Source organism: Bacillus sp. CCNWLW194, from assembly GCF_037120585.1.
GTDB lineage: Bacteria > Bacillota > Bacilli > Bacillales > Bacillaceae_G > Bacillus_A > Bacillus_A basilensis.
The window spans coordinates 230,537-288,207 of record NZ_JBBBBL010000002.1; the positions used below are offsets into that span (position 1 = coordinate 230,537).

62 protein-coding genes and 1 riboswitch (2 of these 63 running past the window's edge) are annotated in these 57,671 nt (G+C 34.7%); of the genes, 18 read left to right on the forward strand and 44 right to left on the reverse strand.

Translation table 11 applies throughout. The features are described 5' to 3' along the window. The 4 genes from der to V7S50_RS04555 form a co-directional block, all read right to left on the reverse strand. Positions 1 to 1,271 carry the 5' portion of a ribosome biogenesis GTPase Der gene (gene der / locus V7S50_RS04540; RefSeq protein WP_060630177.1) on the reverse strand. The gene continues 40 nt to the left of window position 1, outside the view, so the window shows 1,271 of its 1,311 coding nt (coding positions 1-1,271); the start codon lies at positions 1,269 to 1,271; the stop codon falls past the left edge of the window. A 124-nt stretch (positions 1,272 to 1,395) separates the two neighbouring features. After that, a complete protein-coding gene (locus V7S50_RS04545) occupies positions 1,396 to 1,581 on the reverse strand; it encodes a capping complex subunit for YIEGIA (RefSeq protein ID WP_060630176.1) in 186 nt (61 codons plus the stop codon). Next, positions 1,578 to 2,471, reverse strand: coding sequence for a YIEGIA family protein (locus tag V7S50_RS04550; protein WP_063224164.1), 894 nt, complete (start codon positions 2,469 to 2,471; stop codon positions 1,578 to 1,580). The genes V7S50_RS04545 and V7S50_RS04550 overlap by 4 nt, the downstream gene beginning before the upstream one ends. Then, positions 2,464 to 3,075: a YphA family membrane protein gene (locus tag V7S50_RS04555; protein ID WP_242251903.1), complete on the reverse strand. Its 612-nt coding sequence runs from the start codon at positions 3,073 to 3,075 to the stop codon at positions 2,464 to 2,466. Before V7S50_RS04555 ends, V7S50_RS04550 begins: the two co-directional genes overlap by 8 nt. A 116-nt stretch (positions 3,076 to 3,191) precedes the next feature. Between V7S50_RS04555 and V7S50_RS04560 the strand changes: the two genes are divergently transcribed. After that, positions 3,192 to 3,326: a YpzI family protein gene (locus V7S50_RS04560; RefSeq protein ID WP_000513900.1), complete on the forward strand. Its 135-nt coding sequence runs from the start codon at positions 3,192 to 3,194 to the stop codon at positions 3,324 to 3,326. Between the two features lie 330 nt (positions 3,327 to 3,656). Here V7S50_RS04560 and V7S50_RS04565 read toward each other — a convergent pair whose 3' ends face one another. The 4 genes from V7S50_RS04565 to V7S50_RS04580 all read right to left on the reverse strand — a co-directional run bounded on the left by V7S50_RS04565 (position 3,657) and on the right by V7S50_RS04580 (position 7,181). Next, a complete protein-coding gene (locus V7S50_RS04565) occupies positions 3,657 to 4,706 on the reverse strand; it encodes a type 2 isopentenyl-diphosphate Delta-isomerase (protein WP_242251185.1) in 1,050 nt (349 codons plus the stop codon). A 12-nt stretch (positions 4,707 to 4,718) separates the two neighbouring features. Then, positions 4,719 to 5,867, reverse strand: a complete 1,149-nt coding sequence (gene rpsA / locus V7S50_RS04570; protein ID WP_063224167.1) for a 30S ribosomal protein S1 — start codon at positions 5,865 to 5,867, stop codon at positions 4,719 to 4,721. Between the two features lie 334 nt (positions 5,868 to 6,201). Beyond that, positions 6,202 to 6,879 (reverse strand): (d)CMP kinase, encoded by a 678-nt coding sequence (gene cmk, locus V7S50_RS04575; protein ID WP_063224168.1) that lies wholly within the window; start codon positions 6,877 to 6,879, stop codon positions 6,202 to 6,204. 128 nt (positions 6,880 to 7,007) lie between these two features. Then, the gene (locus V7S50_RS04580; protein WP_242251183.1) at positions 7,008 to 7,181 is read right to left on the reverse strand and encodes a YpfB family protein; all 174 of its coding nucleotides are present in this window, start codon (positions 7,179 to 7,181) and stop codon (positions 7,008 to 7,010) included. A 180-nt stretch (positions 7,182 to 7,361) separates the two neighbouring features. On the opposite strand from V7S50_RS04580, the gene ansA reads away from it, so the two are divergent. After that, entirely contained in the window at positions 7,362 to 8,336 is a 975-nt protein-coding gene (gene ansA, locus V7S50_RS04585; protein ID WP_080468634.1) for an asparaginase, read from the forward strand. Positions 8,337 to 8,373: 37 nt separating this feature from the next. Here the strand turns inward: ansA and V7S50_RS04590 are convergent, their stop codons facing one another. The 12 genes from V7S50_RS04590 to V7S50_RS04645 form a co-directional block, all read right to left on the reverse strand. Further along, complete coding sequence (locus V7S50_RS04590; RefSeq protein ID WP_242251181.1) at positions 8,374 to 9,354, reverse strand: YpdA family putative bacillithiol disulfide reductase; 981 nt, start codon at positions 9,352 to 9,354, stop codon at positions 8,374 to 8,376. Between the two features lie 108 nt (positions 9,355 to 9,462). Further along, positions 9,463 to 9,993, reverse strand: a complete 531-nt coding sequence (locus V7S50_RS04595) for a peptidoglycan recognition protein family protein (RefSeq protein ID WP_001240646.1) — start codon at positions 9,991 to 9,993, stop codon at positions 9,463 to 9,465. Between the two features lie 79 nt (positions 9,994 to 10,072). Then, entirely contained in the window at positions 10,073 to 10,309 is a 237-nt protein-coding gene (locus V7S50_RS04600) for a DUF3961 domain-containing protein (protein WP_001983018.1), read from the reverse strand. Positions 10,310 to 10,401: 92 nt separating this feature from the next. Beyond that, positions 10,402 to 10,611: a hypothetical protein gene (locus V7S50_RS04605; protein ID WP_063224170.1), complete on the reverse strand. Its 210-nt coding sequence runs from the start codon at positions 10,609 to 10,611 to the stop codon at positions 10,402 to 10,404. Positions 10,612 to 10,691: 80 nt separating this feature from the next. After that, positions 10,692 to 11,978, reverse strand: a complete 1,287-nt coding sequence (gudB, locus tag V7S50_RS04610; protein ID WP_000225171.1) for an NAD-specific glutamate dehydrogenase — start codon at positions 11,976 to 11,978, stop codon at positions 10,692 to 10,694. 353 nt (positions 11,979 to 12,331) lie between these two features. Further along, entirely contained in the window at positions 12,332 to 12,940 is a 609-nt protein-coding gene (locus tag V7S50_RS04615) for a genetic competence negative regulator (RefSeq protein WP_060630167.1), read from the reverse strand. Positions 12,941 to 13,017: 77 nt separating this feature from the next. After that, positions 13,018 to 13,893 (reverse strand): MerR family transcriptional regulator, encoded by an 876-nt coding sequence (locus V7S50_RS04620; RefSeq protein WP_242251180.1) that lies wholly within the window; start codon positions 13,891 to 13,893, stop codon positions 13,018 to 13,020. Next, complete coding sequence (locus V7S50_RS04625) at positions 13,893 to 14,669, reverse strand: metallophosphoesterase (protein ID WP_336375976.1); 777 nt, start codon at positions 14,667 to 14,669, stop codon at positions 13,893 to 13,895. Before V7S50_RS04625 ends, V7S50_RS04620 begins: the two co-directional genes overlap by 1 nt. A gap of 58 nt (positions 14,670 to 14,727) precedes the next feature. Further along, positions 14,728 to 15,207, reverse strand: a complete 480-nt coding sequence (locus tag V7S50_RS04630) for a LysM peptidoglycan-binding domain-containing protein (RefSeq protein WP_063224172.1) — start codon at positions 15,205 to 15,207, stop codon at positions 14,728 to 14,730. 22 nt (positions 15,208 to 15,229) lie between these two features. After that, the gene (locus tag V7S50_RS04635; RefSeq protein ID WP_061677819.1) at positions 15,230 to 15,793 is read right to left on the reverse strand and encodes a CPBP family intramembrane glutamic endopeptidase; all 564 of its coding nucleotides are present in this window, start codon (positions 15,791 to 15,793) and stop codon (positions 15,230 to 15,232) included. Beyond that, positions 15,793 to 17,322 carry a RecQ family ATP-dependent DNA helicase gene (locus V7S50_RS04640; protein WP_242251178.1) on the reverse strand — a complete coding sequence of 510 codons (1,530 nt, stop codon included), beginning with the start codon at positions 17,320 to 17,322 and terminating at the stop codon, positions 15,793 to 15,795. The genes V7S50_RS04635 and V7S50_RS04640 overlap by 1 nt, the downstream gene beginning before the upstream one ends. Next, complete coding sequence (locus V7S50_RS04645) at positions 17,312 to 18,373, reverse strand: helix-turn-helix domain-containing protein (RefSeq protein WP_242251177.1); 1,062 nt, start codon at positions 18,371 to 18,373, stop codon at positions 17,312 to 17,314. Before V7S50_RS04645 ends, V7S50_RS04640 begins: the two co-directional genes overlap by 11 nt. A 280-nt stretch (positions 18,374 to 18,653) precedes the next feature. Here V7S50_RS04645 and V7S50_RS04650 point away from each other — a divergent pair, with 280 nt between their 5' ends. Then, positions 18,654 to 18,902 carry a ferredoxin gene (locus V7S50_RS04650; RefSeq protein ID WP_001151996.1) on the forward strand — a complete coding sequence of 83 codons (249 nt, stop codon included), beginning with the start codon at positions 18,654 to 18,656 and terminating at the stop codon, positions 18,900 to 18,902. A gap of 196 nt (positions 18,903 to 19,098) precedes the next feature. Here the strand turns inward: V7S50_RS04650 and V7S50_RS04655 are convergent, their stop codons facing one another. Beyond that, on the reverse strand, positions 19,099 to 19,677 hold the full coding sequence (locus tag V7S50_RS04655) for an ECF transporter S component (protein WP_242251176.1): 579 nt from the start codon (positions 19,675 to 19,677) through the stop codon (positions 19,099 to 19,101). Positions 19,678 to 19,839: 162 nt separating this feature from the next. Further along, a riboswitch (FMN riboswitch) is annotated at positions 19,840 to 19,979 on the reverse strand. A gap of 245 nt (positions 19,980 to 20,224) precedes the next feature. Between V7S50_RS04655 and V7S50_RS04660 the strand changes: the two genes are divergently transcribed. Continuing rightward, positions 20,225 to 20,911, forward strand: a complete 687-nt coding sequence (locus tag V7S50_RS04660; protein WP_060630159.1) for a hypothetical protein — start codon at positions 20,225 to 20,227, stop codon at positions 20,909 to 20,911. A 29-nt stretch (positions 20,912 to 20,940) separates the two neighbouring features. On the opposite strand, the gene V7S50_RS04665 is transcribed toward V7S50_RS04660, so the two are convergent. The 14 genes from V7S50_RS04665 to V7S50_RS04730 all read right to left on the reverse strand — a co-directional run bounded on the left by V7S50_RS04665 (position 20,941) and on the right by V7S50_RS04730 (position 34,055). Next, positions 20,941 to 21,555, reverse strand: coding sequence for a peptidoglycan DD-metalloendopeptidase family protein (locus V7S50_RS04665; RefSeq protein WP_242251175.1), 615 nt, complete (start codon positions 21,553 to 21,555; stop codon positions 20,941 to 20,943). Between the two features lie 85 nt (positions 21,556 to 21,640). Then, complete coding sequence (locus tag V7S50_RS04670; protein ID WP_242251174.1) at positions 21,641 to 22,222, reverse strand: cob(I)yrinic acid a,c-diamide adenosyltransferase; 582 nt, start codon at positions 22,220 to 22,222, stop codon at positions 21,641 to 21,643. Between the two features lie 132 nt (positions 22,223 to 22,354). Further along, entirely contained in the window at positions 22,355 to 24,130 is a 1,776-nt protein-coding gene (gene resE, locus V7S50_RS04675) for a sensor histidine kinase ResE (RefSeq protein WP_080468676.1), read from the reverse strand. Continuing rightward, positions 24,130 to 24,846 carry a DNA-binding response regulator ResD gene (gene resD, locus V7S50_RS04680; protein WP_002017976.1) on the reverse strand — a complete coding sequence of 239 codons (717 nt, stop codon included), beginning with the start codon at positions 24,844 to 24,846 and terminating at the stop codon, positions 24,130 to 24,132. Before resD ends, resE begins: the two co-directional genes overlap by 1 nt. A gap of 302 nt (positions 24,847 to 25,148) precedes the next feature. Further along, the gene (gene resC, locus V7S50_RS04685; protein ID WP_242251173.1) at positions 25,149 to 26,306 is read right to left on the reverse strand and encodes a cytochrome c biogenesis protein ResC; all 1,158 of its coding nucleotides are present in this window, start codon (positions 26,304 to 26,306) and stop codon (positions 25,149 to 25,151) included. Positions 26,307 to 26,320: 14 nt separating this feature from the next. Next, a complete protein-coding gene (gene resB / locus V7S50_RS04690; RefSeq protein WP_336375977.1) occupies positions 26,321 to 27,946 on the reverse strand; it encodes a cytochrome c biogenesis protein ResB in 1,626 nt (541 codons plus the stop codon). A 121-nt stretch (positions 27,947 to 28,067) separates the two neighbouring features. Next, complete coding sequence (gene resA / locus V7S50_RS04695; protein ID WP_063224408.1) at positions 28,068 to 28,589, reverse strand: thiol-disulfide oxidoreductase ResA; 522 nt, start codon at positions 28,587 to 28,589, stop codon at positions 28,068 to 28,070. A gap of 93 nt (positions 28,590 to 28,682) precedes the next feature. Beyond that, entirely contained in the window at positions 28,683 to 29,411 is a 729-nt protein-coding gene (gene rluB / locus V7S50_RS04700; RefSeq protein ID WP_063224409.1) for a 23S rRNA pseudouridine(2605) synthase RluB, read from the reverse strand. A 289-nt stretch (positions 29,412 to 29,700) separates the two neighbouring features. After that, entirely contained in the window at positions 29,701 to 30,231 is a 531-nt protein-coding gene (gene spmB / locus V7S50_RS04705) for a spore maturation protein SpmB (protein WP_098557124.1), read from the reverse strand. Further along, on the reverse strand, positions 30,228 to 30,824 hold the full coding sequence (spmA, locus tag V7S50_RS04710; RefSeq protein ID WP_000247806.1) for a spore maturation protein SpmA: 597 nt from the start codon (positions 30,822 to 30,824) through the stop codon (positions 30,228 to 30,230). The genes spmB and spmA overlap by 4 nt, the downstream gene beginning before the upstream one ends. Further along, positions 30,817 to 31,941 (reverse strand): D-alanyl-D-alanine carboxypeptidase DacB, encoded by a 1,125-nt coding sequence (gene dacB / locus V7S50_RS04715; RefSeq protein WP_063224411.1) that lies wholly within the window; start codon positions 31,939 to 31,941, stop codon positions 30,817 to 30,819. The genes spmA and dacB overlap by 8 nt, the downstream gene beginning before the upstream one ends. A gap of 190 nt (positions 31,942 to 32,131) precedes the next feature. After that, positions 32,132 to 33,046, reverse strand: coding sequence for a superoxide dismutase (locus V7S50_RS04720; RefSeq protein WP_242251170.1), 915 nt, complete (start codon positions 33,044 to 33,046; stop codon positions 32,132 to 32,134). A 105-nt stretch (positions 33,047 to 33,151) separates the two neighbouring features. Further along, positions 33,152 to 33,643 carry a YpuI family protein gene (locus V7S50_RS04725; protein WP_063224413.1) on the reverse strand — a complete coding sequence of 164 codons (492 nt, stop codon included), beginning with the start codon at positions 33,641 to 33,643 and terminating at the stop codon, positions 33,152 to 33,154. A 22-nt stretch (positions 33,644 to 33,665) separates the two neighbouring features. Then, complete coding sequence (locus V7S50_RS04730; protein ID WP_063224414.1) at positions 33,666 to 34,055, reverse strand: hypothetical protein; 390 nt, start codon at positions 34,053 to 34,055, stop codon at positions 33,666 to 33,668. Between the two features lie 186 nt (positions 34,056 to 34,241). Between V7S50_RS04730 and mprF the strand changes: the two genes are divergently transcribed. Then, a complete protein-coding gene (gene mprF / locus V7S50_RS04735; RefSeq protein ID WP_242251168.1) occupies positions 34,242 to 36,827 on the forward strand; it encodes a bifunctional lysylphosphatidylglycerol flippase/synthetase MprF in 2,586 nt (861 codons plus the stop codon). Positions 36,828 to 36,831: 4 nt separating this feature from the next. On the opposite strand, the gene V7S50_RS04740 is transcribed toward mprF, so the two are convergent. Next, positions 36,832 to 37,620, reverse strand: coding sequence for a hypothetical protein (locus tag V7S50_RS04740; protein WP_199677584.1), 789 nt, complete (start codon positions 37,618 to 37,620; stop codon positions 36,832 to 36,834). A 175-nt stretch (positions 37,621 to 37,795) separates the two neighbouring features. Here V7S50_RS04740 and deoD point away from each other — a divergent pair, with 175 nt between their 5' ends. The 4 genes from deoD (at position 37,796) to V7S50_RS04760 (ending at position 41,423) form a co-directional block, all read left to right on the forward strand. Then, positions 37,796 to 38,503: a purine-nucleoside phosphorylase gene (gene deoD / locus V7S50_RS04745; protein ID WP_000110707.1), complete on the forward strand. Its 708-nt coding sequence runs from the start codon at positions 37,796 to 37,798 to the stop codon at positions 38,501 to 38,503. Positions 38,504 to 38,659: 156 nt separating this feature from the next. Then, positions 38,660 to 40,471, forward strand: a complete 1,812-nt coding sequence (locus V7S50_RS04750; RefSeq protein ID WP_063224417.1) for a sensor histidine kinase — start codon at positions 38,660 to 38,662, stop codon at positions 40,469 to 40,471. 107 nt (positions 40,472 to 40,578) lie between these two features. Next, complete coding sequence (locus V7S50_RS04755) at positions 40,579 to 41,109, forward strand: tyrosine-type recombinase/integrase (protein ID WP_000806236.1); 531 nt, start codon at positions 40,579 to 40,581, stop codon at positions 41,107 to 41,109. Between the two features lie 119 nt (positions 41,110 to 41,228). Continuing rightward, entirely contained in the window at positions 41,229 to 41,423 is a 195-nt protein-coding gene (locus tag V7S50_RS04760) for a DUF3924 domain-containing protein (RefSeq protein ID WP_001094861.1), read from the forward strand. Positions 41,424 to 41,716: 293 nt separating this feature from the next. Here V7S50_RS04760 and V7S50_RS04765 read toward each other — a convergent pair whose 3' ends face one another. After that, positions 41,717 to 42,562, reverse strand: a complete 846-nt coding sequence (locus tag V7S50_RS04765) for a DUF72 domain-containing protein (RefSeq protein ID WP_242251167.1) — start codon at positions 42,560 to 42,562, stop codon at positions 41,717 to 41,719. 160 nt (positions 42,563 to 42,722) lie between these two features. On the opposite strand from V7S50_RS04765, the gene V7S50_RS04770 reads away from it, so the two are divergent. The 3 genes from V7S50_RS04770 to V7S50_RS04780 all read left to right on the forward strand — a co-directional run bounded on the left by V7S50_RS04770 (position 42,723) and on the right by V7S50_RS04780 (position 45,955). After that, on the forward strand, positions 42,723 to 43,994 hold the full coding sequence (locus V7S50_RS04770) for an ATP-binding protein (RefSeq protein WP_242251166.1): 1,272 nt from the start codon (positions 42,723 to 42,725) through the stop codon (positions 43,992 to 43,994). Positions 43,995 to 44,236: 242 nt separating this feature from the next. After that, the gene (locus tag V7S50_RS04775; protein ID WP_242251165.1) at positions 44,237 to 45,331 is read left to right on the forward strand and encodes a Gly-Xaa-Xaa repeat protein; all 1,095 of its coding nucleotides are present in this window, start codon (positions 44,237 to 44,239) and stop codon (positions 45,329 to 45,331) included. Between the two features lie 195 nt (positions 45,332 to 45,526). Next, positions 45,527 to 45,955 carry a hypothetical protein gene (locus V7S50_RS04780; RefSeq protein WP_242251164.1) on the forward strand — a complete coding sequence of 143 codons (429 nt, stop codon included), beginning with the start codon at positions 45,527 to 45,529 and terminating at the stop codon, positions 45,953 to 45,955. A gap of 124 nt (positions 45,956 to 46,079) precedes the next feature. Here the strand turns inward: V7S50_RS04780 and V7S50_RS04785 are convergent, their stop codons facing one another. Further along, positions 46,080 to 48,122, reverse strand: a complete 2,043-nt coding sequence (locus V7S50_RS04785) for a transglycosylase domain-containing protein (RefSeq protein ID WP_242251163.1) — start codon at positions 48,120 to 48,122, stop codon at positions 46,080 to 46,082. 312 nt (positions 48,123 to 48,434) lie between these two features. Here V7S50_RS04785 and V7S50_RS04790 point away from each other — a divergent pair, with 312 nt between their 5' ends. The 3 genes from V7S50_RS04790 to V7S50_RS04800 all read left to right on the forward strand — a co-directional run bounded on the left by V7S50_RS04790 (position 48,435) and on the right by V7S50_RS04800 (position 50,983). Continuing rightward, entirely contained in the window at positions 48,435 to 49,055 is a 621-nt protein-coding gene (locus V7S50_RS04790; protein WP_063224422.1) for a DUF47 domain-containing protein, read from the forward strand. An 11-nt stretch (positions 49,056 to 49,066) separates the two neighbouring features. Further along, entirely contained in the window at positions 49,067 to 50,065 is a 999-nt protein-coding gene (locus tag V7S50_RS04795; RefSeq protein ID WP_063224423.1) for an inorganic phosphate transporter, read from the forward strand. A gap of 117 nt (positions 50,066 to 50,182) precedes the next feature. Beyond that, complete coding sequence (locus V7S50_RS04800) at positions 50,183 to 50,983, forward strand: sulfite exporter TauE/SafE family protein (protein WP_060630138.1); 801 nt, start codon at positions 50,183 to 50,185, stop codon at positions 50,981 to 50,983. A gap of 293 nt (positions 50,984 to 51,276) precedes the next feature. Here the strand turns inward: V7S50_RS04800 and V7S50_RS04805 are convergent, their stop codons facing one another. After that, positions 51,277 to 51,504 (reverse strand): hypothetical protein, encoded by a 228-nt coding sequence (locus V7S50_RS04805; protein ID WP_000882907.1) that lies wholly within the window; start codon positions 51,502 to 51,504, stop codon positions 51,277 to 51,279. A 170-nt stretch (positions 51,505 to 51,674) separates the two neighbouring features. Here V7S50_RS04805 and V7S50_RS04810 point away from each other — a divergent pair, with 170 nt between their 5' ends. Next, entirely contained in the window at positions 51,675 to 52,187 is a 513-nt protein-coding gene (locus V7S50_RS04810) for a Crp/Fnr family transcriptional regulator (protein WP_242251162.1), read from the forward strand. Between the two features lie 30 nt (positions 52,188 to 52,217). Here the strand turns inward: V7S50_RS04810 and hmpA are convergent, their stop codons facing one another. From hmpA to V7S50_RS04825, 3 genes are all read right to left on the reverse strand, one after another. Beyond that, positions 52,218 to 53,426 carry an NO-inducible flavohemoprotein gene (gene hmpA, locus V7S50_RS04815; RefSeq protein WP_242251161.1) on the reverse strand — a complete coding sequence of 403 codons (1,209 nt, stop codon included), beginning with the start codon at positions 53,424 to 53,426 and terminating at the stop codon, positions 52,218 to 52,220. Positions 53,427 to 53,585: 159 nt separating this feature from the next. Then, positions 53,586 to 54,104: a hypothetical protein gene (locus V7S50_RS04820; RefSeq protein ID WP_242251160.1), complete on the reverse strand. Its 519-nt coding sequence runs from the start codon at positions 54,102 to 54,104 to the stop codon at positions 53,586 to 53,588. A 114-nt stretch (positions 54,105 to 54,218) separates the two neighbouring features. Beyond that, a complete protein-coding gene (locus V7S50_RS04825) occupies positions 54,219 to 55,316 on the reverse strand; it encodes a site-2 protease family protein (protein WP_063224427.1) in 1,098 nt (365 codons plus the stop codon). A 151-nt stretch (positions 55,317 to 55,467) separates the two neighbouring features. Here V7S50_RS04825 and V7S50_RS04830 point away from each other — a divergent pair, with 151 nt between their 5' ends. After that, entirely contained in the window at positions 55,468 to 55,665 is a 198-nt protein-coding gene (locus V7S50_RS04830) for a hypothetical protein (protein WP_060630134.1), read from the forward strand. 104 nt (positions 55,666 to 55,769) lie between these two features. On the opposite strand, the gene V7S50_RS04835 is transcribed toward V7S50_RS04830, so the two are convergent. Further along, positions 55,770 to 56,621, reverse strand: coding sequence for a hypothetical protein (locus V7S50_RS04835; RefSeq protein ID WP_242251159.1), 852 nt, complete (start codon positions 56,619 to 56,621; stop codon positions 55,770 to 55,772). 107 nt (positions 56,622 to 56,728) lie between these two features. On the opposite strand from V7S50_RS04835, the gene V7S50_RS04840 reads away from it, so the two are divergent. Beyond that, positions 56,729 to 57,505 carry a class I SAM-dependent methyltransferase gene (locus V7S50_RS04840; protein WP_242251157.1) on the forward strand — a complete coding sequence of 259 codons (777 nt, stop codon included), beginning with the start codon at positions 56,729 to 56,731 and terminating at the stop codon, positions 57,503 to 57,505. Positions 57,506 to 57,544: 39 nt separating this feature from the next. Here V7S50_RS04840 and V7S50_RS04845 read toward each other — a convergent pair whose 3' ends face one another. Continuing rightward, positions 57,545 to 57,671: the 3' portion of a hypothetical protein gene (locus V7S50_RS04845; protein ID WP_000880630.1), read on the reverse strand. Its footprint extends 83 nt past the window's final position; the window shows 127 of its 210 coding nt (coding positions 84-210); the start codon falls outside the window, past its right edge — the gene reads right to left on this strand; the stop codon is at positions 57,545 to 57,547.

Here is a 57,671-nt window from a genome sequence, read left to right on the forward strand (position 1 = left end):
ACAAAACCGAACGCTTCACGTAAACGATTCTTTAAGAAGCGCTCATATGAAAAGTGCATTAATTCTGTATCGTTTACAAACACAACAAATGTTGGTGGTTTTACCGCAACTTGTGTTGCATAGAAGATTTTCAGACGGCTACCATTATGAGTCGGCGTTGGATTCATCGCTACCGCATCCATAATTACATCATTTAATACGTTCGTTTGAATACGGATACTATGACTTTCATTTACTTCATTAATAACTGGTAATAATGTTTGTGTACGTTTTTTCGTTTTCGCAGATAAGAATACAATCGGCGCATACTCTAAAAATTGGAAATGAGCGCGAATGTTTTCTTCAAATGCTTTCATTGTTTTTTCATCTTTTTTCACGGCATCCCATTTGTTTACGACGATAATAACAGCACGTCCTGAATCATGAGCATATCCAGCGATTTTTTTATCTTGTTCAATAATTCCTTCTTCTCCGTCTAAAACGACTAAAACAACGTCAGAACGTTCAATCGCTCTAAGTGCACGAAGTACACTATATTTTTCTGTGCTTTCGTATACTTTCCCTTTTTTACGCATACCAGCTGTATCGATGATTACATAATCTTGACCATCTTTGCTATATGGTGTATCAACCGCATCACGTGTCGTTCCCGCTATATTACTTACAATTACACGTTCTTGACCAAGAAGTGCGTTTACAAGTGATGATTTCCCTACGTTTGGACGTCCAATTAAAGAGAAACGGATTGTTTCATCGTCATACGCTTCTTCTTCAATCTTTGGAAAATGCTTTGCAGCTTCATCTAACAAATCACCAAGTCCTAAACCGTGTGTACCTGAAATCGGGAATGGCTCGCCAAATCCTAATGCATAGAAATCATAAATATCACTACGCATCTCTGGATTATCAACCTTATTTACCGCAAGTACAATTGGTTTTTTAGAGCGGTATAAAATTTTAGCAACTTCTTCATCTGCTGCAGTTACACCATCTCGACCATTCGTCATAAAAATGATAACATCTGCTTCATCAATCGCTACTTCCGCCTGTTGACGAATTTGTGTCAAAAATGGCTCGTCTCCAATATCAATTCCACCTGTATCAATAATGTTAAATTCATGATTTAACCATTCTCCCGCACTATAAATACGGTCTCGCGTTATACCTGGTATATCTTCTACAATTGAAACTCTTTCTCCAACAATTCTATTGAAAATAGTAGATTTTCCTACGTTCGGGCGGCCTACTATTGCTATTACTGGTTTCGGCATATACTTTCATCCTTTCAACTTACATCTGTTTATTATGTAAAAAACCCTTCTTTGTGCAAGAAGGGATTTGCATTCCAGAATAATTCTCAACGTATCAAAACACCTCGTATTATACCACACGTTGCTAATGTTTCACAATAATATATACATTCTCTTGTAAGCGATGCGCAATACCATCTAAAATAGCCTCTAAATTATTTGCAACAAATTCTAGTTCCTCTGTCGTCTCACAAGTAAACAAAGGAGCACCACCTCCAAATTTCTCTGGTTTCGTTGTAATAACTGCGAGAATAACGCTTTCTAACATCATCTCTTATCTCCCCTTCCTTTCGGGGCTTCCGATGACATATGAACGGCACTTTCTAACGTCGGCACATTCCCTATGACACCTATCGCTTTCTCTGCATCTTGATCTTGTGGCAAGACAAATATCCCAACTCTTCCATCCTCTAAATCACGCTTTGCTAACGGTACAAGCGCTGGTGTACCAGAATCTCTATATATCCCTAAAGCAACAGAAACATCGTGCAAAATAGCTTGTCGTTGCCCTAAATTTGCAATTGTAACCATCGCATCAATTGACTTCGGCTTTAGAATAAAACCCATTCCATATTTCATAATTTCCTCTTGTCTTGCTGGCAATCCAATATTCATAATGTAAATATTATCAATATATAGTCCCGCCCCTTCAAAACGAAGCGGAACATGCTCGATTTCAACAAGATCATGTAACCTCTTACCAGACATTAATTTTTTCGCGATAAAAAATGCGATTAGAGCCATAATTACTCCAGCAACCCATGAACGGAATCCTATATACGCAAACGTCGTTGCAAACGACGTTAACATCGCCAAATAGTTACGACTTTCAAAAACTAATGCAATTCCTTCAATGTATGTATTTCCACGTGGTACGAGCTCATATCCATCTAATTGTTGGAGTGTATTTCTTTCCATATTACGCACATCACGAAACTGTGTTGCCGCTAACGTAAGAAACGTAATAGCAGAAAAATCTTTTTTCAAAATTGACGGGATTGCAATTGCTCCTAAGGCCGCTGCAATTAACCCCATCGCAATGTGAATAATTTTCCCATGGAGCCTCGTCGGATATTGCCGCGTATCTGTCCGGAGCATTAGCAATCTTGTTACTGTCCCCGCTATTACGCCGCATAAAATGGCCGGTGTATATTCAGTCATGTATTACCCTCGCCTTTCTTTTACGTGTTTTTCTCTTGAACTGCTCCATATATACTGATGCTTTTGCCATCCAAAACAAAATTACCATGAAAAATGTAGAAACGGCGACGATATCAAAAAACGCTAAACTACCATAATCGTAAGGAAAATGTAGGTTTCGAAAAATAAGCGTCACTAACAATTCTCCCTGTAACATTCCTATATAAAGAGAACATAATCGTAATATGCGATCCTCGTGTAATAAAACCGATGCATACACAAGAGCACCACTTAACAAAAACAACCTGTCCACCACAATCCAAATCGGATCATATACTTCTAACAAATGAAAACTTGTATATAACATGGCAATAATAAGCGCCGAAAGTAAGCTATATAATTTTTTCCAAATAGAATATAGTGTGATTCCTATAAAAGCAACAACAGAAAGTAAAAGTGCATTTACTGATACCGTGAATGAAGCAATCGTTACATGTAACGGAGAGCAAATAATAAAAATCAATATACAGGCGCTTATCTTCCACCGAATAGAGTCCTTTTTCATAAAAAAAGTTACGATAATCCACCCTATCCAAGCTACAAAATAAAAAGTACTCCCTTCCATCATTTCACCTCCTATGTTTTCCATTATGGGAACTTTTTATGAAAGTTAATCCACTTTCTTCGCGCATAGTTTTTTCATAATACAGCAACACTTTTAATAAGGAGGTGCAATTCATTATGGGTAAAGATCGTCAAGAACGAAAACTAAGAGAATCACGCCGCGTTGAATCTGACCGTGACCAATCATTACAATATCCGGGTGCTACTGGGCTCGATACGCCAGAGCAAGCTCGAAAACAAAATCAGCACTAATGAATACAAAAAGACGGTTTCGATATTGTACGAAACCGTCTTTTACATAATTATTTTAATAATTTTTATTTATATCAAAATAATATTTCATTTACGAATCTTCCACTGATTAATTTTCTCCTCCACTTATTTCCCTTGGCCAAATTAAACCTTATCCAATAATCCAGTAATACATTATCTACATTTTCCAGTCGTAACTTTTATAATTCAACATTTATACATCTATATTATTTAATTTTATTTTTATTTTGATAGAATATTAATTCCATTCCTCACTTTATATTACTAAAAAAGAACAGCAAATAAAAAAACAACCAAACGGTTGATTTTTTATCTTCTACTATAATGCGTCGTATCAATACCACGCTGCGTTAACCAATGGTATGTTTCGCCCTTTACAACAAGAGGTACAGATTGTAACTCTTTTATCGTCTTCGCACCAAGAGCAGTCATAATAAATTTCAAATCTGTATGTAATAGATCAATTTCATCTACTAACTTCTCGATACCATCTTGCATTAAAATGCGTAAAAAGTATCCAGCAAACGCAGTTGTATTCGCCCCTAATGCGATTGCTTTCGCTACGTCAAGCGCTGTTTGTATACCCCCAGATGCAATAAAAGAGAGGTTATTATTTGTAGAGGTTGCTTCAATAATCGAGGTTGCTGTTTGTATGCCCCAGTTATTAAAATAAGAAAGCATTCGCTGTCTTCTTTCATTTTCAACAGCAGCAAAATTCGTACCACCTTGTCCACCAATATCAATTGCCGTTACACCTATGCTCGCTAACTGTTGTACCGTTTCCTTACTCATCCCAAATCCAACTTCTTTTACAATGACAGGAACTTTACTCTTTAAAACAATTTTCTCAATGCGTTGAAGTACACCAGTAAAGTCACGGTCTCCTTCTGGCATTGTTAACTCCTGTATAACATTTAAATGAATTTGCAATGCATTCGCTTCAATCATATCAATAGCACGCTTTGCCTGTTCGATAGTTGCCTCACTACCTAAATTAGCAAAGAAAGTACCATTTGGGTTTACCTTCCTGATAATCTTAAAAGATGCAGCCTCACTTTCAACTTTTAACGCCGCCATTTGCGAACCTACAGCCATAGCAAGATTATGATGTTTCGCTACATATGCTAATTGCTCATTAATATGTAATGTTCTCTCTCCGCCACCACCAGTCATCGCATTGATAAAAATCGGCGAACTTAGTGAAAGTTCGCCGATTTTTGTTCCACATGTTATTGTGTCATAACTTGAATTTGGCAAGCTTTGATGCACAAAGTCAATATCATGAAAGCCATGCGTACGAGACTGACCAGTAGAAAGAGCGTATTCAATATGATCTAATTTACGTTTTGCCCTTACCACTTGTACCCCTCTTTATTTCTTTAATTTTTTCAGTTGTTCACCAATAATATCACTTAATTGGAAAGTAGCAGAATCAGCATTTGGTTCATACTGACTGTAATCTTCAGTTACATTATTTTCTTCAAGCGCTTCTTTTATACTTAAAGAAATACGTTTCTCTGCTACATGGACTTCAAGTACTTTCACTTTTACTTCCTGTCCCATTTCCAATGCTTCATTTGGATTTTTCACATGACGATTTGCAATTTGAGATACGTGCACAAGACCTTCAACACCAGGTAAAATTTCAACAAATGCACCGAATGTAACAAGGCGTTTTACTACTCCCTCACGAATATCTCCAGCTTTTATTTCACCAGCAACATTTTCCCAAGGTCCCGGTTGAGCTGCTTTAATTGATAAAGAAATACGTTGTGTATCAGCATCAACTGATAACACCTTTACTTTTACCTTTTGACCTTGCTCTAATACTTCAGAAGGTTGCTCTACACGTTCGTGTGAAATTTGTGAAATATGAACTAAACCGTCCACACCACCAACGTTAACGAAAGCACCAAAATCCGTTAATCGTTGCACTGTTCCTTCAACAACGTCTCCTTCTTTTAATGAAGAAATTGCTTCTTTCTTCTTAGAATCTAGTTCTAATTCTACTACTGCTTTATGCGAAAGAATTACACGATTTTTTTCGCGGTCTAATTCAACAATTTTCACAGCTAATGTTTTGCCTTTATAGTCAGTAAAATCTTCTACATAATGTACTTCTACAAGTGAAGCTGGGATGAACCCACGAACACCAAGGTCCACAACTAATCCACCATTCACGATATCTTTTACAGTAACATCAAATACATGACCAGAAGTAAATTTCTCTTGTAATTCTACCCATGCTTTTTCTGCATCAACAGCACGTTTAGATAAGACAAGATCATCCTCTTCTAATTTAATAATTTTTAATTCTAGTATTTGATCTAATTCTACCACATCGCTTGCTTTTTCAATATGAACGTTAGCTAATTCACTAATTGGAATTACGCCATCTGTTTTGTATCCAACATTTACAAGCACTTGTTTCTCTTCAACTTTCGTTACAGAACCTGTAACAACGTCACCAACTTGTAATTCTTTTGAATCCATAACTTCTTCATTCATTTTCTCTACCATGGAAATACCTCCCTACAGAATTGACAAAGCATTTTTTTATGTATATACGAAATGAAAACAAATGTTTTCATTTGCATGTTTAAGAATTTATCATCACATACTCAGTTTTCATACATTTCCCCAGAAAATATATTAAACCTATATAAATAGTATACAGCAAAATCATCTTGAAGAAAGTATGTTTTGAAATATAATAGCGAATATATTCTGAAAGTTTTATCTCTCTTTTACTAACTTCTTACAAATCCGATCATTTGTCAAGGAAAGAGCTTCACAATTCACGTATACTTTACATTTCTATACAAACAAAAAAGAAAGAGGCTATCCCCTTTCTTTATTTCGCAAACACTCCTGAAACAATGCCCATAATTTTTTGGACAACTTCTTCAATTGATAAAGAAGTTGTGTCTAATTCCAATGCATCATCAGCTTTTTTCAGAGGAGAAACTTCGCGTTCTGAATCTAATTTATCACGCTGAGCAATTTCTTCTTTTAACTGCTCTAAATTAGAATCGAAACCTTTATTTATATTTTCTAAATGTCTTCTTTCTGCTCTTTCTTCAACAGAAGCAAGCATAAAGATCTTCACTTCAGCATCTGGTAACACATGTGTACCAATATCACGGCCATCCATTACAACGCCGCCTTTTTCCGCTAGCTCTTGTTGACGACGTACCATTTCTTCACGAACAAGGCGATGTTTCGCCACAATAGATACTCGATTCGTCACCTCTGGTGTACGAATTACTTCAGAAACATCTTGTCCATTTAAAAATACAAGTTGTGTATTTTCTCCTTGCTGAAATTCAATATTTACATTCTTTACAACTTCCATTAACTGCTCTTCATTTTCAATATCCACTTTTTGCTCAAGGGCTGCATATGTAATTGTACGATACATTGCCCCTGTATCAATATAAACGTAAGAAAGTTTCTTCGCTACAACTTTTGCGACTGTACTTTTTCCAGCAGCTGCTGGACCATCTATAGCAATTGAAATTCGTTTATCCATTGTAACACCTCATTTTTTCACTTATAAAACAAAACGAAAAGCAGGTATTATCCTGCTTCTTCTCATTTGCTTCACGTCATTAAATCCTCAATTATTGTAGCATACTCCTTCCTAGAAGAAAATGAAAACTACCTATTCACCTGTAAGATTTCTGTTTCGTTTTTTACCGTGACACCTTCATAATAAACAATTTTAGATAAATATTTCACTGATGACTTATGTATAAAGAACAATTGCACAACACAAAGACAAATAAATTGTATTATTAATATACGAATAAAAATTTTCTCCACCTTTTTCAACGTAATTGCTCCCTTCTATCCTATATTTATATATTTAGTTTCACGATTTTATACATCATATATATAGCAGTTAATTTTATTGTCATTTTCGAGGCATACTTTTATACATTTCCATTGTCGAATTTACTCAAAACATGTTATGTTCTAAATGTATTTTTCAATTTGAAAGGGGTATAAGCATTGAAAAGAATCCTAGTTTTACACACAGGTGGAACAATTGCAATGGAGGAAGATAAAGAAACTGGAGTCGTACAACCAGGTGAAAAAAATCCTCTTTTAAAATTTATTCCTGATTTAGAAGGCGATGTTGATTTAATCGTTGAAGATGTGTTCCATCTACCATCTCCTCATATGACACCGAGCGAAATGTTACAATTACAAGTCATCATTGATGAAAGAGTAAAACAAGAAAACATTCATGGCGTAGTCATTACGCATGGTACGGATACATTAGAAGAAACAGCCTATTTCCTAGATTTAACAGTACAAGCAACTATTCCGATCGTTGTGACTGGCGCAATGCGTTCTAGCAATGAATTAGGTGCTGATGGTCTATATAACTTCTTATCAGCTGTAAAAGTCGCTAGCAGTAGTGAAGCTGCAGAAAAGGGTGTTCTAGTCGTATTAAACGACGAAATTCATTGCGCTACAAATGTAACGAAAACACATACAAGTAATGTAGCAACATTCCAAAGTCCACAGTATGGACCAATTGGTATGGTAACAAAACGTGGTGTTGTATTCCACCATGCTTTAGTACATCACGAAACATATTCCGTAAATAAGGTTTCTAAAAACGTAGTCGTTCTAAAAGCATACGCGGGTATGGACGATACATTATTAGCAGCCATTGAAACCCTTCCAGTAGACGGGATTGTTATCGAAGCACTTGGACAAGGTAATTTACCTCCAAGAACACTTCCTAGTCTAGAACGATTAATAAACAAAGGAATTCCTGTCGTATTAGTTTCCCGCTGTTTCAACGGTATCGTTCAAGATGTATACTCATATGAAGGCGGCGGCAAACAATTAAAAGATATGGGTATTGTATTCACATACGGTTTAAATGCTCAAAAAGCACGTATTAAATTATTAGTTGCATTAGAGAATACAACTTCTCATGAAGCAATCCAAAATATGTTTATGCACAATTAAAAAAGAAGCTGTCGAAGTTTATTTCGACAGCTTCTTTTTACATTTCTCTTGTTACAATGGTTTGCGCAATCACATTTCCATGAAATCTACCGTTCTCGATAAATATTTCATTCGCATTATTTCCAGCAGCAATTACACCTGCAATGAAAATATTTTCAGCGTTCGTTTCCATTGTATCCTCTGCATGAATTGGACGTCCTGTTTCTTCATCAATCCGAACACCCATCTTCGTTAAGAAACTATGATCAGGGTGGTAACCGGTCATCGCAAATACAAAATCATTTCGGATTGTTTTTTCCTCACCATCAACTGTATACGTTAATGTATGTTCAGTAATTTCTTTCACATGAGCCCCGAAATGCATTTGAATTGTGCCGTTTCGTACTAATGCCTCAAACTCCGGCAAAATCCACGGCTTTATGCTTGTTGAATACTCACTTCCGCGATATAGTACCGTTACACGCCCACCCGCTTTAACAAGTTCTAACGCGGCATCTACACTCGAGTTTTTCCCACCTATAACTACTACATCTCGGTCAAAATAAGGATGCCCCTCTTTAAAATAGTGAGATACTTTCTTCAGTTCCTCACCTGGAACATTCATATAATTTGGATTGTCATAATATCCAGTTGCTACAACAACGTATTTCGCTATATACATTTCTTTACTTCCGTCACGTTTTGTCGTCTCAACCTTAAAGACTTCTCCATCTTTTTGAACTTTCTCTACTCGTTCAAAAGCATTTACACGTACAGATTTACGCTTTACTACTTCACGATAATACGCAAGCGCTTGATTTCGAACTGGCTTACGGTTTTCTGTAATAAAAGCTACTTCACCAATTTCTAATTTTTCACTAGAAGAGAAAAATGTTTGATGAGTTGGATAATTATAAATGGCATTTACAATGTTTCCTTTTTCAATTACTAACGGATTTATCCCTACCTTTTGCAATGAAATTGCTGCTGCTAATCCGCACGGACCGCCTCCGATTATAATAACTGTTTCTTTCTGCATACTCGTCCACTCCTAGTCTTCTACCTCTGCACTATTTATAAAAACAAGAAAAAACCTACTTACAGCAGTAGGCACCTATCTTTATTGTATTCATTTTTCATATATTTGTCATCTAAACGAAACGTACATCCGATAGACATCTGCTAAAAACTGCTGAAATTTAATACCTTGTTTCCCTAATACATTTTCAGGATCAATCTTTCTAGCTGGGTCAAGTGTTTTATGTGATACGATATCTTTTTTCGGATTCAAGCCGAAGTTTTGACATAAATACGCATGATACCACGTAAAACGTGTATATGCTTCCCAAAAGTTAACATCACCGCCATAACAAAGTTCCACTCCAATAGCAGCCTTATTTGCATCATAACCATATAAGTCATTATCTGTCGGCACACCATATCGAACATGATAAGCAACTTCACTTATAGGAATAATTTCTAATATTGTTTTGTCATCTATAAATGTATGTGCCGAGGCTTTCGGTTGTATCTCATTAAAATAATCCCGATTCCCTATCGCATTGCTACCAGGATTCCCCGTATCATGACTTACAATAAACCTTACTTTAGAGAGAGGAATTCCCGGTCGTGAACTTCCATATCCAATATAATTACGCTCTATAGGAAACATCGCCATTACTACCAACTCCCGCTTCAGAAGATTACCTTACTTCCTTATATATGTATTCGGTAGCAATGTCCTTATCGCATATTTCTTACGCGAAGAGAAAATCGAAAATATTTGATGTGAACACCATAAATAATAAAATACTTACAGCCACTCCATAAAAACCGTAAAACCAAACACAATCTTCTTTCGTATCTAAACCGAAAAATTTATTTACTGATTGTAATAATGTGCCACGCTTACTTTGCTTGTTTCGTAATACTTCCACTCGTTCTACAACATCCGCTGGCATCATAAATCTTTGGTCTACTGTCATTTTCATCATTTATCTCTCCTTAAAATCATTTCCGTTTTGTTTATCTAAGGAGAGTATAGCACGTTTGTTCGTGTAGAACAAGCGTTCTTTTTATTTTTATTTTATTTTTCAGCAAGCCAAGTAAGAATTGAGATTACAACGGCGATAATCGGTCCTACTACAACCAAACCAAATATTAAAAACAGTAGCCCTTCCCCGAACACCCGAACGATACTTGTTTTTGGGGCTTTCATCGTTCTTGCGAGCTCTCCCTCTAACCTCTTAACCTTTTCTTCTAATTGTTCTACTCGTTCCATTATTTTATTTTCCATATACAACACCTCAATTTAATACTTCAACAAAAAAAAACGTGATTCCTTCCAAAGGAATCACGTTTTCTCACGCTATAATATTATACCCAACCTCTGAAGCGACTTGCTTCAGCCATTTTACGAACACCGACCATGTACGCTGCTAAGCGCATGTTCACTTTACGAACTTGTGCTGTTTCATAAATAGAATCAAATGATCTTACCATTACTTTTTCTAAACGTTGTTCTACTTCTTCTTCAGTCCAGTAGTAACCTTGGTTATTTTGTACCCACTCAAAGTAAGATACTGTTACACCACCAGCACTTGCTAATACGTCTGGAACAAGTAAAATTCCGCGATCTGTTAAGATTTTAGTTGCTTCTAATGTTGTTGGACCGTTTGCAGCTTCAACAACGATTTTCGCTTTAATATTATTAGCATTTTCTTCTGTAATTTGGTTCTCAATTGCAGCTGGAACTAAAATATCGCAATCAAGTTCTAACAATTCTTTATTTGAAATTGTATTATTAAATAATTTTGTTACTGTACCGAAGCTATCACGACGGTCTAATAAATAATCAATATCTAATCCGTTTGGATCATGCAACGCACCGTAAGCATCTGAGATTGCAATAACTTTCGCACCTGCATCATGCATAAATTTAGCTAAGAAACTACCAGCATTACCGAATCCTTGAACAACAACGCGCGCACCTTTAATATCAATGTCGCGTTTTTTTGCAGCTTCGCGAATACAAATTGTAACACCTTTCGCCGTTGCTGTTTCACGTCCATGTGATCCACCTAATACAAGTGGCTTACCTGTAATAAATCCTGGTGAATTAAATTCATCAATACGGCTATACTCATCCATCATCCATGCCATAATTTGAGAGTTTGTGAATACATCTGGAGCTGGAATATCTTTCGTCGGTCCTACGATTTGGCTAATTGCTCGTACATAACCGCGGCTTAATCTTTCTAACTCACGGAATGACATTTCACGTGGGTCACAGATAATTCCACCTTTACCTCCGCCATATGGTAAATCAACAATACCACATTTTAAACTCATCCAGATTGAAAGTGCTTTCACTTCATTTTCTGTTACATTCGGATGGAAGCGAATTCCACCTTTCGTTGGACCAACAGCATCATTATGTTGTGCACGATATCCTGTAAATATTTTAACAGTCCCGTCATCCATACGAACTGGTATTTTCACTGTCATCATACGAATTGGTTCTTTTAATAATTCATATACTTCGTTTGGATAACCCAATTTTTCTAATGCTTCACTAATAACAATTTGTGTCGAATTCAATAGTTCAAAATGTTGTTCCCTTTGTTGTTGTGTTTTTGTTTGAGTTCCCTTTTCGGCTACCATAGTAAGTAAACCCCCTGTAATTTCACTTGTTTAGTAAACCTTCATTGCCTAGTATACACCGTTAAATTTGGAATGCAATAGAAAACGCTAACAAATATATACAAACTATTTTCTATTGCAAGCGTTTTCACTATTATTATAGTCCTTTTATTGCTTTTAGAAAAGTAAAATACTTAAATATTTAAATATTTTTCATTTTACTTAAATGCAATACCTTGAAAAGATATATATTTAAGTACAATAAAGAATGCTCAAATATTTATGATTCCCTCTATACCGTGGATCGTTTTAAAATTTCCAAATCAATATTTTAAGTTTTCCAAGTAAAAAAACAAAACCTTAGCTATGTTATATTAGCTAAGGTTTTGTTTTTTTACAAAGTAATTGTGTATTTGTTCAATTGCTTGAGAAGACATTAATTCTTTACCATACTCCATTAAACGATAAATAGTTGCTGTAGACGGATTACCATATTCCGCTAAAATAGCTATAAAATCTGCCTTCAGCAATTGTATTTGCTCCTCTTCTTCCATCCAAAGATAGAAACGCCCATCCCACGTATATAATTTCCCGCCAGTTACATCAAGGTTATATAAACGATTCGACAGGTTAATTACGTCATCTAGTGTAGCAAACTCATAAAGGATATGCTCACTTTCATCTAAAGTCACTTGCATTTCAATAAACTCGTCACGGAACTCATCATCTGTATCCGCTTCTTGATGTTCTTTCGTTACAATTACGACCATTCCTTGCGCTTGTAGAGAAAATACTTCAACTGCAATCGGACCATCCGCTTCAAATCCTAATTCTTTATTTGCTTCTTGCATCATATCACGAAATAATTGCTGTACTTTCGGTGCATTTCTCCACAAATCTTCTTTCGTTAATCCTCGCTCAGTTAAATCATCAAATGTTAAGAAAATTTTTATCTTATTGTAATTTAATCGTTCCAGCCTCATCTCATACCCTCCCTACGCAACCAATGAATATAATTTTTATTATATGAAATAGAAAATAGATGGTTCTTTTCGAACAACTATTCTAACATTTTTAACCAATCATCCCATTCTTCTTTCGTATCACCAATTAGGCTTGTTTGAATGTTCAACTGATCTCGAGCACCTATTTCTCCTATAACCCCAACAGAAAGGTTCTCATTTTTTTCTTGCAACACATTCACGTAGTTCATTGCGTTCTTAAGTTCTCGTCCGTCATCAAAAGAGATTACTACATATTTAGGTCTTATTTGCTCAACAGCTAACGAAATACTATCTTCCGCTAAGCTTACCCTAATATATATCACCTCATATCCTTTTAATCGTAAATACGTTGAGAAAACAAACCCTCTCAACATATTACTTTCTAACACGACAACTTTGTGTATAGAAGAAAACGATGATGCATTATGATACACCATCCCTAGACGCGTTTGTAAAAATGATACGACATATTGGAATTGCACCATTGTAACTTCATTATTTTTTTTTAACATTAACAATTTATTTGACACTTGAAGAACAATATTTGCGATAACTTTTTCTGTTGCATAAATACTAAAAGCCTCGTTTAACAATGCAGAAGTTGTAATTTCATCAAATTTTAACAAAGCTTGTAGTAAATCGTCCACTAAAACAACTTCTCTATCGTAATGTATTTCATTTTGAACATTACTTCGCAAACGATTCCCTTCTAATAATTGAACTGCTTGTCCAATCATCATGCCGGAAGAAACCTTGTCCATTAACCATTTCAAAATTTGAATATGCTCTTCTGTATATAATCGATGCCCCGCATGATTCCGCTTTGGGGCAATCATTTGATATCGTCTTTCCCATGCACGAAGTGTGCTCGGCTGAATTCCAATTATATTCGAAACAGCTTTTATGTTATATTTTCCGTTTAGAGTTGGCATCATCTCCCTCCGCATAACGTAATAATATGTGTTTGAGCAGGTGCTCGGAAGCGAAGTGGAATCAACGTTGTTCCATACCCATTACTAACAAAAAGAGTCACATTTGAATGCTTATATACGCCACCTTTTAAATATTTTTTAGATGGGAATAATCGGATTTGCCCTCCATGTGTATGTCCACTTAACACAAGTGAAATTTGTTCTTTTCCAGACATTTTATTTATTATATCAGGGTTGTGGCTAATTAATATGCGAAAACCATTTTCTTTACAATCAGCCAACGCTAAATCTAAACGATCACGTTCCAAACCAACATCATCTACACCGAGTAAGCAAATTTTCTCTCCTAATTCAGACTCAAATACAACTCTTGTATTATCTAAAACTTTCACATTATTTTCTAATAACAAAGCATCTAACTCGTGATATTCAATCTCATAATCATTATTTCCCCATACAAAATATACAGGAGCTATCGTTCTTAACTTTTGTATATTTGCAGAGATTTTTGATAAAGGGACACCTCTTTCCGCTAAATCACCACCAATAATTACAAGATCTACTCTTCCTTTTACTTGTTCAATTAACGAATTTGAAATGATCCTTCTATGAATATCAGATATAAAAAATACATTTACTTTTTGAAAACTTTTCGGAAATTCTTCAAATGTTAAAGTATGTTCTAGCACCGTATCACGCATTGCTTCTGTATACATTACAAGAAGAAATATAATACCAATACATATGAGAGTACTTAATAAGATAATCCATATCATATATTTTTTACTCCCCTCCTCATAAAGATAATCCTCAGTTTTTATAGTAAGTATTCCACTAACTCTCTTGCTTTGTGGACTTATCTTTTATTGGAATTTTTAATTCTTGACCTACATTCACTTCATTTCCTTGTAAATCATTATACTTTTTAATCACTTCGATCCCAGTTTCATCTGAAAAATATTGCTTTGCTATACTTTCTAAAGTTTCTCCCTCTTTCACCGTATGCGTGACGACTTTCTCAGATGGTGCCTCGGACTCAGATTTAGCTGAATCAAAGAAAATGACCTCAAATGCACTTTTTCCAGCGTTATTACCATCGCTTTTCACCTGAATATATTTATCTGTATACCATAAGATACTAATTGGTAGTAATATGAATAAAAATGTTAAAACTCGGACGAAAATATGATTCATTTTAAACTTTTGTTTTTTCTCTTTATTTCTATGAATTTCACTACGCGGCGGTAAACCTTCTTTTTCTTCCACTCGCTCAACTTCTAATTCCTCTTCAAAATCAGGAATTCGTTTTCTCATGTTGTTCACCACCACCTTCCATTTATTTTCTTAATTGGAGTCCCATTATAAAATCAACAAGAAAGTGTGCAAAGATTGTTATAAACAAATTTCCTGTCCATTCAAATACATAACCAAAGACAAAACTAATGAAACAGACGAAACAAAACAAAAATGGCTTTTTTATATACCGAATATGTAACACTGCAAATACTAAACTGGCTATTACAATTCCAAAGTGCGTCTGCACTACACCTCTAAATAAAAATTCTTCTGCAAAGCCGATAATGAACGTAATAACGAGTAGATGCATAACTGACATCCCTTGAAACATCCTATCGTTAATACCACCATCATCAAACCAAGACTCTGGAAATACTCGCATTGCAACATAATCTAATAACACAATACCAATCGCTAACAAGCCACCTATTATAAGTATAGACACCGGTTCCCATTTCCACAGACTATACACCGATTTTATATCTCGGAATAGTATATATGCTAGTAAACAACCAATACCGATAATAATGAACTGTGTAATATACAGATTCAGCCTTATTTCTTTCGGACTCATATCTTCAATATTATGCCTTTGAATGTTCATCATTCCCCCATCTTTTCTAGACCGAAAAGCTTTTGTAACTCTGTTTCCCAATTATAGTCGAAATCCAATTGTTGCGCTTGTCTTTTTTTATAATCTGTTTTTGTAATATGACAATAGTCGCAGCAATTCTTTAACTCGCCCTCTTTTCTATAACCGAACTGTTGCAGCAAATATTCACGTCTACATTCTTTCACTTGTATCCATGATTTCATGTTTTCTAGCTCACTATATTTATTACGTAGCCTTATTTCTACTTCAGCTATTAATCTGTTCATAATTTCATCTGACAAGCTCTCTAATATTAATTTTCGCTGTTGTATGATTCCAAGCCGTTCAAGATGATAGCGGATGAAACGCCAATATTGTTCATTAAATCTTGCTGCATTATAACAAATTTCTTCTACCTCTTCTATTGGTAATTCTTTCGTTTGAAACATTCTTTCTTGCAGTAAAGAAAATAAAAATTGTATTTGTGACTGACTTGGCAATTCATCTTCAATTATTGAAATTGGTAAATCGTGATCTAACGGACTACATAGTAAGATAGCTATACTCGGTTCACCATCTCTTCCCGCTCTTCCGATTTCTTGTAAATAAGAAGCGATATTAGTCGGGTAATGGAAATGAATAATATATCTCGTATTCGACTTATTTACTCCCATACCAAAAGCACTTGTACATATTACAAGCTGCAACTGGTCATTCATAAACTGCTGTTGAATTAACATACGCTCTTCATGTTCCATACCACCATGATAGAAAGCGACACCAGTAACGCCTTTTCCTCTTAAATATTCCGTTAAACGTTCTGTCCACGCTCGGCTTGAACAATATACAATCCCTGGGCCTTGTAAATACATTACCTGGTCCAAAAGCGCTTCTTTCTTCTCTTCTATCGTCGTAACAAATTGTACTTCCATTGCAATATTTGGACGATCAATAGAGTATACATGCTGCATCACATTCTCCAAATTTAAACTCTCTGCTATATCTCGGAGTACATCTTTCGTCGCTGTTGCCGTTAATGCTAGCACCGTAGGAGACCCGATATTCTCAATGACTACATTTAGTTTTTTATAATCTGGTCTAAAATCATAACCCCATTGCGAAATACAATGAGCTTCATCCACAACAAATAATGAAATATGAACTTTCTTCAATTCTCTTATTAACAATTCCGACTGCAACATCTCTGGTGAAACAAAAATAAATTTATATGAAGCTAATCTTTTCATCGCTTCTCTTTTTTCATGTAATGTCCGAAAACTATTAAATGCTATCACTCGGTTTTTCACAACATATTTTAATTGTGTAACCTGATCTTCCATCAAAGATAATAATGGTGATACAACAAGTACTGTCCCTTCTTGCATTAGCCCTGGAAGTTGATAACACATAGACTTCCCTCTTCCGGTCGGAAGCATCGCTATAACATCTTTTCCTTCCAATAAATCTGTAATTACCCCTTTTTGACCTGGACGAAATTCAGAATATCCAAACCACCTATATAAATATTCCTCAAGCTTCATTTATACCCTCCATCCGCGCCAATACAAGACGAACTTCAAAATAAGAGATATCCTCTCCAACCGCTTGTTTCAACTCACGTAACTTACGTGTTTGTAATGCATCAATTACTTCTGTTACTTTATCTATTTTGTCTTTTTCCATAAACATCTCGATAGAAAAATCTCTTTCTCTCAAAGCAATTTCAACAAAATGATCTTCTATCGTTGCAACCTTTAGATTTCTAATTGTCGCTATTTCTTCTAATGAGCGCCCTTGCCTCCAAAAATTATATGTTTTTTTCGTTGATAAACTAAATAATTCAGCTCTCTCATTCGGATAAGAGATAATTTCAGCTAATAACGGAAATTCATTTTCTTTATCGCGAACTTCTTGTATAAGGAGATGAATTGCACCCCAAAATAAAAAGTACACCCTAAATATATCTTGTTTCGTAATTTCAGCTAACTGCTGCAATGTACAACCGATACGTTCATATCCTGTTAATCTATATGTTACAATCGTCGCTTCTACCACATCACATTTCCCTAAAAGATTATGTATTTCTTTCCATAATCTTTTAGCCAATTCATTTCGCCTATACGGCATACCTGTTAAAAAGCGTTTCACCCACATCATTATTTCTGTATCTTGTTGAATAGGAATAAATTTCGTATTATTCTGTTGTAAATTAGATATAGTTTGAATAATTAAAGATAATCTTTTCCAAAATGTTTCACCTAATTCACCATAGTGCAAACCATGTAAATGCGCTGGAAAAGCATACACTCCCTCCCATGTATGCAACTGCATTTTACCTTTAGGTGTTAACAAATATGTATTCTCATGTATTTCTTGAATCAAATCTGCTTGCAACAACTTTGCAACTTCACGATCATATTCAATTCTATTTAATGATTTATATATCCCAAACAAAAAAGAAATTCGGAACATATTTCCATCTTGTAATGTTTGCGAAGATCGTTTTCCCTTTAATAAATAATAAATAGAAGAAACGGTCCTTTCACCATTCAATTGTTTTAAACAATACAATAAAGTATATTGTAGTTGCATTACCGCTTCCACCTTTCAATCTAACTTAATTGCTTTTTGGTATAATTACACTAACTTATCATATCGGCACTATATACTTGTATATATTCTATTGTACCAAACGAAATAACATTTACGTATTTTGAAAATCTTATGACATAATACAAAAATTAGTTGACACCCTAATTGATAAGCATTATCATTATAATTTTATGTTGAAAAGTTTTAAAAACCGTTTTACAATAAGGTTATAATTTTTATGGCGAGCTTTTCACATACATATTATCAGGAGGGAAAAAAGATGGCAAAATATACAATCGTTGATAAAGATACTTGTATTGCATGTGGTGCTTGTGGCGCTGCTGCACCAGACATTTATGACTATGATGATGAAGGTATTGCATTCGTAACATTAGACGATAACCAAGGTATCGTTGAGATTCCAGATGTATTACTTGAAGATATGATGGATGCATTCGAAGGTTGTCCAACTGACTCAATTAAAGTTGCTGACGAATCATTTGACGGCGATGCTTTAAAATTCGAATAGTCTTTTATTAACTTCAAAAAATGTCCCTCATTAATATGAGGGACATTTTTTGTTTTCATGATACTTATAAAAAAAACATTAGTAGTTCCATACTACTAATGGTTTTTTTGCCTCGCTATTTGCCGGGCAGCCCGATTGGTGAGGGCTAATAATCAGTGGGGGATGCCCCCCACTGATTGAAGTTTCACTTTATATTTTATGCATTTTTCATTTTTGCAAACATCCATACTTTCAGGCGTGAGAATAACGCTACAAATACAATTGTCACAACAATCCCTTTAATCAAATTAAACGGTAAGATTGCCGTTACAACCGTTGTTCTTATAGCCTCACTAGACATAGCTGGCGAATTTAAAAACCAAGTGTAAGCTGGGAATATGATGATGTAATTTAATATACTCATAATAAGCGCCATTGTAATTGTCCCTAGCATTAATCCTGTCGTTAAGCTCTTAACAGTACGATACTTCCTAAATAAGAAAGCTGCTGGTCCAATAAATAAACATCCTGCAATAAAGTTAGCTATTTCTCCAACTGGTACTCCCGTTAAACTTCCTTGAATCCCATAATGTAAAATATTCTTTATCGCCTCTACAATTACTCCCGCAATTGGTCCGAAGATAATCGCTGCAATTAGAGCCGGTACATCACTAAAATCAATTTTTAAGAATGGCGGAAGCCCTGGGAACGGGAAATCCAACATCATCAGTAAATATGCAATACTACTTAGCATCGCTACACTCACCATCTGCACTACACTGTTTTTTTGTTTCATCTTTCTCTCTCCTTTTCCATCGATCATCTCATGGAAAGTGGAAAGGTTCTGCTATGCCTACTTTTTCATAGAACGAAAAAACCCTTTGTGTTTTACACAAAGGGAGAATTTAAGGCACATCAAACAGACGTTCAAATCCATATCTTTTTTGAACGCTTGAACCTCCATCTTCTCCCATCCAGACTATACTGTCGGCTTTGGAATCACACCAAATCCTGCCTTAACGGCTCGCGGGCTTAGAACAAAATCACATATAGTTCATCACCGCCGGTCGGGATTTTCACCCTGCCCCGAAGATAGACCGATATTCTATTTTCCACTTCATTATACAACAACATGATTGGATTGTGAACAAAAAAATCGTAACTTATTATAAATAAGTTATTGATTTTACATAATCAAAACCATTCATTATATTTTACAATACACCCCATATTTTTTAGCATTCGGCATTTCTCCTATAAATCCCCTAGTCATATATAATTAAAAGTGATAAGATGTTGAATTGTTAAGATAAGAACATTTTCTGGATTATGGAGGAAATGTCATGAAGAAAGAAAAGAGACACTCTATTCGAGAAACAATGAAAAAAAACTTAAGAAAAGAATACTTTTACTTAAAAAAAGAATTACTTTTCTACTGTCCAATTGATTTAGGCACATTCTCAAGCGAGACATACTATGCTACTTTCGACGAAGATGGCATCAGTATTTATCAGTATGATAAAAAAACAGAGAGTAAATTAAAATTATGTGAGCGTCATCCGTGGAAAAGTTGGAATAAAGTGAAGGTGGATCATTATTTAACAACTTCTCAATTTATTTTTCAAGGGAAGCGAAACTGGATATTATCCCTTTTCCAAAAAGGAAAAGAAGCTCAAAAAATAATCGAAGAGCATACATCTTTACAAACTGAAGTTGTTTCCCGCTCTTTCTTAAAAAAGCTTCCAGGTTTCCGTTCTAATGCACCGTTGAATAAATACATTGGCAGCATTTGCTACACTGCACTTATTGCATTTTTATTAAAATGGATGATTCCATTTCAAGCACCACAAATCGCCCTGTACTCCATTTCAATTGGTTGTATGCTCCTTGGTCTACTTTGTTTGACAATCGGTTTAATTGAACCGACTATTGTACTTTTTCGAACAAACGAAAAAACCAGAACAAAAGTATTTTACTTATATAGCTACTTAGCTATTTCTGGATTTATATGTGTCTTTATTTTTTGGTAAAAAAAGAGCTAGTTAAACTAGCTCTTTTTTTACTTTACGTATAATTGTTGATTTGGATAAATCAGCTCTTGCTGCAGCCCATTTTTTTCTTTAATTTCCTTAACAGACATGCTAAATTTCCGTGCAATGCTAACTAAAGTGTCCCCTTTTTGAACGACATATAACGAGGAAGAAACGACTTCGTTTCTTTGTTCATGTAAAACAAGCAATGGATTCATCGCATTCTTTTTTGCCATCGTCCATCTTCCTTGATGAACTTCTAAATGTAAGTGTGCACCTCGAGATTCTCCTGTATTCCCTACTTCTCCAATTATTTCTCCTTTTGAAATATAATCCCCTTGAACTACATATCTCTTATTTAAATGTGCATACACAGCCTCATATTCTCCATGTTTAATAAATACAACATTTCCATAACTACTTGAATAATAAGACTTTGTTACCTTACCATCTTGAATAGCTGCCACCGCCGAGCCGATCGGTGCCGCTATATCTATACCGTAGTGTTTTCCATGCCTTGTCCCAAAATAATCACTTATCTGCCCTTCAACAGGCCATGTCCACCGGTTTCCCTCTGCGTACACATGTAATTGAGATAAAAACAATATAGTCAATAACATGACGCCGTATTTTAAACCTTTCATATACATCCTCCGTTTTCTAATTACCACCATACCTTCTCTATTTTGGTATATTACAGAAAAAAGTATACAAAAAAAAGAAAGTGGATTACTCCACTTCCTTCTCTTTCTTATCACGAAAAACGATTGCACTGCGATTATACTCCACATCTTTTACTTGTACTCGAGCGTTTATTACTCTAGCTACTGCAAACAAATAATCAGATAATCTATTTACATACTTTAGAACAACTTCGTTTATTTCCCCTTCTTTTTGTAAGGACACTATACATCGTTCTGCTCGCCTTACAACTGTACGTGCAATATGAATAGCAGCTGCCGACTCGCTTCCACCTGGTAAAATAAAGCGTTCTAACGGCGGTGCTTCTTCTATATACGAATCAATCCTTTTTTCTAAGCATTCGACCATTTCGATTTTTACTTTATAAGGAATTTTCCCCGCTACTATCGCCAAGTCTCCTCCGCAATCAAATAGTTCGTGTTGAATATTTTCAAGTTCATTGTAAATATCTCCAAAAGACTCGCCTTGAAGCTTAGTCATCGCATATCCAATATGAGAATTCGCCTCATCTATCGTGCCATATGCTTCCACTCGGATATCATCTTTATCCACTCTGCCGCCTATTACACCTGTTGTCCCTTTATCTCCTGTTTTTGTGTATAATTTCATTGCTTTACGACACCCCTCTTATTCTTCATTCAACTACGATAAAAAAAGTTCTACTATTATTTATTTAATTGATTTTACAAAAAAATAAAAAACAGTAGAACTTTATTCATTATCAACTTTAAAAACGCATATCTAAATTATACGATTTGGTAAATATACAGAGAATGTAGTTCCCTCTCCAACAACACTTGAAACAGTAATTTTCCCATCATGGCCTTGCACAATATTTTTTGCAATCGCAAGCCCGAGTCCTGTTCCACCTTTTTTCCCACGTGTTCTTGCTTTATCAGCTTTGTAGAAACGATCAAATAAAAATGGAATATCTTCTTCTGGAATGCCAGCGCCCGAATCTTGCACTTCAAAAATAAGACCATTATTTTTCGTATCAATTACAAGCGTTACATGTCCACCTGCATTTGTATGACGAATTGCGTTATCAATTAAATTTGTCAATACTTGTTCCATACGATCTGCATCAAACGGGTATCGCTCTATTGGATTTTGGAAATCAACCGTTAATGCAACTTCTTTATCCTTTGCAATACCTTGGAATTTACGACCTATTTTTTCAACGAAAGGATGAATATCAACTTCACCTATATGTAACTCTACATTACCACTTTCCATACGCGCTAAATCTAATAATTCATTTACAAGTTTACCTAAACGAACAGATTCATCATAAATGATTTGAACAAACTCATTAATTTCTTCTTTCGTTTGCACAATATCATCTAAAATTGCTTCACTATACCCTTGAAGCATGACCATCGGTGTACGAAGTTCATGTGATACGTTCGCAATAAAGTCTTGACGCATCTTCTCCAGACGGCGTTCTTCCGTCATATCACGCAATACAGCTACCGCCCCGCGAATTTTCGTTTGATTGTAAAGCGGAGTCATAAGAACTACATAGTTACCTTTTTGTAAATTAATTTCAACCACTTGTTGTTGTTCGCTTTCTACAACTAGATGGAATAGTTCAACAAGTTCAGAAGGAAGCTTTTTACTTAACTCTACTTCTTTCTCTTCTTGCCAAACTTGCAAGAAATGTTCCGCTGGCGGATTGATTACAACGACTTCACCTTCTTGATTTAACGTAATAACCCCATCTGCCATACTACTTAAAATACTAGCTAACTGTTCTTTCTCTTGCTGCAAGGCATTCATATTAAACTTCAACTGTTTTCCCATTTGATTTAAGGCCGTTGCAAGCTCACCAATCTCGTCCTGAGATACCATAGGAGCTTTCGCATCAAACTTCCCACGCGAAACCTCAAAAGCAACCTCACGCATTTTACGGAGTGGTGCTGTAATTCGAGTAGATAAGAAGAATGCAAAGAAAGTTGTTAATATAATTGCAATCCCTGCTGATAAGAATATAAAATCAGTCGTTCTCTCCATACCTTGTATCGGAACTTGTAAAGATTCGTATACAAACACTGCACTTTGATTTTTGGAGTGTACTGGTTTTCCGACAATCATAATATCATTTTCAGTATTTTTATTCTTTCTACTATTAGAAGCTTTTCTAATGTTATTCTTAATTTCTTTTTTGTCTGTAAAAACAGCCGCTAATTCTTTATCTTCTTTTAAGTCATCCATTGTAAGAGTGACTAATCCTTCTTGTTTCGGTGAAGATGAAATTTCCTTACCATCTTCTACAATAATAATCCTTGAAAGTGGATCAGAGAATTTGTACGCGATATTCTCAATCGTTTTTACATCGGCACCTTCTTCAATTAACTCTGAAACACTTGTTGCAACTTTTTGAAGCCTAGCTTCACTCATATCAACATAATATGTTCTAAAAAACTGTGAAAGTAAAATCGCAACAAATCCAAGTACAAACGAAACGAGAAGTAATATGGTCATCCATAACTTCCCTACTACACTTCTCCAAAGCATCAGTCGTTCACAACCTCAAACTTGTAACCTACGCCCCAAACGGTAACAATCATCTTCGCAGCATCTGGTGATTTTTTGCTTAACTTCTCACGTAAACGCTTTACATGCGTATCAACTGTACGTAAATCTCCGAAGAATTCATATTGCCATACTTCTTTTAACAATTGCTCACGATCAAATACTTTATCAGGAGCTTTCGCTAAGAATAATAGTAATTCGTACTCTTTCGGTGTTAAGTTCACTTCATTACCATCTGCTGTAACACGATGTGCATCATTATCAATTGTTAAATGAGGGAACACAGTAACATCTTTTGTCGTTGTATCTTGTGTAAAGAATGTTGTTGGTACAGAACGGCGTAAGACCGCTTTCACACGAAGCACTACTTCACGTGGGCTAAATGGTTTCACAATATAATCATCAGTTCCTACCTCAAACCCTTGTACTCGGTTTACTTCTTCACCCTTTGCTGTCAACATAATAATTGGCGTCGCTTTCTTCTCACGAACCCCTTTACATACTTCAATACCATCTTTACCAGGCATCATAAGATCTAATAGGATTAAATCATAATCATTTTGTAACGCCATTTCTAAAGCTGTATCACCATTATCTGCTTCATCAATTGTGTATTGTTCTCTCTCTAAATACATTTTCAACAAACGACGAATACGATCCTCATCGTCTACAATTAAAATTCTTGATTCATTTTCCATTTTTACCCGTTGCGTACTTTTACCACAACGGTTCACACCTACCCTTCTACACTATTATGTTGCGCTATTCTCGTTTATTTAAGCAATCCTCTAACTGTTTCACTTCCCATATTATGCTTCACAAGAATAATAAAGTTTGTTCAATTTTTTTCCAAAACTATGTATTTTTTTTGAACAGTATATAATGTCCTCGACATCATTTTACAAAATCAACCGCTACTTTGTCATGTTTTTCTCAAAAAAGAAGAAAAATTGACAAAAATAAAATAGGAAAGTGACATTCACTCTCCTATTTTATTTCTCTATGCATATGAATGTAAACCCGCGATAATTAAATTTACTACAATAAAGTTGAACATAATGATTGCAAAACCAATTACCGCTAACCACGCTGACTTCTCTCCGTGCCATCCTTTTGATAGGCGTAAATGTAATACCGCAGCATAAAAGAGCCAAGTAATAAGCGCCCAAACCTCTTTTGGATCCCAGCCCCAAAAACGTGTCCAAGCTATTTGTGCCCAAATCATCGCAAAAATTAATGCACCTAATGTAAAAACTGGGAATCCAATTGCAATAGAACGATATCCGATTTCATCTAGTAAATCACTATTCGTATTCTTTACTAGCGGTTGAAGTGCTGCTGATACTCGTTTCCTTAAAACAAGTCTTAATACAATATAAAGTAATGTTCCAACTAACACTGACCAAATTACAGTATTTAATTTTTTTGCATTTACAATCGCTGGAACTTCAACTGTCGGTTCTAATTTATTTTCTGTCAGCAACTTCCCTTCATGCGGTCCAACTAAAGCCGGAAGATTGTACTTCATTTCCACTTGCTGTTCATTTTTATCAATCCATTGAAACTTCGCTTCATATTTCATACTAGAAAATACCGTTGTTACTCCAATAAATCCAACTGTACAAACAAGCGTGAACACTACTGTTTCTAACCAAAATGTACGTTTACTTTTCACTGATTGATCTACATTTTTCAATAAATACATAACGCCCGTAATAAAACTAATCGCTAAAATTGCTTGTCCTGCAGCCGCAGTCGTCACGTGAATATGTAACCAATTACTTTTCAAAGATGGAATAAGCGGCGATATTTCCCTCGGAAACATACTCGCGTAGGCAATTAATAAAATCGCAACTGGTAATGCAAAGAGTCCAATTATACTTACGCGGTACATAAAATACATGACAATAAATGCTCCGACTAGCATCATGCCGAAAAACGTACCGAATTCAAAAAAGTTACTAACTGGTGCATGTCCTGATGCAATCCATCTTGTAACAAAATATACTGTTTGTGCAATAAACCCTAAAATTGTAATCATTATTCCTACATTTGCCCATTTATGACCCTTTTCTTTAATTGCTCCCCCGAAAAATAGAGTTGCAATTAAATATAAAATAAATGCGGTAAAGAGAAAGTTACTACTTATTTGCACCATATCGTTTCCCCACCTTAACTAATTTTTTTATCAACTACTTTATCGTTTGGTTGCGGAATTGCTGTACCTTCTAGTACTCTTTCAATATCTTTCTTTAAACCGAACCAATTTTTATTCGTATGTCCTGCAATCCACCATTCATCATTAACGCGTTGTATCCAAATACGGCGATGATTCCAATACATTCCTTGAATGACACCAACCATAAATATAAATCCTCCAATACCGAGAATCCAAAGCGTTAAATCTTTCCTTACAGTAAGTGCTGTTGCATTTTGCATTTCAACACCTGCGAATGACATTTTATACTTATTGTTCCCATCAGGTTCTATATTTTGCTGAATACCAACAAAACTCACTTCACCATCTGGTGTTTCAGGCGTAAACATTTTAAAGACGAATGCAGGATTGTTTGGTAATTTCGTTTTTGTGTTCGGTCTTCCACTCTCGTCAAAATAAAAATCAGGAAAATAGCTTAATAGTTCTAGAGAATAACCATTTCCTAAATCATATTTTTCTGTAGGATTCGTTAAATCAACTTTAATTGGTCCCAACTTTTGATTGTTTTCTTTATTTTGCAAATGGAAGGACATGCTTTTAAATTCACTTTCTTTATAATCCACTTGATAAATAGCAAATTGATCAAATTTCAGCGGTTCATTCACTCGAATTTCCGCTTTTTTTACCTTTTCCAATTTCGGTTTTTGTCCTGCTATATTTTCGCCGACCGCTTTATATAATACAGCATTCGTTTGGAAGTTTTTCGCAATCATTTTATCACCTACACGGTCAATTGCTTCATCAAAAACTTCCTTGTCCTTACTTTTATCATAAACTTCCTTTATAAACTTCTCATTTTTCAAATAGTATTGGCCATTCGTCCCTGGTATTTCTTTCGTTTCACCATCGCGTAACCAAAGCGCTTCGTCTACGTACATACTCGGTAAAAACCGAAGCATTGCACCGAATAAAAAGATAATAAGACCGATATGATTCACATATGGACCCCAACGCGAGAAACGTCCCTTTTCTGCTAAAACGTTTCCCTCTTCCACTTTCACATTATAGTTCGTTTTCTTTAAATTCATTTGGATTCTTTCCAAATCACCATCTTGCGGTGTACCAATGCCGTATAATCTTTGTCTCTTTAAAAAGCTAGGGTGTCTTTTCACCCCTTGTTTTTTTAAAGCTTTATAAAGCGGAATAACACGATCTAAGCTACATATCACAAGCGAAATACCAATTGAAGCAATTAACATCATATACCACCATGAACCGTATAAATTATTAAATCCTAATTGATAGTATAATTGTCCTAAAAATCCGTATTCTTGTTTATAATATTCAGCTGGTGCAACCCCTGGAGTTATGTACATTTCTTGCGGAAAAATAGTTCCAATCGCTGATGCAGCTAAAGTGATCACAATGAGCCATACACCCACTTTTACAGAAGAGAAAAAGCTCCAAATTTTATCGACGATCGTTTTTGTTTGCGTGAGAGATCTACGAGCACTCCCCTCATAGCGCATATCCAATAGTTTTATATTTTCATTACTTTCAAATGGTTTCCCACAAGCTTCACAAAAAACAGTTCCTATCGGATTCACATGTCCACATTCACACTTAATTTCTTTCAACACTCTCACCGCCCCTGTATCTATATGTACCATTGTATATTCTAACCTCAAGTTACCGCAATACTCAGAATTTTTAAACCAGAGGCGCTATAGGCAAGCACCTCTTATGTAAAGGCTTTCTTTATTACGGAGTAATTTTCTTTAAATATCCTTCTAGCTGTTCTTTCGTTTGTTCACCTATAATTTGCTCCACTACGTTTCCATCTTTATCAATCAAAAAGCTTGTCGGTAACGGTCCTACTCCATATGTCCCTATGATTTTTGTTCCTTTATCAATAGCAACTGGAAATTTCAAATCATATTGTTTTACAAAGTTCTTAACAGCAATTTCTGTTTCATCTGCATCTAACGCAATAATTTCAACGCCTTTTTCTTTATACTTTGGATATAGTTCATTCATATAAGGCATTTCTTTCTCACAAGGTTTACACCAAGTGCCCCAAAAGTTTAAAAATACACCTTTTCCCTTTAAATCTTTTAATTCAATTTTCTTTCCTTCTAAATCCGTCACAACAAAGTTAGGTGCTTCTTTTCCAATTTGCATTTTCTCTTTATCAGCAAAAAAACCTTGATAAAGTGTAAATCCTACAGCACCGCTTAAAATGAGCAGAATAATAACGCGAAATAATAAGCGATTTTTTTTCATATTGTCTCCCCTCTCTTCGACGAGTGATGAATATATGTATTTTTAATAAATCACCAGCGGAACATTCCACTGGTGAAAGTTTCACAATATCGATTAGCGAGGCTTTGTAGAAGCCAATGCACGTAATTGTTTCACCTCATGTGGTGTCAATTCTCTTGCATCACCAGGTCTCAGGCTTCCTACTTCTAAGAAAGCATAGCGTTCACGCTTTAGTTTCACTACTTTACAATCTAAAGCTTCAAACATACGACGTACTTGACGGTTACGTCCTTCATGAATTGTTAATTGTACAATCGCCATTTCCTTACGCTTGTCCCAAGAAATAATCTTCACACGAGCTGGTGCTGTTTTTCCGTCTTCTAGTGCAACACCACGTTCTAACATGCGAATTTTCTCACCTGTTAGTGGACCTTTTATTTTTGCAACATATGTTTTTTCAACTTTATATCTAGGGTGCATTAATACGTTTGCAAAGTCCCCATCGTTTGTCATTAATAATACGCCAGACGTATCATAATCTAAGCGTCCGATTGGGAATAAACGTTGTGTAATCTCTGGGAAAAAGTCTGTTACAACATTTCTTCCTTTATCATCTGATACACTTGAAATTACGCCAGTTGGTTTATATAGTAAAAAATAAACAGGTTCTTCTTTTTCAAGAGGGATGTTATTTACTTCTACTTTATCTTGAGGAGTTACTTTCGTTCCTAACTCCTTCACTATTTTTCCATTAACTTTCACTTTTCCTTGCTGAATTAATTCCTCAGCCTTTCTTCTCGATGCAATACCTGCTTGCGCAATCACTTTTTGTAATCGTTCCATTTCTTTTTTTCACCTCGAATTTATCTTACCTTACATTAGAAAGACTTGGCAACCGCATACGCTTGACGGCTTTTCGCTTCATCTTACTTAAACAACATAGCGATGATAATAAACATATAAAGGTCAAATCATGTTTTTACCTTTTATTATTGTCCATTTTTTTCATATTTCTCACAATAAAAGTTCATCATTTTGTCAAAAATACCGCATAAAAAAACCACTATTAAGCAGCACCTTAATAGTGGTCGTATACATATTATAAGCGAAATAGCATAAAAAATGAATAGTATTACTTAAACATTAAAGAAACAAACACAATTGAACAAATAATTCCAATCAAATCGGCAAAAAGTCCTACTTTTAATGCATCTCCCATTTTTCTAATTCCAACAGCTCCAAAGTATACTGTTAAAATGTAAAAAGTCGTATCTGTACTCCCTTGCATCGTAGAAGCCAATCTTCCAATAAACGAGTCTGGCCCATATGTGGCAATTAAATCGGTCGTTATACTTAAACCAGCAGAGCCTGAAATAGGGCGTATAAGTGCTAGTGGAACAATTTCTGCTGGGACATGAATTAAATCTAATATCGGCTTCATTACTGATATCATTGCATCTAATGCACCTGAAGCCCGAAATATAGAAATAGATACGAGCATTCCAACCATAAACGGTAAAATAGAGATCGCAATTTGAATCCCTTCTTTTCCTCCCTCAACGAAAGATTCATACGTCGGAACTTTCTTTATCGTTCCATATAAAAGGATAAAACCGATTACACAAGGGATTACCCATAATGATATCGTATTGACAATACTCATTTTTTCCGCCCCTTCCTACTCCTTCTTCGGTAAAAATAGCGATCAATCCAAATCGCTCCGATCATAGAGAGTACTTGTGCAATGAATGTTACCCCAACAATTTCAGTAGGATTCGCTGATTCATACGTCATTCGAATCGAAATGACAGTAGTAGGAATTAAAGTAATCGCTGATGTATTTAACGCGAGAAAAGTCACCATAGAACGGCTCGCCGAATCCTTCCCTCCGTTTAACTCTTTCAATTGTTCCATCGCTTTAATACCAAGAGGGGTCGCTGCATTACCTAATCCAAAAAAGTTTGCCATCATATTCGATAAAATAAATCCCATTGACGGATGATCTTTCGGTATTTCTGGAAACAACCTTTTTACTATCGGCATAAAAAGTGACACTAACTTTTTTAGCAATCCTGCTTCCTCTGCAATTTTCATTAAGCCGAGCCAAAATACTAAAACACTAATAAGTCCTATACAAATTGTTACTGCATCTTTTGCCCCGTCAAATACGGCTTTATTTATTGCTTCCATCGTTCCATTTATCATGGCATATACAATCCCTATGACCGCCATCGCTACCCATACGAGATTAACCATCGCTCCCAACACCTATCATATGAGAAAAAATTTCTTTCACATTATTCCAGTACATTCCCGTTGTAGCTACTAACTTTCGTTTACTATAAAATAAATTCCGTTCTCCAACTTTCTCATTGCCAACATAAATTTCTGTCTTTCCAACCTTTACGCCATCTTTAAGTTTTGCACTTTTATCGAGTTCAACTTTTAATACGACATTCTTTCTTTCCTGCTCAGTTAAAGGCACCGCAAAATTATTTTTCGTGTAAACATGATTGGCATATTTCTTTTCAGTAATTTCAGCAAGAGCTCCTTGTCCTACAACGTTCGTTTGCTTGAAACGATCAAAACCTTTATCAAATAAATTCATATGATCATCCCAATCACTAGAAGCGCTCAAAGTTACGACAATTAAATCTAGTCCATCTTTTGTTGCTGTTGTAACAAGCGTCCGTCCTGCTTTCTTCGTAAATCCTGTTTTTCCTCCTGTTGCAAATTCATAATAAGACGTCACAAGTTTATGTTTGTTTTTCCACGGATAATCCCACGAATCTGATTTATACGTTTTTGTCCCAAAAATCTTCTTAAAGGTTTCGTTCCCCATTGCATACTTCGTTAAAAGTGCCATATCATAGGCCGACGAATAATGGGATCCATCTCCATCCAAACCATGTGGGTTTGAAAAGTGAGTATCTTTCATTCCAATTTGTTTCGCCTTTTCATTCATTAAATATACAAACCCTTCTATACTCCCTCCTACATTTTCAGCAATTACTTGTGCTGCATCATTACCAGATCTAAGCATGAGTCCGTATACTAAATCCTCTAACTTTACTTTCTGTCCAGGCTTCAAATAAATTGCTGATCCTTCTACTCTCACTGCTTCATTACTAACCGAGACCATTTCTTTCATTTTTCCTGATTCAGCAGCTAACAAGGCAGTCATAATTTTTGTTATACTAGCAATTTTTTGCGGCTCATGTTCTGCTTTTCCGTATAATACACGTCCAGAATGTTGCTCCATTAATACAGCATTACGAGCACTGACATTGCTGTTCATCTTTGCATATGTAGGAATTGGCATAACGCTTACATACATAATAAGAAGCGTAATGATTACACAAATTCGTCTCATATTTCCCCCCACGTCCTTTTGGCACTTTTTGTACAAGTGTATGCTTGGCCTTTTAAAATATGAACGAAATCTCCTTCTCTTCTCAATAAAGCAAAACTTTAATTAGTTAGGGATTTTCTCATCTTCCACTGATTAATAGTCCTTAATATTCGGGCGTTTACAGGATAAAAAAGACGCATACAATATGCGTCTAATACGGTGTCCATTCAATTTGTTTTGCACTTACAAATCTTTTTTCTACATCAGGCCAATTTACAACATGCCACCAGTTTTTAATATATTCATCTTTACGATTTTGATATTGTAAATAATACGCATGTTCCCACACGTCTAGTACAAGGAGCGGTATCGTATCCCATTGTGTAAATAATTGATGAAGTGTACTCTGCAAAATTTCTAACCTTCCAGATCGTGGCACCCAAACGAGAATCGCCCATCCTGACCCTTCCACTTTAGAAGCTGCTTCAGTAAAATGTTTTTGAAAACGTAAAAAGCTCCCAAAATCTTGTTCAATCTGTTGTGAAAAAGCCCCCCTTGGACTTCCGCCACCATCTTTTTTCATGTTATTCCAAAATATTGTGTGCAGGTAATGACCCGATCCATGAAAAGCCGCTTCTCTTTCCCAATGCTTAATCAAATCAAATTGATTCGTTTTTCTCGCTTCTTCCATCTTCTTCTCCGCTTTATTTAACCCTTCTACGTAACTACGATGATGTTTATCATGGTGTAACATCATAATTTCTCTAGAAATATACGGTTCTAACGCATTATATGGATACGGTAATGGCGGAAGTGTATGCCCTCCAATTGGAACAGCTCGTTCACTATCCCCTCTTTCATATAATTCATATTCCTCTTCACCCTGTACAAATACTTCCTGCAAATGATGCTGAATATGTTCTACATCATCACTTATTTCATACATAAACTCTGCATCTGTGTCGTACTCATGTTCTTTCATACGGTCTAATAACGTTTGAATTTTATAAGCAAGCATATGGACATCATACACTTCCATTGCACGGCTATCTAATACGTGAAGAACACTTTCACACCAGCTTTCTACTTCATGAAAGTAATCTGTAAATACACCTTGCTGACTCATGTTACACCTCCTTAATGCTATCCCCTTAAATATATTCAAAGGAAATCCCTTATATAACTGTACAAAAGGAAAAGAAGCTAAGTCCCCTTAGCTTCTTTTTCGCAATTAATATTTGTGTAACATCTTTGTTTGGTAATCCGTCTCATAATATTCTAGTTCTTCACGCATCAATTGAAATTTACCTTCTAAATTCTTCATTACTTGCTCTATAGATGCAGGTGGCGTTTGTTGAAACACGATGGAGTTTTTCCCTGTATAGGCAGACCGACTATTTTCATACCAATGATCACTCTTTGGTGAAAAAAACTCTGCAATTACTTGATGATAAATTTTATATAAAATTTTTTCAGCTGCTGTTTTTCGAAATGGCTGGCTATTCAACAAAACAAAACATGCATCATGTCCTTCTTCACAAAAAACAAGAAGACGCCTTATTGATGCTAATAACCCTTTATAATATTGCTCGTTCCCTGCCGGTGCCTCTTCTAATAAAGAAGGCAACGTATGATAATTTACATAATTGGTTATCAAAGTAATAACATCTTCTAAAAACATAGAAACTTGTTCTGTTTGATTTTCAACCATCAGATTAGACATTTTTTCCCTCTCCTTTGCCATTTCACGCTATTTCTACTCTTTTATTTTTATGTAATTCAGCCAATATTTCTTGTACTTTCACCACTGTTCCCTCATCAAAATATTGTCGGAATTCTTCTATAGTATTTAAATATAAGCGTTTTCGCATGCGATGCTCATTCTCTTTCACTAAACAACATATCGCTACAATATCCCGCAAATATATGTCTTGTTCTTCTACTTTACATACTGGATTTCCTTCAAAAGGAGTAATTTCTAGTAAAACTTCTTCAAAATATCGAACGTATAAAACAGAAAAAGTTCTCTCTTTATCATTTAATATATATGTCACTTCAGATCTATTAAAAAAATCTTCTGATGTATTAGGTTTTGCTTTCTCTAACTCATATCCCGCATAACCTATTATAATCATCTACTTCCCCTCTCTTCCTTCTTTCATTTCATTTTAACTTAATTTTCTGACAAACGAAATACTCTTTCAAATATAATCCTTATAAAAAATAGCTTCCCCATACAGGAATTTACCTTTTTATTTTTCTTGAAGTTTGTCATAATAATATTATTGTCTCAGTTTTCTTATACAAGGAGAGTTGTATTTATGTCGTTTTCATGGAAACGTTTCTTACAAATCGGGAAAATTATCTTCCCATTTGTTGTATTAACAATTGTATTCTTTCAAGCAAAAAAAGAATTAGCAGGCATTTCTTTTTTAGAAGCAATCGATACAATTAAAAACATTCCCACCGGAGGAGTCTTTTTAGCAATTACACTTGGCGCATTTGCCGTATCGACAATGTTCTTTTATGACTATGTTATGCTTCGTTATTTAAAAGCTGATATACCAGTCCAAAAGATTTTCCGCATCTCATGGATTGCTAATACTTTAAATGGCTTTATCGGATTTGGTGGTCTCGTTGGAGCTGGTGTACGCACAATGCTTTATCGTCCATACATAAAAGAAAATGGCAAACTTATTAAAAGTATCGCCTGGATGACAACTGCTTTTATTAACGGATTAGCCATTCTCTCATTCCTCGGCCTGATTGGAATATTAGACACAAGTTTTATTTTGCATGAAAAACCGTGGCTATGGCCTGTTCTTATCTTTTTCGCTCTTTTCGTCCCTATATATATTGGCTTTTCTAAACTAAAAAATAGAAAAACAAAGCAAACTGAAGGACAAGAAGAAGAAGGAGAAGAGAAAAACCCAACTGTTTTATACTCATTAGTTTCATTAGTTGAGTGGGTATCTGCTGGTATTGTTATGTACGTCATATTAATATTATTTGGTATCGACATCGAATTTCAAAAGTTTTTAGGTGTGTATGTAATCGCTGCTTTAGCTGGCGTTGTTAGTCTTGTGCCTGGTGGACTTGGTTCATTTGATCTTGTTTTTTTAACTGGACTCGGACAGTACGGCATTGATACAGGTGTATTACTACCTGCTATGTTATTATATCGCCTCGTCTATTACATTTTACCTTTCTGCCTTGGCCTTATTTTTGCAGCTTTTGAAATGACAGGTGTAGCCATTAAAAAGTTTGAAGATAAACCTTTTATTGCGCCTGCATTAGAAACAACTGGTGTTATATGGACTTTGCAGCGTGACTTTCTAGGAAAGCTTGGTTCATGGGCATCTGCTGCTTTAACAGTATTTGCTGGACTAATGGTTATTTTATCGACCATTCTACCGACAAGTATAAACAGAGCACACGCCTTACATATTCTAGCTCCAAAACATCTTATTCAATTTTCTTTTAGCTTATCACTAACATTCGGTATTCTCCTCCTAATCCTTTCACGTGGGATATATTATGGAACAAAACGCTCTTATTATATGACGATTGTTTCTTTAATTGGAGCGGCTATCTTTAATACACTAAAAGGAATTGATATTGAAGAAACGTTTATTTTATTAATCGTACTCGCGGTATTATATATGCTTCGAAAAAGATTTGTGCGCGAGAAAATGGAAGTCTCACTTTCTGATATGGTAAAAGTTTTTATATTCTTACTTGTAACGTTATATTTATATAAAAACTTAGGTATTTTATTTGCAGGTGCAAAAGAAGCTTTCAAACCTGATTTTGTCGTTCGTAATATTACGCAAGTGAAACGAAGTGCATTAGCAGCTGCCTTTTTCGTTCCTACCTTTTTACTGATTGGCTCACTCATTGCCAATCGTTATCGAAATGAATTTCCCGGGCAACCAGCTAATGACAAAAGGTTACAAAACTTTTTAGATGAACATAATGGAAATGTACTTAGTCATTTAGGATTTTTGGGTGATAAGCAATTCTTCTTCAGTAGTGACGGGAAAGCACTCCTTCTCTTCTCCATAACTGGAAAACGTCTTGTTGTATTAGGCGATCCAATTGGTGACCCGTCCTCCTATCGTACTGTGTTACAAGAGTTTTTAGCTGAAGCTGATCGATTTGGATACATTTGTGTATTTTATCAAATCGAAAGTAAATGGATGAGTTTATATCATGATTTTGGTTATAACTTCTTTAAACTTGGTGAAGAAGCTGTCGTTGATTTAAATACATTTACAATAACAGGAAAGAAACGTGCTGGTATGCGAGCGACTTTCAATCGTTTTGAAAGAGAAGGCTATACATTCTCTATTCATCAGCCGCCATTCTCAGACGAGTTATTTGAAGAGTTACGGAAAGTTTCTGATGCATGGCTCGGTGGAAAAAAAGAGAAAGGTTTTTCACTCGGATACTTCGATCGTGAATATATTAGCCGTGCTCCTATCGCTACATTATCTGATGCGGATGGAAAGATTATCGCATTCACAACCTTTATGCCCGTATATCAAGACGGATCATTATCTGTTGATTTAATGCGATATTATCCAGATGCACCTAGCGGCATTATGGATGCAATTTTCATCCACTTATTCCAGTGGGCAAAAGAAAATGAATATCATTCCTTTAATATTGGTATGGCACCACTTTCAAATGTAGGTTTATCAACACAATCTTTCTGGTCTGAACGGGTTGCTGCTGCCATCTTTAATAATGTTCGATATACGTATAGTTTCAGCGGGTTACGACATTTTAAAGAAAAATATAAACCAGCATGGAGCGGTAAATATTTGGCATTTAGAAAGAATCATTCTTTACCACTTACAATGCTCTCTGTTACAAAATTAATAGGAAAAAGAAAAAACAGCTAAAGATCTAGCTGTTTTTTCTTTTTTGAACTTGTACAATAAATTCTTTTTCATATTTCTTACCATTTATATAGAAATCCCCCCATATTTTATACGTTCCTTCACTAGGAAATGTAATACGATATTGTAATTGCTCATCTGTATCAACAGGTATTGCGTATAAAAAATTTTCCCTCGTTTCGTCCACGATATAGAGCGCCTCTACTTCTCCCCTCTCTGAATGTAATTTCAATTTTTCACCCTTTTTCGCTTGGAATTGAAATGTTAACGTCGCTGGTTCATTTGGATGCAAGGCACCAAATAAAAGAGAAACTTCATACTCCCCTATTTTTTTTGTAAGTACACTATCGATTGGAAATTTTACTTTTTTCTTATTTTTCTCGTCCATTTCTTTCCCAAAATCTTTCTTCGCAAATGATTGCACAGACTTATTTTTGTCTTCATATAAAAATATTGTATACCCTTCATCTTTCGCTATTTTAGAAGATACCTTATATGATCCATTCCCTGCGAATGTAGGTTTCATTTGTTGTACATGTTTTAATTGTCCGTCTACAATAATTGCCCGAATTTGATCATTCACACCACGAACTTCATTATTTTTATTATTTAATAATTGAAACGAAATATTTACCTTCTCATTTCCTTTTCCATTTGACACATCCCATTTTACTTCCTGAACATCACCTACAGTCTCTGTAGTTTCCTGATACTTTTTTATGTAAAATCCTCCTACTACAATAAATAGTAAAGCAACAAGTCCAATGACAAGATTTTTCAAAACATCACCTACCATATTTATTGTCTCTGTTCATACAAAACTTCTTACATATATATTCTAGATTATGATTTATGAAATCCTCCTGCTTTGCACATATTATAAATAATAAAAAGATTTTAATTGAAAGGATTCGTAGTGTATAATGCAAATGATATTGATTTCTATCAATACATTATAAGGAGGACTTTTCATGAGTGTACATATCGAAGCAAAACAAGGCGAAATTGCTGAATCTATTCTATTACCAGGTGATCCATTACGTGCAAAATATATTGCTGAAACATTTCTAGAGGACGTTACTTGCTATAATAACGTGCGTGGTATGTTAGGTTTCACTGGAACTTATAAAGGAAAACGTGTATCTGTTCAAGGTACAGGTATGGGTGTTCCTTCTATTTCTATTTATGTAAACGAATTGATCCAAAGCTACGGAGTTAAAAATTTAATTCGCGTTGGAACTTGCGGTGCCATTCAAAAAGACGTAAAAGTACGTGACGTTATTATTGCAATGACAGCTTGTACGGATTCTAATATGAACCGTTTAACATTCCCTGGTTTTGATTTTGCACCAGCTGCAAACTTCGACCTTTTAAAGAAAGCTTACGATGCTGGAACTGAAAAAGGCTTACACGTTCGTGTTGGTAACGTTTTAACAGCAGATGTATTTTACCGTGAAAGCATGGACATGGTTAAAAAACTTGGAGATTACGGTGTACTAGCAGTAGAAATGGAAACAACTGCTCTTTACACATTAGCAGCGAAATACGGTGTAAATGCGTTATCTGTATTAACAGTAAGCGATCATATCTTCACTGGTGAGGAAACTACATCAGAAGAGCGTCAAACTACATTTAACGAAATGATTGAAATCGCTTTAGATGCAGCAATTCAACAATAATACATTAAAGAACTCGTCATACGTCTGTCGAGTTCTTTTTATGTGACTTTTTATTAAAAACTACTTTCGGAAGAGACAGATTTTCTCCTCTACTTTTTTGTAACGTTTGTTATAATAAAGTAATCATTTACAGTATTTCTCACAAGAGGTGACGCAGTGAAAAACAGAAGTATCGTCTTTAAACTATTTTTATTAACATCAACATTATTTACAATCATATTCCTCCTTTTTTTCCTAGGACAATCTCTATTTTTAGAGAAATTTTATATTAATAAAAAAGTAAAAACAGTTCAAACTGCTTTTGAGAAGTTCGTAGATACGTACGAAAAAAGTGGGAAAAGTTATGAAGAAATTCGAAAACTAAAACAAGAATTTCATGATAAAACAAATGCTGACATGCAATTTTTAAATACGAATGGCATTATTAAAAGCGACAACAATTACTACATTGATGTATTTAACCCTAAAAATAATGAAACATATTCCATTCCGCTCAATAATCTTTTAACACCCGAAGAATATAAGAAATTCGAAAACTTAGGATTGAAAAAAGACGATGTGATAAACGTCGTCGGTTTGCTACAAAACAAAACAATAACACCAATAAAATTGACAACAAATTATAATCGATGGCAAAACGAATATACCAATTCAGATTTTTCATCTATTAATGGTAACCCTTCTAAAAATAGACTTACAAACCGATACAAAACTGTTACTCAAATTGAGTTTACTGGTACTATATCTAAGTTACAGCTTCCATCGAAAGCCGAGGTTCGTCTTGCAAATGATATTGAAACATTACAAGCCGTTCAATATTTTGCAGAGCTTATTAGAAATGGCACTGCTAACTCGCAGCAATTAAACACTTATATAATAGATAGCGGAGAGAATATAAAGAATAGTATCTTTGTAAAACCTATTATCGAAAATGGAGAGATTAAAGAATATGCTTTTGCGATAGCATCCTTGCAACCTGTTAATGAAGCGATGCTCGTTTTGAAAGATTATTATGTCTATGCCTTAATCATCGTATTTCTCGTAATTATTTTGTTATCCTTCTACTACTCAAAAATCATTGTGAAACCATTAATTAAAATTAATCGCGTTACAAAGAAAATGGCCAATTTTGATTTTAGCGAGAAATTACCTGTAACAGCAGATGATGAAATTGGCGGACTTTCCGGTAGTATTAATACGTTGTCTGTAAATTTAAAAGATCGAATCGATCGATTAAATGTTGCCAATACAAAATTACAACAAGATATTGAACGTGAACGTCAATTAGAGAAAACGCGAAAAGAATTCATTTCTGGTGTATCACACGAATTAAAAACACCGCTCAGTGTAATTAGAAGTTTCGCAGAAGGAATTAAAGATGGTGTTAGTAAAGATACGACGTATTACACAGATGTTATTTTAGAAGAAACAGAAAACATGAACAGACTTATTGTTGAAATGTTAGAATTAGCAAAATTAGAATCAGGTACGTACAAACTAGATATGACGACATTTTCAATCGGTGAATTAATTCAACAAGTCTATACAAAGTTATTATTTAGCATGGAGGAAAAACATTTACAAGTGAATATAGATGTAGACCCTTCTATATTTGTGAAAGCGAATCGTAGTCGTATTGAGCAAGTGGTTGTGAACTTACTTAGCAATGCAATTCGCTATACGCCAGATGGAGAAAAAATACAAGTCTCGGTTATGGCAATGGAAGATACAGTAAAAGTCGAAATCGAAAACACAGGAAACCCTATTCCAGAAGAAAGTCTTGAAAAAATTTGGGATCGTTTCTACCGTTTAGATGCATCTCGTAGCCGTCATACTGGTGGTACTGGTCTCGGTTTATCTATTGTAAAAAACATTTTAGATCTCCACCATGCCGAATACGGCGTATATAACACGACTAATAGTGTTATATTCTACTTTAATTTACAAAAAGTAAAAGAAGTCAAATAATTTGTCTTAATTTCACTAGGAGTTCACATGAAATTCACACTCTCCCTTTATAGTAAGAAACAAGTTAATCCTTTCCTTTACACATATAAAAGAGGAGAGTGCGTGAAATGAAACAAGCAGGACAACCTATTCAAAATGAAAAACAATTAGAAACTATCAAAAATATACTTTTACAATCTTCGAAACGTGATGGCTTATTATTCGTATTAGCTGTAAATTCTGGCTTAAAAGTAAGTGAAATCTTACAATTAAAAGTTAGTGATGTAATCGATGAAAATGAAAATGTTCGCCATTCCATTTTATTTTACAATGAAAAAGTAAAGAAACATAAATGGTTTGCTGTAAATGAAGACTTACAGCACGCGATCGAAGACTACATGAAAGAACGTAAAACTTGGAAACGTAATGAACCGTTATTAAAGTCTCAAAAGGGAACAAAATCTATTACGAGACAACATGCATGGTACATTTTAAACAAAGCTGCAAAAGAAGTTGGATTAGAAGGGATTAGCTCACATACACTTCGAAAAACTTGGGGATATTGTGCATACAAATCAGGTGTTGATATCGCATTTTTACAACACTTCTTTGACCATAGTACTCCATCTAAAACTTTAAAGTATATCGGTATTGCTTAATAACTCTTATACATAAAAAAGGTTACCATTTATAAATGGTAACCTTTTTTATGTTTCACACTCTCTTTGCTTGTCTCTCCTATATTGTAGTGGTACTCTAATAGTAAGGGGGAGAAATTATGAACACATTAACAATTGAATTACCGAAAGAAACGGCTGAAAAACTTGATTTATTAAAACAAGCTTATGAAAAGAAAACAGGTGCTTCTATTTCTGAAAGTACTCTTGTTCAAACACTTATCTCAAAAGAATTTATCCAAGCGATAACTCCTTTTGATTTACAACAATTCGTCACTGGAAAAGAACAGCATTAATTGCTGTTCTTTTTTTATACTTTATCAGGGGGCTGCTGGAAATCTACCTCGAAACAATTCTTTACTTCAGCCAAACTTCTATTAGGGATCTCCCTACCGTTACTATCTCATAAAAAGTTTTTTATTTATTTTTCGGAAAACTATTGACAATGATAATGATAACCATTATCATTTATTACGAAGCCAACAATTGATGAATCAACCAAACGCTCAGTAACATTGTTACCCCTCTTTTTCATATAGAAAGGCACTGTACATTCCCCCTGTTTGTACAGTGCCTTTCTTGTTTATTATCATTCAAACAAATTTAATTGCTCAGGCTTTGGCTCACCATATGTAATGTTCATCATTTTCATAAGCTGTTTCGCATTATCAGCTGCATCTCCGCCTGAATTATTATTAAATAGTATATATATGTCCTTTGTCTTCTTTTTTAATTGTTCTAGTCTTTCTACCCATTCTTCTAATTCTTTATTATTGTAGCGATATAAACAGCGAACCGCTCTCCAATTTTCTCCTTTATCAAGCCACCCATGAACATTCCGGCCATGAAAACGTATTAACACCATCTCTGCATTCGTTACTTCTAATATGAGCGGTACCGAACCCATCCCTGCCTGTGGCTCATCACAAATTGTATGAATCCATTTCTCCTGTTCCAAAAACTGTAACGTCTTATCTCTCATTTCTGGATAAAACCATGTTTGATTTCGAAATTCTATCGCACACGGCAAACCTTCCATTTTTTCTTTCGTATATCGAAGAAAATCCACATTTTTCTTTTTACAATCAAACCATGGTGGATATTGAAATAAAATCGTTTTTAATTTATCAGCTTCTATTAAAGGAAGAATAGATTGTTTGTACACATCAAACATCTCATCAATCGTAGAAAAAGGGATTTTACCTTTCATATGTCCTGTCATTCCTTGATATGCTTTTACAATAAAAGAAAAATCTTTCGGTGTTTCCATTGCCCATTTTGTATAGTTTCGTGCAGGTTGCATCGCATAAAATGAACTATCCACTTCGACTATAGGAAAATACTCACTATATGTTCGTAATTTATTTCTATTTTCATAGGGGTCTATATATAAAGAATCATGATCTCCCCAGCCTGTCACTCCAATGAAAAGCAAAATATATTCCTCCCTTTTAACTTCACCTTCTATTCAGTCTACTCACTTCCTGAACACTTCGACCAATCAATTTCATTAAGTAGTCCCTTCTTTAAGAGTATCCGTATAAAAATATGATATACTAGATGGAAGAATTTTTAAATTGAGGGGTTATTTATTTATGCTTCCAAACGATGATATTGTATCTCACGAAAATCGAATAGAAGAACTAGAAAATAAAGTACGTTTTTATGAAGAACTTGTGAATCAATTACCACATCATTTCACATATAAAAATCCACATATTGGTTTACAAATAAAGAAAACAAGATCGACTCATTCCATTCAAAACATACAAAAAGAGAATAAAGAGGCTGATTTTCAACTTACTTGCGACTCACTATTTTTATTTAAACAACTTGAAACATACTTTGTTCATATTTTTGATGCTTTTTCACATCATGTAACCTTTGTTGATAATAAAGGAAATATAACTTTATGTAATCAAGCTGCAGCAGATGATTTTGGTGTAGTACGAAATGATATAATTGGAAAACCAATTCAACAATTACTAAAATTGCCTGAAGAAAAAATTAAAGCTCTTGAAACATTAAGAACGGGCACTGAAATATATAATGAAGAAGTTTTAGACAAAAACTATGGCATTTTAAATAACCGAATTATTCGTGATTATAACGGAGAGATTTTTAGAGTTATTAGTGTCTTTCATTATTTAAACACAGAACGTGATGCAGAAAAATTTTCGTTAGCAGGGCGAATCGCAGCTGGTATTGCACATGAAGTACGTAATCCTCTTACAACCGTACGAGGGTATTTACAATTTTTACAAGAAACTGTTTCTCCATCTAATAAAGAACTATTTAAAAACTTACTTATTCCTGAATTAGATCGCGCAAATAGTATCATTACAAAATTTTTATCTATTTCAAAAACACGTGAATTTAAAAGAGAACCCTTTCCAATTAATACATTTTTACGTGAGTATATTCAACAGTTACTAGCTAGCGAAGTCTTTTTACATAACATTTCAATTGATTATAATTTTTCTACCGAATTAGATGATATTTTAGTTCATATTGATCGTCATGAACTTGTGCAAGTTTTTTTAAACTTATTCCAAAACGCTGTCGATGCTCAAGGAGAAAAAAAACTTTCTATCCAAATCACTAGTTACCGCCTAGATAATTTTGTTCGTATTACTTTCACTGATAATGGGACTGGTATTCCACCAGCGATTCAAGAATATATCTTTGATCCATTCTTCTCAACAAAAGATTCCGGCACAGGTTTGGGCTTGTCAGTAACGAAAAAAATTATTCAAAATCATAACGGTACATTAAAAATGACTAGTAATGAAGATGGTACTACTTTTACTATTTCAATTCCAACCTTACCTAAAACAGCCCTTGAAAGATTAAATCAATACAAATAAAATCCAATCTACTAACTGCATGTCAATTGTTAAATCCCTCAACAATTGACATGCAGTTTTTTATGTTGAACTTTTCTTCTTTACATTATATAAAACCTTCTCTATATCTTATTTATTTTTTGTTAGATGGGCCAATTTCTTATTTTTTTAGAAATGGTAGTTTGTCCATCACGGATTTAGTATAAATTTCATTTTAATATATAGTAATGACTATTGATTCTATGAAAGAAAGGAATGAACAGATGAACAATAAAAATAAAGGAAAAGTATTTTATGGTAATGATTGTTGCGAAGTCAGAGCTTGCAGTCATATTAACATCTCTAAGTCCGAACTTACAGAATTTGTTAGACTTCTTCAAGCTCTTGGCCAAGCTATTCAAGCTGTCTTTCAAAACCCTTCTCAAAATAATATCGATAACTTGATCGCTGCCCTAAATAACTTACAAAAATTCCTCAATTGCTTAGATTTATCTCCAGCACAAAAACAAATTGGAAATTCTATTATTGCTAATCTATTAACTATTTTAAGAACAACACCTTTCTCATGCGGAGCATTGTACGTTGAGCTACAAAGCCTGCTTAATTATATATTGTATATCGCTAAGTTATTCAAAGTAGATTGTTGTACGATCGACAAACTAGTTAGACTTATAACAGAGATCCAAACTATTCTAGTTCAATACGGATCAGGTTGCCTTGGAGGCGGAGGAGCAACAGGGGCTACTGGTGCTACAGGGGCTACCGGACCTCGAGGACCGGCGGGTGCTCAAGGTGCTACTGGGCCTCAAGGACCAGCTGGTGCTCAAGGTGCTACTGGACCTCAAGGGCCTCAAGGCGCACAAGGACCAGCTGGTGTTCAAGGTGCTACTGGACCTCAAGGGCCTCAAGGTATTCAAGGACCGGCTGGTGCTACTGGTGCAACAGGACCAGCGGGTACTCCAATTCCTGTAACTATCGCGGCAATCGGAAACTCAAACCCACAAACTATATCACCTGGAACAAACATCCAATTTAATCAAGTTTTCGAAATAAATAACATTAATTTTAATGACACTGCAGATACTTTAACAATTTTAGAAACAGGCGTATATGATATTAGTTTCTCAGCATCTACAACTTTCCCAGGATCTTCACCATTTGGATTCGGTATTTCATTCAATGGCCAACCACCTACTCGTAATTTCTCAACTAACGTTATCGGTAGTGCTGTTTCTTTCTCTACAATCGTTACTTTACAAGCTGGTACAACGATTTCTATACAGCCTACAGCAAACACTATTTCTATTCCTAATACAGGCGATACAACTGCAACACTATCAGTATTCCGAATTTACTAATTTTCACTCAATAAGTATTTTTATAATAATATGTATTGTTTAACCGTGCATTAAATCTCTCTTTATATAGAAAGGAGCACTTATTTGGGAGGATAAGTGCTCCTTCTTTACGTTTCTTTACCTCAAATTTACTCTATCTTAATCCTCATTTTGTATGATAAATAGTGAAGTCAAAGATATGAAAGAGGGATGAAAATGAGAGTTATGTCACTAATACGCATTTGGTTTGCTCTTATGGTATGCATTATTTTATGTGTAGGATTTTTTTTAACTCTAAAATATTCCACTATATCAAAAGCAGAGAGAAAAACTGTTCCATACAAACTTTTGTATACAAAACAAAGCAACATCCCTTATTCCAATGCTACAAAGAATGAAAAAAAAGTTATAAAAGGAATGCTTATTACGCAAGCTTCTAGTTCCGAATCCTTACTTCAAATTGCTGAAACAATTAAAGATCAGTATAAAAATAAAGAAATTGATGAAATCATGCTTTCTATCCATAATGAAAATAATGGTAATTATGAGGAAGAATTACCTTACGAACCTATTAGTAAAGGAAAAATAATCGTCACATACGATTCCGAATCCCTTGGCAGTACGAATATTATACTTAACGAGTAATATTATATATCTCAAGGGATATGGATTAATAGCTAATTAAGATAGACAAAAATCTCTACCGATTAAAATTTCATTTTGTTTTCATACAAAAAAAGAGGCGAATTTCTTTATTCGCCTCTTTCTTTTACCAAAATGAAGGAATCCATTCTTTCACTTTATCAAGCCACTCTTGTTGCTCTTGTTTTCGTTGTTGTTCCTCTTCTTTCCTTCTCTTCTCTTCTTCTTTTCTTCGTTTTTCCTCTTCTATTGTAGTCAATTGTTTTTTATAATCAGCCTCAGATATAAGCGATAACTGGAATGCTTTTTGAGTTGGATTTGCGTTCGCTTTTTTCATAATATCCCGGAACATTGTCGTCGTAATTTGACTCCCGCCCGGAACATAATGATCGCTATCTGTTTTATCATATCCTACCCAAATTGCACCTACCAAATCTGGTGTGTACCCAACAAACCATGAATCCTTTGCACCGGTGCTCGGGCCATTTACAATTTGAGTAGTTCCTGTCTTACCTGCCGTATCAACATTAGTAACTTTCGCCTTTTCGCCCGTCCCCTTTTCGACAACACCTTTTAATAAATATGTCATCTTTTGAGAAATTTTCTCGCTCGTCACTCGTGTCTCTTTCTTATACCACTTGCCAAGCGTTTCACCTTCAGCATTTTGTATCTCTCTAATTGCATGAGCTTCCACTTGGACACCGTCATTTGCAAATGTACTGTATGCTTGAGCCATTACAAATGGAGATGTCCCCACATGCATACCGCCTAAAGCAATCGGATACGTACGATCTTCTGGCACTAATGGAATACCAAATCGCTCTAAAGATTTCAATCCTTTATCTAATCCAATTTGCTCTAATAGCCAAACAGCTGAAACATTGTACGACTTTGCCACTGCTTCATACATTGTCACATCACCGTGAAAAGTATGATCGCTATTTTGCGGTTTATATTCTTTAATATTAAATGGTTCATCTTTTAATATGTCGTATACTTCATACCCTTGCTCTAACGCTGGTACATATACAGCCAGAGGCTTTAACGTTGAGCCAGGTTGTCTTTTTAATTGGGTTGCATGGTTAAACTGTAAAAACTGATATGGCCCTCTCCCTCCAACTAAAGCTGGTACACCACCTGTTTTTGGATTCATAAGAACTACACCTGTTTGCATAAGTTGATCTGAGCCACTATCTTTGAAATAACTATTATTATTCACAACATCTTCTACAGCCTGTTGTTTTTTCGGATCAAGCTCTGTATAAATACGATAGCCACCTGCTAAAATTTCATTTTGTGTTAATTCGTACTTATCCATCGCTTCTCTAACAATATAGTCTACATATTGAGAGTATTTCCCCTTGTATTTATCATCAACACCACGTTTTAACACAAGACCGCTCTCTTTTTCTTTATTATACTGTTCGTCAGAAATATACCCTTGCTCTTTCATTAAACTTAATACAACATTACGTCTTTCGATGGATTTATTAAAGTTTTTATAAGGTGAATACGCAGATGGTGCTTTAATTAATCCTGCAATCGTTGCAGCCTCTGAAATTGTTAAATCTTTTACATCTTTATCAAAATAAGATTTAGCTGCCCTTTTTATACCCCAAGCACCTTCACCAAAATAAATTTGATTCATATACATTTCGATAATTTCATCTTTCGTATACGTACGTTCTATTTTTTTTGTTAAAAAATATTCCTTTATTTTGCGTGAAAACGTGCGGTCTTGCGTTAGAAATACATTTTTCGCAAGTTGTTGTGTAATTGTACTTCCACCTGCTACAACTTCTCCTGCTGTAATATTTTTAAAAACTGCACTTATAATTCCACTATAGTAAATACCGTGATGGTTAAAAAACTCCTTATCTTCTACTGCAACAATTGCCTGAACCATAACATCAGGAATATCTTTCCTTTTCACACCTTCTGTTTTAGAAGAAGCTAATTTAGTCGCAACTTCATTATTTGCATCATAAATTAAGGTCGGTTGCGGAACAGCTTGTTTTAATTCAGTTATGTCTTGAATGGAAATTATTATATTTATAGCAATAAATAGAGTAGCGAGTAAACTTCCTAATACAATTAATGAATTACGAAGTTTCTTCCTCTTGTTGAACCACTCCTGCATTTTTTTTAAGTGAGTGTTCTTCAATTTCATTCGTTCACTTCCTTCGTTTGTTTACACTCTTCTTTTCAAAAGGAAGAATATACCTCCTTTTAAATTTATTATAATAACGTAGTCTTTCCTATAGTGTAAAGCTTTTCTTTCACATTCATACTTTTTGCAAGAAAAGGACATTCTACAAGTAAGATATTCATTATTGATTATTAATATTATTAATACAACAATGAGAGTTATGTTAAGTTTTTGTAAACTTTTCGATAAAATGTTTTAAAAAACGACAGTTTTTTGTTAGAATTGACTAGCCAATATATTTTACATATATTACTTTTGTGGGGGTAACTAATAATGGTCTTTAAATCAAAAAAAGATAAATTTTCTGAAATGTTAATGAATGTTTCTGAAAATTTAAAAGAAGGCGCGCAGTTTTTCGTGGAGTATAAAATTAAAAATGCTAGCGATTTAAAAGAGTTTTCTATGCGCATGAAAGAGTATGAGTCAAAAGGTGACTCATTTATTCACGAAATCATAATGGAGCTAAACAAAGCGTTTATTACTCCTATTGAACGTGAGGACATCCTACAGCTTGCAATGAGTATGGATGATGTATTAGACGGATTAGATCACAGTGCTGGTCTATTCGAAATGTATTCTATTACAGAAGCTGATGAATACATGATTAAGTTCGTAGAAGCAATTAATCAATGTGCCATTGAGATTGCAAACTCTGTTGAACTAATGTCTAAAAAGAAGTTAGTCGACATTCGTACGAACGCGATTAAGATTAAGGATTACGAATCACAATGTGATGATATTCGCCGTCATGCGATTAAGCACTTATTCTCTCGTGAAAAAGATCCGATTAAGATTATTCAATACAAAGAGATTTACGAAGAGCTTGAAGAAGTAGCGGATAGCTGCCAAAGCGTTGCAAACGTATTAGAAACAATTATTATGAAGAACGCGTAAGGAGTTTGATCATGGATACACTCTTGATACTGACCGTTTTAGTAGTCATTTGCGCTTTAGCTTTTGACTTTATCAATGGATTTCACGATACAGCAAACGCTATTGCAACGGCTGTTTCAACGAAAGCTCTAAAGCCTAGACATGCAATTATTATGGCAGCTATTATGAACTTTTTAGGTGCGATGACATTTACAGGTGTAGCAAAAACGATTACAAAAGATATCGTTGACCCATTTGCCTTGCAAAATGGTTCTCTTGTAATTTTAGCTGCTTTACTTGCGGCAATAGCATGGAATTTAATCACTTGGTACTACGGTATTCCAAGTAGTTCTTCGCATGCAATTATTGGCTCAATCGCAGGTGCAGCTATCGCTGCTGCCGGTATTAGCTCATTAAACCTTAAAGGGTTTATCAAAATTCTTGAAGCTTTAATCATTTCACCGATTATCGCTTTTGTTATTGGTTATATCGTATACAGTATTTTTAAAGTAGTCTTTAAAAACTTTAATTTAACGAAAACGAACAAAAACTTCCGTATATTCCAGATTTTCACTGCTGCATTACAAGCTTATACGCATGGTACGAATGATGCGCAAAAAGCAATGGGAATCATTACGATGGCTCTTATGGCCAATAACTATCATACTTCTAGCGACATCCCGTTCTGGGTACAATTATCTTGTGCAATTGCAATGGGGCTTGGTACTTCTGTCGGCGGATGGAAAATCATTAAAACTGTCGGTGGACAAATTATGAAAATTCGTCCTGTAAATGGTGTAGCAGCCGATTTATCATCATCACTTGTTATTTTCGGTGCAACATTCATTCACTTACCAGTTAGTACAACGCACGTTATCTCTTCTTCTATTTTAGGGGTTGGTGCTTCTCATCGTGTGAAAGGTGTAAAATGGGGAACTGCAAAACGTATGTTAATTACATGGGTTATTACACTTCCTATTTCAGCTTCTTTAGCTGCTCTATTTTACACTTTATTACACTTTATCTTTTAATAAAAAGTCGTCTTCCTTATTTTTCTAGGAAGACGACTTTTTTGTGAACAAACCTTTTTCTTATTAAAAAGCGTGTATAATAATTAGTGGTTAAGTTATATAGAGGAGTTGGCAATTTTGGAATACATCATGTTACTTTTCATCGGGCTAATCGCCGGAACAGTCGGGAGTCTAGTCGGACTTGGTGGCGGAATTATTATCGTTCCGTTATTAATCGGATTACACAGCCTATCACCACAACTTGCAGTAGGAACTTCAATGGTAACAGTCGTTTTTACAGGACTATCTTCCACCCTTACTTATATGAAGCATAAACGAGTAGATTACAAAAGTGGACTTATTTTATTTATTGGGAGTGGCCCTGGTGGTATCATCGGCTCGTGGGCAAATAAATTTTTAAATCAAGATACATTTTCTTTATATTTTGGGATTTTCCTTATTTTTGTCTCCATTCTTCTTATGTTACGAGACAAATTAAAACCCCTTTCTTTATCAAATATGACTGTAATTAAGCGTTCTTTTACAGATAACGAAGGGAACACTGTACACTATCAATTCCCACCGCTTCTCGCTATCTTTATCGCCTTTATAGTTGGATTTATATCTGGTTTATTTGGAATTGGTGGCGGTGCCTTACTTGTTCCTGCAATGATGCTACTTTTTGCATTCCCAGCACATATTGCTGTAGCAACTTCGATGTTTATTGTATTTCTATCAGCAATTGTAAGTTCCGCAACTCACATCTCCCTTGGAAATGTCAGCTGGATTTACGCATTAATTCTTATTCCTGGTGCATGGATTGGCGGGAAAATCGGGGCTTATATTAATACAAAACTAAGTGGTAAGGCCGTAATTAATTTATTACGTATCACATTAATGATTCTTGGAACTAGATTAATCATTACTTCTTTTTTATAACGCGTTCTTTTTAGAATGCGTTTTTCTTATACGCATGAATATAAAAAACTTCCTAAGAGAACAAATAAAATTAAACAAACACATAATAACATATAATTGGAAATATGTAATTTCTTCAAGTTGACCACTCCTATAACTGCGACTGTTATCTTTATGATAGCGAAAAAATAATTCACTTGCAGTTACAAAGTGCTAACAATGCAAAATCATTTATTACAAATTTTATCCTTATATTTCATTTCTTTGTATATTCTATCGGTTTAATAAAAAAAGATGTCATATTGACATCTTTTTTAATGAAGAAGTGACCATCCCATAAAATCCTCATGTACTTGGCACGCCCTCTTATCGTTTCGATCATATAATTCAGCATAACTATCTGTTTCTTCATCATAAGCCATCGTATAAATAATTTGGCCGTCTACTTCAACGGATAACACGACTCCACCTTTCATCTCTTCTACATGAATGATAGCATTCGCCGGAATTCTCATATCCGTCATTTTTATCGCATCTAACAATATACTAAACCCCCTACAGCGTATTCATTGCTAGTACTATTACACACTAAATAGTATACTACTGTAATAGCATATATTTCGTCAATGAAATTGCAGTTTAAATAGTATATTGTCTTTATACTTATACGCTAAAATAGAAGATATTGAAATGTTTAAATGGGGGGCTAACATTGATTCTACATAAGGGAGACGTACTATTCCGTCAAGGCGAGGATGGTCCTTTGTATTTTATAAAAACAGGTTTATTAAAAGTAGTAAGAATAGAAGAAGATGGAACACCGTTTTTATTCAACATTATCGTTCCAGGTGAAACAATACCTCACCATTCTTTAATTTCACCGAAGGAATATCACGGTACAGCAATCGCTTTAATGAAAACAGAAGTTGAACCTATACTTAGCAATGAATGGTACGATCAACTCCAGGCAAATCCTGCATCCTATGCAAATATCGCTATGCAATTACAATCAAAATTAAGAATGATGCAACAGCGTATCGATCAATTGACAACCGTTTCTCCGAAAGAACGTCTTCATCGTTTACAAGAGTGGTTCACACTATATTTAGGTGACATTCCAATATATGAAATATTAACACAAACCGAAATTGGTCAACTCATAGGTATACGCCGCGAGACAGTAAATCGACTATTACGAGAACAAACAAAAAACGAGGTGAAATAACCCCTCGTTTTTTTCTTATTCAAGCTCACTCTATTGTAAGCTTGCTGCTGGACCGAAAAATTCATAATGAATATGCTCTTGTTTCACACCTAAATCAGTTAGTGCAGCATTTATATGCTTCATAAATGCTACTGGACCACAGAAATAAAACTCTGCTTCAATTGTCGGAATAATAGTTTGTAACCATTCTCTTTCAATGAAACCTTCTTTATCAAAGTTCTTCATTTCCAAATCTTTTTCAGTTGGTGCAGAATAACAAGTATATGCTTTAACTTGTTCGTATTCATTATCTACTGCCTCAACGTGTTCTTTCATTGCATGTGTATTACTATTTAGCGCTGCATGAACAAAATATACATTACGTTTTGAGTCTTGTTCAATTAACGTATTTAGCATACTCATCATTGGTGTAATACCTACTCCACCACTAATTAGTACAACTGGTAATGTTGAATCCATATTTAATACGAAATCTCCTGCTGGTGCACTTACTGGTAACATATCTCCTTCTTCTACATGATCATGTAAGTAGTTAGATACTTTACCGTCCGGTGTATCTACACCTTTTTCTTTCTTTACACTAATACGATAATATTCTTTTCCAGGAGCATCCGATAAGCTATATTGACGATTATGTGTATATGTTTCGCCTTCAATATTTATTTGAATCGTTACATATTGTCCTGGGATGAATGAAGAAACTTTCCCTCCATCTTCAGGTTTTAAATAAAATGACGTAATAACATCGCTTTCCTTCACTTTTTTAACAACTACAAAGTTACGGAAATCTTTCCATCCGCCTTCTTTATGCGCAGCTTCCTCATACATCTCTGCTTCAATGCTAATGAATGCATCAGCAATGACACCATAAGCTTCTCCCCATGCGTTTAAAACTTCATCAGGTGCACCTGCGACCTCTTTAATTGCACGTAGTAAACATGTACCTACAATTGGATAATGTTCCGCTTTAATACCTAAACTTCTATGCTTATGACCTATTTGTTTTACAACTGGAATAATAACTTCTAAATTATCAATGTAAGTTGCAGCTGCATAAACAGCATTCGCTAACGCTTGTTGTTGTCTTCCTTTTTTCTGATTCGTATGGTTGAAAATATTCAATAACTCCGGATGTTCCGAAAATAAAATTTGATAAAATCTCGTTGTAATTTCAACGCCTTTTTCTTGTAATAATGGTACTGTTGACTTTACGATTTCGATTGTTTTTTCACTTAACATTGTATCCCACTCCTCTATTTCCTTAACTGTTTTTAGTTTAACTGAATTGTATAATACAGATTGTGATTTTAATCACTATTAACACGGTGTTTTTGTGAAAAATATATGAACATTGCGCTTACAAAAGAAAATAAGCCAACTAGAATGCTAGCTAGCTTATTATTTGGACTGTATAGCTTGTTCAATTACCCTTATATCTTTCCCATCTCCAAATTCTGTATACCCCCAGATATTCGTTTCACCTTTATATTTATTTACGATAATATCTAAGTCATGATATACACGATGAGCATACACTACATACTCAATATTTTGAAGTTCTACACCTTTTTTTACAATTTCATAACTTCTATTTACATCGCGTTTTATCTTATCATTTTTTATTTCTGTATGTATATTTTTTAAGGATGATTCTTGTTGTTGGAACCATTTCTTAAATTGGTTCCAGTCCCCATCTGTATAATTCTCTGCCTTACCATAATTTAAGAAATTATTATAACTTTCATGTGTCATACGAATAAAATCAAGCACTTTTGTCTCTTCTTGCACATCTTCTATTTCAGCTGTTGTACTTACCCCAGCGGGCTTATTCGCATAATGTAATAACACCTTCATAAGACTATAGCTCGCAATGATCATTACGATAATAATCCCGAATACACTTAACAATTTCTTCATATACAGAACTCCTTCTCTACTAAAGATATTACAATGTAACACTATACTTGTAACATTCTCTCGTAGAAATATAATTCCTGTATAAATCCTTCCTATCATTTCGACAATATTCTTCTATACATTTCTCGTTGGCAAATGTTCTTGTAAAACAATATATCCTTCATAAGCTGTGTAACCGAGTATAGCCATTAATCCGATATAACAAGCAAATACTGTCCATTTTGTTTTCATATCCACTTTATAATAGTTTTCCTGTTGTCTCTTTTCTGTCTCCCATTCCTTTAATTTTCTTTCTGACATTTCAAATGCTTCTCTTATATGAATTGTATGTGTTTCTTTTTCATCTTCATATGGGACGTAATCCAGTGGCTCAAACTTTGGTAAAAGATACTCTAACACTTCAATCTTTTGAAATTCTCCTGTTTTTAATTCTTTCTCTCTTTCTTTTTGCCTTAATACATTTATTTCATGTTGCATCATATATATATTTCGATGTACTGCACCAGTTTCTTTTAACTCCTCTTCAAGCCTCGCAACATATTCTTTCATTCCATCAATTCTATATCCTAATCCCTTAATTGGCTCATCTCTTTTTATTACTCTATACAATTCCATACAGCCGATAATAAAAATAAATCCTCCCAAAATACTTTTAAAATAAATTGAATAGCCAAGTAGCAAAACAAGCCCTGCTCCCCAAATTTTCGTACTTACAACTGAAATAATCCGTCCTCCATCTAACGGAGAAACTGGAATTAAATTAAAGAAATTAATCATGCTTCCAAGTAAAATAATGAGCGCCCAAAATGGCTCTTTCGTTATCATGTAAAGCGGAATAGCTGGTAAAAATGAAAGTAATCCAAAAAGAGGTCCCATATAGGCAATATACGCTTCATCTTTTGCATTTTTCGGCATCTCTTTCATTCCAATAAGAGCCCCCATAAACGGGATAAAGATCGCAGGCGATGTTGGTATTCCTTTTCTTCTTGCCGCCCATAAATGGCCCATTTCATGAACAAACAACAAATAAATGAGTGCTACACCAAATTTCCAACCATAAAGAACCGCGTATGCTCCAAGTGATAGAAACATACTAAATACCGTTGAAAACTTTGCTAATTTAAAAATTGCAAATACCCACTTTAACTTAGAAAGTAAAAATAGCCCCATTGCAACAATAATTCCCCATAATCCTTTTTTATTATTTTTCATATTCCTCTCCTTTATCTCTCATTCATGAATCATTTTCATTCATCAAAATTTATTGTTTTCTCTATTATGACATATTTTTTTCTATTGTTAGAAACAATGTTTATTTAATCCATTTTTAGACAAAAATATAAATAAAAGGAGGTGCATATAAATGAACTTACAATCTCTCATAATAGGTGTTCTATCGTTTTTAGCTTCAACTCTTATTTTTTATACCGTTAGTTACGTATTATTATTAGATTTGTTGCCCAATCATGTCTTTATCACTCTTATCATCCTTTCCGCTCTTATGATTTCTTTTCTTATTACGCGAAAATCAATGAATGAGCCATCTGCAAAAGCAAAGTAATAGAGAGGGGGTTTTCCCTCTCTATTATCATTTCCTAGGAAAGGCCATATAGACTTTACAAATTACATTCATCCCAATCCGTCAGGGCTAATTAAAGTTTCACCTTATCTTTGTAAATTCATTTTTTCACCATACTCTTTAACAATTTGAATGATATTTTGAAAAACACCTATTTTTTCTTTTTTACTATTTAATATTTTCAAATCATAATTTTCATAATATGTTTCTAATGACTTTAATTGTGATTCTGAAGCATCTTTTACCGGAACAGTAGCATGCAATTCATACTGTTTATACCCTTCCTTTACCTTTTCACCTGAAATTTTTTCACTTTCTTTTTTTCCAATTAATTTTTGAACTTTTTCTGGGAAAATGACTTGCAAATAATATTCTTGTTCCTTCTCTAACTTGTTGTATAATGATTGTGAAATCGTATACCGTACCGTATAATTCACTTTTTGATCGCCTGCTTTAATATGGAACGCGGTAATCTGCAAATCTTTTTTTGTTACTTCCGTTAAAGGACCTACCTGTACCTCATCTTCTTTTTGTTCTGAAACATTTGGAAATATAGCTAAAAGCTTTTCCGTATCTTTTTTATTCAGCATATACATAGCTTTCTTATGTTGTACCCATCCTCGTCTGTCTTCCCCTCTTAGCCATGCATAATATGTTTCTTTTTTTCCATCTCTACTAATTTGTATTTCATATTCAGGTTCACCGAAGCTACCTGTTATTTCTTGTTTCTCAGCTTTATCCATAATGTCTATTACTACCTTAGCTTCTGATTCCTGTAACTTTTTCTCTGTATGTTTTTTTTGTATAACGGTTACCCCTATTGTTTCTTTCACTTCATTCACCGTCTCTTCCACTTTTTTTGTTTCTTTTTTTTGCTCAACTTGACTACAAGATGCTAGTAACATAGCAAATAACAACAATACATATTTCCTTTTCAACTTAATCCTCCTTTTACAATAAGAAATTCTTATAATCTTCATATAAAAAACAAAAACGTGACACACTATAAAATACGCTATACTAAGCATTGAAAGGAGGGTTTTTCATGTCCATTAATTTTCACGATGCAAATAATAAATACACATACGCACAGCGAAACGCCCATATTTCTTGGGGGGAAATGATAAAAAGCATTACAAATATACAAAACAAGCAAATAATTGATATCGGCTGTGGTGGCGGGATTTATACGAAAGAACTTGCTCTTATGGGAGCAAAAAGTATTGTTGGGCTTGATTTTTCAAAAGAAATATTACAGGCTGCAAAAGAAAATTGTAGCGGATTTTCAAACATTTCATTCATTCACGGTGATGCACATAGCATTCCATATCCTAACGATACATTCGACATTGTTATTTCGCGCGCAGTTATTCATCATTTACAAGACATTCCTACATTTCTACGTGAAGCTTCTCGTATATTAAAGAAAAACGGTGTACTTATTGTACAAGACCGAACTATTGAAGATTGTACAATTCCTGGAAGCCCCGAACACATCCGTGGATATTTTTTCTCTACCTTTCCAAAGCTCATTGAAATAGAAGCAAAAAGACGTCCAAAAACCACCACGATACAACAAGAATTACAAAAATATTTTCTTCACGTGTTCCCCACTCAAACACAATGGGAAGTACGAAAAATACATGATTCTGTAGAAGCATTGCTACAAGATTTATCACCTCGAACAGGTCGATCCATTCTATACGAATTAACAGATCACGAACTTTCTCAACTTCTACAACAAGTACAGACTGCATTACAAAACACCTCTCCTATTATCGAAAGAGATCGGTGGACAATTTGGAGCGCCATGAAATTGTAAGGAAGGAAGCCTCACAAAATAATGTGAGGCTTCCTTCTTTCATAATCTAATTTTGCAACACTCTTGATATCCTCCACTTCTGGCCTGTGCACTTCCACACTTCGGACATACTAAATATCTAGACTGATTTGTCAACAAACTACCTTTTTGAAAGAGTAAAACTTCT

Coding starts and splice junctions, on each gene's coding strand:
- V7S50_RS04545 (WP_060630176.1), bottom strand. CDS start 1,581: ATGATGTTAGAAAGCGTTATTCTCGCAGTTATTACAACGAAACCAGAG.
- V7S50_RS04550 (WP_063224164.1), bottom strand. CDS start 2,471: ATGACTGAATATACACCGGCCATTTTATGCGGCGTAATAGCGGGGACA.
- V7S50_RS04555 (WP_242251903.1), bottom strand. CDS start 3,075: ATGGAAGGGAGTACTTTTTATTTTGTAGCTTGGATAGGGTGGATTATC.
- V7S50_RS04560 (WP_000513900.1), top strand. CDS start 3,192: ATGGGTAAAGATCGTCAAGAACGAAAACTAAGAGAATCACGCCGCGTT.
- rpsA (WP_063224167.1), bottom strand. CDS start 5,867: ATGGTAGAGAAAATGAATGAAGAAGTTATGGATTCAAAAGAATTACAA.
- cmk (WP_063224168.1), bottom strand. CDS start 6,879: ATGGATAAACGAATTTCAATTGCTATAGATGGTCCAGCAGCTGCTGGA.
- V7S50_RS04590 (WP_242251181.1), bottom strand. CDS start 9,354: ATGCAGAAAGAAACAGTTATTATAATCGGAGGCGGTCCGTGCGGATTA.
- V7S50_RS04595 (WP_001240646.1), bottom strand. CDS start 9,993: ATGGCGATGTTTCCTATAGAGCGTAATTATATTGGATATGGAAGTTCA.
- V7S50_RS04600 (WP_001983018.1), bottom strand. CDS start 10,309: ATGATGAAAATGACAGTAGACCAAAGATTTATGATGCCAGCGGATGTT.
- V7S50_RS04605 (WP_063224170.1), bottom strand. CDS start 10,611: ATGGAAAATAAAATAATGGAACGAGTAGAACAATTAGAAGAAAAGGTT.
- gudB (WP_000225171.1), bottom strand. CDS start 11,978: ATGGTAGCCGAAAAGGGAACTCAAACAAAAACACAACAACAAAGGGAA.
- V7S50_RS04615 (WP_060630167.1), bottom strand. CDS start 12,940: ATGAGGCTGGAACGATTAAATTACAATAAGATAAAAATTTTCTTAACA.
- V7S50_RS04620 (WP_242251180.1), bottom strand. CDS start 13,893: ATGCCAACTCTAAACGGAAAATATAACATAAAAGCTGTTTCGAATATA.
- V7S50_RS04625 (WP_336375976.1), bottom strand. CDS start 14,669: ATGATATGGATTATCTTATTAAGTACTCTCATATGTATTGGTATTATA.
- V7S50_RS04630 (WP_063224172.1), bottom strand. CDS start 15,207: ATGAGAAAACGAATTCCTGATTTTGAAGAGGAATTAGAAGTTGAGCGA.
- V7S50_RS04635 (WP_061677819.1), bottom strand. CDS start 15,793: ATGAACATTCAAAGGCATAATATTGAAGATATGAGTCCGAAAGAAATA.
- V7S50_RS04640 (WP_242251178.1), bottom strand. CDS start 17,322: ATGAAGCTTGAGGAATATTTATATAGGTGGTTTGGATATTCTGAATTT.
- V7S50_RS04645 (WP_242251177.1), bottom strand. CDS start 18,373: ATGCAACTACAATATACTTTATTGTATTGTTTAAAACAATTGAATGGT.
- V7S50_RS04650 (WP_001151996.1), top strand. CDS start 18,654: ATGGCAAAATATACAATCGTTGATAAAGATACTTGTATTGCATGTGGT.
- V7S50_RS04655 (WP_242251176.1), bottom strand. CDS start 19,677: ATGAAACAAAAAAACAGTGTAGTGCAGATGGTGAGTGTAGCGATGCTA.
- V7S50_RS04660 (WP_060630159.1), top strand. CDS start 20,225: ATGAAGAAAGAAAAGAGACACTCTATTCGAGAAACAATGAAAAAAAAC.
- V7S50_RS04665 (WP_242251175.1), bottom strand. CDS start 21,555: ATGAAAGGTTTAAAATACGGCGTCATGTTATTGACTATATTGTTTTTA.
- V7S50_RS04670 (WP_242251174.1), bottom strand. CDS start 22,222: ATGAAATTATACACAAAAACAGGAGATAAAGGGACAACAGGTGTAATA.
- resE (WP_080468676.1), bottom strand. CDS start 24,130: ATGCTTTGGAGAAGTGTAGTAGGGAAGTTATGGATGACCATATTACTT.
- resD (WP_002017976.1), bottom strand. CDS start 24,846: ATGGAAAATGAATCAAGAATTTTAATTGTAGACGATGAGGATCGTATT.
- resC (WP_242251173.1), bottom strand. CDS start 26,306: ATGGTGCAAATAAGTAGTAACTTTCTCTTTACCGCATTTATTTTATAT.
- resA (WP_063224408.1), bottom strand. CDS start 28,589: ATGAAAAAAAATCGCTTATTATTTCGCGTTATTATTCTGCTCATTTTA.
- rluB (WP_063224409.1), bottom strand. CDS start 29,411: ATGGAACGATTACAAAAAGTGATTGCGCAAGCAGGTATTGCATCGAGA.
- spmB (WP_098557124.1), bottom strand. CDS start 30,231: ATGAGTATTGTCAATACGATATCATTATGGGTAATCCCTTGTGTAATC.
- spmA (WP_000247806.1), bottom strand. CDS start 30,824: ATGGTTAATCTCGTATGGGTAGCGATGGCGGTCATAGGGATTGTATAT.
- dacB (WP_063224411.1), bottom strand. CDS start 31,941: ATGAGACGAATTTGTGTAATCATTACGCTTCTTATTATGTATGTAAGC.
- V7S50_RS04720 (WP_242251170.1), bottom strand. CDS start 33,046: ATGAGTCAGCAAGGTGTATTTACAGATTACTTTCATGAAGTAGAAAGC.
- V7S50_RS04725 (WP_063224413.1), bottom strand. CDS start 33,643: ATGTCTAATCTGATGGTTGAAAATCAAACAGAACAAGTTTCTATGTTT.
- V7S50_RS04730 (WP_063224414.1), bottom strand. CDS start 34,055: ATGATTATAATAGGTTATGCGGGATATGAGTTAGAGAAAGCAAAACCT.
- mprF (WP_242251168.1), top strand. CDS start 34,242: ATGTCGTTTTCATGGAAACGTTTCTTACAAATCGGGAAAATTATCTTC.
- V7S50_RS04740 (WP_199677584.1), bottom strand. CDS start 37,620: ATGGTAGGTGATGTTTTGAAAAATCTTGTCATTGGACTTGTTGCTTTA.
- deoD (WP_000110707.1), top strand. CDS start 37,796: ATGAGTGTACATATCGAAGCAAAACAAGGCGAAATTGCTGAATCTATT.
- V7S50_RS04755 (WP_000806236.1), top strand. CDS start 40,579: ATGAAACAAGCAGGACAACCTATTCAAAATGAAAAACAATTAGAAACT.
- V7S50_RS04760 (WP_001094861.1), top strand. CDS start 41,229: ATGAACACATTAACAATTGAATTACCGAAAGAAACGGCTGAAAAACTT.
- V7S50_RS04770 (WP_242251166.1), top strand. CDS start 42,723: ATGCTTCCAAACGATGATATTGTATCTCACGAAAATCGAATAGAAGAA.
- V7S50_RS04775 (WP_242251165.1), top strand. CDS start 44,237: ATGAACAATAAAAATAAAGGAAAAGTATTTTATGGTAATGATTGTTGC.
- V7S50_RS04780 (WP_242251164.1), top strand. CDS start 45,527: ATGAGAGTTATGTCACTAATACGCATTTGGTTTGCTCTTATGGTATGC.
- V7S50_RS04785 (WP_242251163.1), bottom strand. CDS start 48,122: ATGAAATTGAAGAACACTCACTTAAAAAAAATGCAGGAGTGGTTCAAC.
- V7S50_RS04790 (WP_063224422.1), top strand. CDS start 48,435: ATGGTCTTTAAATCAAAAAAAGATAAATTTTCTGAAATGTTAATGAAT.
- V7S50_RS04795 (WP_063224423.1), top strand. CDS start 49,067: ATGGATACACTCTTGATACTGACCGTTTTAGTAGTCATTTGCGCTTTA.
- hmpA (WP_242251161.1), bottom strand. CDS start 53,426: ATGTTAAGTGAAAAAACAATCGAAATCGTAAAGTCAACAGTACCATTA.
- V7S50_RS04820 (WP_242251160.1), bottom strand. CDS start 54,104: ATGAAGAAATTGTTAAGTGTATTCGGGATTATTATCGTAATGATCATT.
- V7S50_RS04825 (WP_063224427.1), bottom strand. CDS start 55,316: ATGAAAAATAATAAAAAAGGATTATGGGGAATTATTGTTGCAATGGGG.
- V7S50_RS04830 (WP_060630134.1), top strand. CDS start 55,468: ATGAACTTACAATCTCTCATAATAGGTGTTCTATCGTTTTTAGCTTCA.
- V7S50_RS04840 (WP_242251157.1), top strand. CDS start 56,729: ATGTCCATTAATTTTCACGATGCAAATAATAAATACACATACGCACAG.